This is a genomic window from Dyella sp. 05T440, from assembly GCF_056395965.1.
In genome coordinates, this window is sequence record NZ_JBFTKN010000003.1 from 1 (window position 1) to 57,671 (window position 57,671).

The following is a 57,671-nucleotide window of genomic DNA, read 5'->3' on the forward strand; positions in this document are numbered from 1 at the left end:
CAAGCTTTGCCATAGCCGCGCCTTCCTGCTGCGCGCCTATCCGCTGCAGACCCACGAGATGCTCTTCGACGCGCACCAACACGCCTTTGCGGTGTTTGGTGGCGTGCCCCACCGCGGCATCTACGACAACATGAAGACGGCCGTGGACAAGGTGCGCCGAGGCAAGGCACGCGACGTCAACGCCCGGTTTGCCGCGATGGTCGGTCATTACCTGTTCGAGGCGGAGTTCTGTAATCCGGCCTCCGGCTGGGAGAAGGGCCAGATCGAGAAGAACGTGCAGGATGCCCGTCATCGGCTCTGGCCCACGGTGCCGGCGATGCCCACCCTGGAGGCGCTCAACGCCTGGCTGCAGGCACGTTGCGTGGCGCTCTGGCAGGAGTTCACCCATCCCGCATGGCGCGATCGCACGATCGCGTCCGTCTGGCAGGACGAGCAGCCCCTCCTCATGCCCATGCCTACGCCCTTCGATGGCTTCGTCGAGCAGACCAAGCGGGTGACGCCGACATGCCTGGTGCACGTTGAGCGCAACCGCTACAGCGTGCCGGCCAGCTATGCGAACCGGCCCATCAGCGTGCGCCTGTACGCCGACCGCGTGGTGATGGCGGCCGAGGGTCAGGTCATTGCCGAGCACCCTCGTCGGATCAACCGCAGCCACGATGGTGGCCAGACAATTTATGACTGGCGCCATTACCTCAGCGTGCTCCAGCGCAAGCCGGGCGCCCTGCGCAACGGCGCGCCGTTTGCCGATCTGCCCGAGGGTTTTCGGCGCTTGCAGGCGTTGCTGCTCCCGCGCCCCGGCGGCGACCGGGAGATGGTCGAGATCCTCGCGCTGGTGTTGCAGTACGACGAGCAGGCGGTGCTGACCGCAGTGGAGTTGGCGTTGGAGGCCAACGCACCGTCCAAGCCCCATGTGCTCAATCTATTGGCGCGGCTGGTGAGCGAGATCCCACCGGCGCCGGTGGATGCACCGCCGTCTTTGACGTTGCAGATCGAACCGGAGGCCAACGTCGCGCGCTATGACGGTCTGCGGAGGACACGCCATGTCGCATGACGCCGTGATCACCACACTCAAATCGCTGCGGCTGCATGGCATGGCGCAGGCCCTTGATGAGTTGGCCCAACAGGGCGCGCCGCTGTATCGCGAGGCCATGCCGCTGATGACCACGCTGCTCAAGGCCGAGGTGGCCGAGCGCGAAGTGCGCTCCGTGAACTATCAACTGAAGGCAGCCCGGTTCCCAATCTACCGAGACCTGAGCAACTTTGACTTTACCCAGAGTGCCGCCGATGAAGCGCTCGTACGGCAATTGCACCGCGGCGATTTCATGGACCCTATGCAGAACCTCGTCTTCGTCGGCGGGCCCGGCACCGGCAAGACTCATCTGGCCACGGCCATCGGTGTGCAAGCGATCACGCATGGACGCCGACGCGTGCGCTTCTTCTCGACCATCGAACTGGTCAATACGCTGGAGCAGGAGAAGGCGGCCGGCAAGCAGGGACAGCTGGCCTCGCGACTCATGGACGCCGACCTGGTGATCCTCGATGAGCTGGGCTACTTGCCGTTCTCACAAGCCGGTGGCGCCTTGCTGTTCCATCTCATCGGCAAGCTCTACGAGCACACCAGCCTGGCCATCACCACCAACCTCAGCTTCGCCGAGTGGGCCAGCGTCTTTGGCGATGCCAAGATGACCACCGCGTTGCTCGACCGCCTTACGCATCGCTGCCACATCCTGGAAACCGGCAACGACAGTTACCGCTTCAGGAACCACGTTACGGACACCGGAAAGGAGCGCTAAACCTCACCTTCATCTATCACCTGAGCTAACCTGACGCACAAACGGGTGGCTCACTTTTCGATGAAAAGCCCGGCTCAGTTTTCGGCGGAAATCAACACAAGCGGCCACCGCAGTGCTATGAGGCTTCCCCAAGAAGCGCTTGACGTCTTGGAAGAGCTCCAGAAGCAGATACCCGAGGGTCAAGATGAGCCCTGGACATGGCTCGAATTTTCTTTGGAATCAGACGGCAAATACCAATTTAAGTACAGGTACGGTATGCCTCCCTTGATTGCCGAACAACTCAAATATTTGTAGTGCAAGCGCGAGCGTCACACCGTTGGGGCTGTTGGCGGAAACGATGCTGCCGTCGGTGGGCGGAGTAGGAACCAAGTGAGCATGCCTTCACCGTACGCCGTTAAAGTCTCAGCGCCTGCGCTGCCTTGCGTCTCATTGAGTGCAGCGGCAACATCGGCTAGTCGCCAGCATGGGTAGCTCACGCATGTCGTTGCCAAGCCCAGGAGAGTTTCGGGTCGGACGCTTTACCATTCTCATTGAAGCAGCGCAGCTCGAGGTCGCCGGTGCGCGCCGATGGATAGGCACCTGGCATATCTATCAAAGGCCACGGGCGGAGGGCGACTTGCCATTGCGATACGGCGATACCGATATCACCGAATCGCCCGACCTAGCCGTGGGCATGGCCAGGGTCATTGCGAAGCTGGTCGCGCGGTCGCTGTAGTCTGCGCGGCGGCCGCACAGGCGCGCCATCGAGTCGTTTATTAGAGTGGGGCCTTTACCCGTGGCGGATCACCCGATTTCCGAAAGTGCTAAACGCGCGCTACGACTGATCTGCCGACAAGGCGGCGTCGTTGGGAGCCTAATCATTCCGACCGGGAATCTGGCTGCCTTGACCACCGCAGGCTATCTGGCCGAAACGCTCGGCGGTTGGAAAGCAACCAAAGCCGCCTATGCGTTCGACAAAAGCTATCGCTAATATCTCGCCACCTCTGTGACGCCGCTGAGGTTAGAATCGCGACATGTGGATCTGCATCCGCTGCCATACAGAATTCCGCGAGTTCACGGGCGGCGCCGAAGCGAACATCGATAGCTTCGGCTTGCACTTCATGTGCCCCGTGTGTGGACGCCGGAACCGCCTTCGCAGCATCGGCGAGGACGATGAGGGCTTCCTCCGCTTAGAGCAGATTGACGAGCCCGAGTGAGTAGGCGAGGTTCTTACTAAGCTCCGTTCGCAGCATCTCCGTCTGTTTTCCCGCCACCCGTTGCTCGTAGCCTTCTATGTCGATCAGAGTCCGCCCGTCAGGCGCCTTGATTCGGAAATGTCTGATTCCGATGCAAAGCGGACCTCGATGATTGCCGGGGGAGGGCAGCGCCGAGCTCGCACGGCCGCCAAACGGCGTCGATTAGCCCGTATTATCGCGGGTAGGACAGGCTTGGACCTCGTTTCTCAGAAGACGCGGTTGATTGTCTGCTGAGGCAGAGGCACGCCACTGTCAATGCCAAAGATGACCAACATCGTCTTCAAGTGTCGTCGTTGGCAGTGATCAAAGGATGAACCCACCTGCGACGATGGTCGATGAGCACAGTGCCGGGCGGGGCGAGTTTATCCAAGATCAAGTCCAACGAGCGATGATAGTGCCCGCTTCCATGACGCGATTTGGGAAGTGAAGGATGACCGAAGATCCCCTCCCACCAAATGGCAGCAAATTCGGGAAGCGAACGATTCCCGTCCGCGAAGGAGTGCCAAGCTTCGAGCTTGAGCCGATTCAGCGATCCCAACAGACTGCGATCACTGGAGTTGGCATATGTCGGCGGCGCTTCCCAAGCCGCCAATTCGGCTGTGCATTGAGGCCACTCCGGGTTGAAATCGTAGTGCAGCAAGAGCTTGAAGAGCTGCTGCCCGGCATGAATGTGGAGATGCTTCAGTAATTCAGCGTGTCCGGGGAGTACAAGCCCAGCACCGGTACTGGCATTCAATAGCGCCACGAATGGCTTTCGCTCGAAGAAGTCGAGGTCGGCGTACCACTCACCCAGCGGATTGCTCGGCATAGGAGGCTTTGGCAGCTTGGCCGGCTGATGAAGGCGCTTTAAGAATTTGGCGGTGYAACGTAACGTGATCATGGGGCGATTCTAACGGTGATTGCTCGCTCGGTTTCTCAGTAGCTTTGAATGCGATTAGCCCGTGTTATCGGGGGTAGAGACCGAGCAGCATTTAGTATGTATGCCCACGATCTGAAGTCCTTCAAGTTAATCCCGAGTTCGATCATCCCCCTTCGGATCTTGCGTCTGCGTGCCGTATCATGAAGCTAATGAAGCGTCGAGTTATGGCGTATCGATGACGGAGGGCCAGTGGCAGGCAACACATCTTTTATTGAGTCCCAGCCAGCTCAAGCGTGGCTTGCTCAGTTTAACGTCGCCGATCAGCCGATCGTGGTCGATCTACTGCGATCGATGCTGCTTGTCTCTCGAGATGAATTCACCGAGCGATTGAGAGCTTTGCTCATTGAACGTCTCGACAACGGAGATGGCCCTGTCGGTCTGTACGTCGAGCGAGAGCTGCCCAAAGACGAAAATGACGCCGTGCGTCCGCTGTTCAGTGAGCATGAAATACATCCTCGCAGGGCCGCTGGGAATGGTCCGGAGCCACTGCAATCGCTCGATCCGTCGACGCACGACGTTGGAAGTGAAGGCCTAGTAGCCCAGCTCATCTCTGAGGTGTGTCGCCAGCGGCCAGGTCAGGCATTCAATCACCCTGGCCCGGACCAAATTAGAGCGCATCGAATCCGCCGCTTCATGCTGGTAACGGACCTCGTCGGGAGCGGCCAGCGTATAGCGGACTATCTTGAAGCTGCCTGGCAAGTGGCTTCCGTTAAAAGTTGGTGGTCGCGGCGGCAAAGGCACGGCATGCACTTTGAAGTCGTTGCGTATGCGTCAACCACCGTTGGGCGGCGACGCGTCTTACAGCATGCATCTTCACCGGCCATTTTCACGGTTGCTTTGTGCCCAACTGTTTCCGACCTTTTTTCACGTGAGAAGGCAAAAATGGTCGTGGATGTTTGCATGCGGTACGACCCGCGTAAGGCAGATCCGGTGAAGTCAATGGGCTTTGGAGGCAAGGGCGTACTGATGGCCTTTGCTCACGGCATTCCTAACAACGCCCCTCGGATACTTCATGTCAGCAGCAAGAGGTGGCTCCCCCTGTTCCCCAAGCGGGTCACCTCCCGCACACGCCACGTATTTTCTTCTTCAGTCACGCACGGTGAAGATATTCGCGATCGACTCGCGAGCATGAGGCAACAGCGGTTGGCTCAGGTCGCAGTCGACTTGGATTTAGAGGTTGGCGCTGCGCCGTTGCTTCTGGTGCTTGCTGCATCAACGAATTGGCCCGGGCGAGTTGATGCGATTGCTGCGAAAACCGGCCTAACCTACGAAGAAGTACGAAGGGCGATCGACCGGTGTTTCGCAAACGACTGGATATCTTTGAACGGCCGCCTCACGGATGCGGGGAAGACGGAGCTGGCGTCCATCCGGAGGTCCCGTGAACATAATGAGGCTGAGGTTTCCACCGAACCAGTAGGGGAGTACTATCCGACTGCGCTGAGGGCGCCAGTGGGGAATTCTAGTTAGCCGGGCTTAGCCCGGTGCCGACTTACAGTTCACCGTAAGTAAGCGGGGTGCAGAGTCTGCTTCCCTTCGTATTAGCTCTCGCTTGATGCTAAGGCAGGTCACACGATTGCCGCTGCGCGGCACGTGCGGATGTCTTACTGCATCGTGCGACCTGTCTCACCCTACGGGTGTCAAAGTAGATGACCCACTGGAGCCCTCAGCGTTACAGATCATTGGGGCAGAGGCGAGGCATAGACCCCTCGGTTCTGCAAAACGCTGTGCGCACTGGCAACATTACTTGCACGGCAAATCCCCATGTTCCGACGCTTTTTACTCTCAAACATCTCGCGTACAGATCGGGGGTTGACTATTCGATCTTGCGAGCAATTGTAGAGCGCCGAGATCCGGAGCCATATCGAACTTTCAAGGTACGCAAGCGCTCGTCCTCGCCACAGCATGCACGATATCGTGTCATTGCCGTACCAAGTCCGGCGCTGATGCGCGTCCAGAAATGGATAGCGCAGCGAATCCTTGCGGTCGCGCCGGCGCATAGCGCTAGCACCGCCTACGGAAAAAACTGCAACATTGCCGATGCCGTCTTGCCTCACTGCTCATCAAAGTGGCTCATCAAGCTTGATGTGAGGAGTTTTTTTGAGTCGATAAGCGAGTCCGCGGCGTACGGCGTCTTCCGAAAACTCGGCTATCAACCATTGATATCGTTCGAGCTTGCTCGCATCTGTACGCGCGTGTATTCGAAGACTCGCCTTCGGTCGTATAAGTATTGGGATGTGGAGTCGGCGCGTTGGTCTGCGATTCCGAGCTACCAGTATTTTCGAAAAGGATCATTGCCACAGGGGGCGCCAACAAGCCCCATGTTGGCGAATCTTGCTGTTCAACAATTTGATGCCAATGTAACTGCCATCGCCGAAAAGTACGGACTCATATACACCCGCTACGCCGACGATCTCGCGTTCTCGACTTCTGGCGAGTTTAGTCGCCGGCAGTGTCACTCCATCATTCAAAAAGTGTATCGCGAGATGCGGGCGTTTGGGCTGTCGCCTAATGCCACGAAGACAGCAATCTCGCCCCCTGGGGCGCGCAAGTTGCTTCTTGGACTTCTCGTTGATACCGACAGACCGAAGCTAACTCGTCAGTTTAGGGCAAAGCTTCGACAGCACGTATTCTTTTTACAAAGCCCCAAAGTCGGTCCCGTCAAGCAAGCAAGGCATTTGGGATTTCAATCATTGATCGGCTTCCGCCACCACATACATGGTCTCGTGAACTACGCTTACGAGATCGAGCCAGCATTTGGGGAGCGTTGCAAAGTGGCGCTAAAGTCAGTGGAGTGGCCCCTTTGAGTGTTGGTGCGTCAAAAACTTGGCCGCCGGCCCGTAAGATGGTGACCCTGCGATCTTTCTACTTGCGCGCAATCTAATCCGATCGGTAGAAAAGATATAGCAATCAGCTTTCTCAAGAGCGCCATAAGCCTGCCCGCGCAAAGTTTGGCCTGCCTACGATCTGGAGCACTAGCGGGGTCACGTGTGGCGCATTTTGCGCGGGAGCAACCACGAACTCTTGGGCGCATTGATCGTTAGATGATGCTCTGGACTCGCCAGCCAGCATCGATAAGCTTGCCTAGATCGCCGTCATTGAGCCGCTCGCTGTTGATGGCAAGGCAAAGAAAGCGAGTGGGACGCGAAAAGCCCACGTAGTTGTAGCGAAGTTGCGCCGGGAGGGTCCCCGGTTGCTTACCCTTGGACGTTTTACGTCCAGTCAGGCACGCGAGCGCCTCAACAACGTCGAACCGTTTGGAGTAACGACCAAACGACTCGAGGTAGAGCGTTGCCAGGTGCGTTTCCCCTTTTGTATTGCTGACCGTGTCGACCGTAATGTTCACGGTCCGGTCGTCCACCGAAACCATACAGGTGCGCAGCAATGCCTTTTCGGCGAGAGCATCATCGCCGCCTGCAGGATCGGCAAAGACGTCGAAGCCTGCGAATTGCTTGTTTGTTGTGCCAGGAAGAAGGGGCGTCAGAGCCGCATGCAAGGCGTTAATGGTTGTTATGCGGGCTTTGTCGGTCGACCCGGCGCCCGGGTCCATGGCAATGTCCCGGATTGCGCGCCTCAGGGGGTTGAGGTCGACGTCCGCGTCGCGAAGCGCGCGGAAGAGCCGCCAAGGTTCGCGGACATCGGCAGCGATAGATGCTTTCGCTTCGCGCAAGGCCAGGAGGATGATGCGCCGCACGCGCTCGACCCGGTCGCCAAGCTCGACCGGCGCGCGCCCCATGCCAACATCCTCAGCGAGCAGTAGCCACGCGTTCGCGCGCTTCGGTGCCGCGGTTTTCGGGTCGATGGCCAGCGGCCGCCAGAAGTCACCAACGTGGCGACCGGGAACTTGTTTCGCGTTCCCACTCTTTCTGGCGCAAATTGCCCGGACATGACCGCCGGCCGCAATGGTCGCATCATCGAATGCATCGAGGACGAGCGCCCCGAACTGGGGAATGACGCGCCCGATCGAGTCCGGTTTGTAAACCAAAATGGTCGGGGGCGCAGCGACATCGGGGCCTTTACCGACGACGGCGTCACCGACCTGCCGTACTTGTGACACGATGCCAGCGATGACCGGTCCGAAGCGCCGGCTTGTGCTTATGGGTAGCACCGGTTCTTCCGGGAAGGTGGCGCCGTCTTCGCTCTCGTCGCCATCATCGTCAATGAAGATGCGCTGGTTGATGTCGCCGAATCGCTGGACGATGGCTCCCTTGCCAAAGGCTTTGGTGAGGAGTGCTGTTTGACTCGGCGACGTGTCCTGCATCTCGTCAATCATCACGAGCGGAAAGCGCTTCGCGAGAAGGACGGGAAGGCGGGGCGCATTCTCGATCGCGCGCTCGGCGTACGCGAACATGTCGATGTGTCGGAAGATACCCTTTTTTGCGAGGTCGTCCTTAACCTTGCGCAGGAACTTTCCCGACTCGCTCTTCTCTGACGGAAAGCCCTTGCCGGAGACTATGTCGAGTTTGGCGCCCGCATATCGCATCTTCTCGATGAGTTCGTCGCCGTTAAACTGCTGCTTCGCCCAAGCTTTAACTGTCCAGTTTGACCGCGCGGCAGAGAGAGCCCTGCGACCGAAGAGTTCGTCGTCAATGACGTCAACTTTGCCGCCCTCGCTTCGCAACCAGGGTAAAGCGAGGTATTGGTTGATGAAGGCGTGGATGGTGCCGATGAAGTGGGGGTAGGCGAGGAGCCGCGTGCCTTCAGGCGTGCCCGCCAAGCGGTGGCGGATTTCATTGGCGGCGGTGTTGGTGTGGCTGATGACGCAGATCCCGTGGCGGTCAGATACCCACTCGCGGCTGAGCAAGTAGAGCTTCGCCGCGAGAATCGTGGTCTTACCGCTGCCTGGTGCGGCCTGGACGTCGATCTTTCCACCTGCAAGCAGGACCGCCCGGCATTCGAGCGCGGTGAAATCGAGGGCCGGGAAGGCAACGGTGAGGGCGGCGAGGTCCTCCTCCGCAATGTGCGGAATGGTCATGCGGTGGCCTTCTTGTCACCGGGCATCAGGTGGTGGATGGCACGCTGGAGGTAGGGCGGGAGGAGCTTGATCAGTTGCTCGCCTTGACCGTAGTCACCACTCTCGAGAAGGGCTGCCGCGTACTGGGCGGTCACAGCCTTGGAGGCCAGTTTTTTGTACAGAGGTTTGTATATTTCGCACACAAGCGCTTCCTGCGTGAGTCCCTGTGCGAGAAGCTTTTTCCATGCTGTGGTGCGGGCACCCTTTACCTTCGCAACATCGCCCTCAGGCAGGAATCCTTCGTGCTTCTTTGCTGCCACAGCAAGGCCAATGGCCATGTGCATCAATTCACCGCAGCCCGAGTAGGCGAGGTCATACTCCAACGTCCAGTGTTCGGACACGCAGACAATGGTGCTGCCACCCTCGGCACGCCTCACCTTCGTCTCGCGCCGTTGGGCGAGCTCATCATTGGTGTAGTCGGAAAAAAATCGCTTCTTGGGCTTCGTTTTCTTAGTGCCAACTGATTCCCCGCCAGTGCTATCTTCGCCCTCAACTTCGGCGGCACCATCGGCGTATTCTTCTCGCTCCCGCGCATCATCCTCGTCGACACCAGCCCCCGCTTTCACGGTGCCGCTCTTGGAGACGTATTTAGCGCCGTCCGGCACGACATCGAAGTCGGTAATGCAAGCAACCGGAACAGGCAGCGCGATGTCATCCTTTCGCTGGAGGATCCGGGCGTAGTGGTACAGGCCCACGTCGCCAACGTTGACCACCGACACACCGTGCTTGGCAAGGTCGAACCCGCAAGCCTTTGCGAGAGCCGGGAGTAGCAGCGCCTCACCCGGGCCTTCGACGATGGCCACGCCACGCGCAAAGAAGAGGTTGGCACGGGTCGATTCTAGAAAACGGCGGAGATAGGCGTAGTCAGACAATTCGAGCTTCGTGGTCTCCGCATCGAGTCGGAAGGTCCGGCCACCGACGACGAGGGTCATGGCCTCGACGCGAGCTCCGGCCACCAGGGATGGGCTATGGGTGGTCATGACCACCTGCATCGGGCTCTTGATGTCTGCGGAGGTCTCAGCAAGGAGCCCCATCACGCGATCCTGGAGTTGAGGATGGAGGTGCGCCTCGGGCTCCTCGATGAGCAGCAGGGCAAGCTCGTCACCTTCCTTTAGCAGAACGAGCTCGGTGGCCATGAAGAGCACGTTGTTGTAGCCGAGGCCGCGCGGACTGCGTGCCTCGGTATGGACGTTGCCGGCGGGCTGAAGGGTGAGCTCAAATCGCTCGAGAATGGGATTGAGCGCCAGTTCGGTGGCGAGGCGGATGCGAGCGGCGAGCGTGTCCCCGGCGAATGCGAACTTGGCGAGGTAATCGGCGTTGATGACGTTCTCGACGGCCCTAATGACCGCGTGATTCCCCATGTGGTGTTGCGCATGGGCCATCAGGCCAACCAGGGTTGTCGGCAGCTCACCAACCTTTTCCTTGTCGAAATCATTGTCCCTCTGGCCGTGGGTGTCGGGGTGGGCAGCGAGGATTTGAGACAACCGAGAGGCTCGCCCGGGGCGAAGTTCGTTTTCGGCGTCGCGGAGGGGGCGGAGGTAGGTGGTCCGGACCATCTCGCGGGCGGCCGCGCCCAGTTCCGGCCCGGTGCCGTCGACGCCACAGCGGATTTCGGTCTCGACGCGGGCGCGTCGCTTTGGCGTGCCGGAAATCCATCGCGCGTGGAGGGTCAGGTAGAGCGTGCTTTGACCGTCAGTCTCATAAGTCAGCCACTCGAGGAGCGCCGCCTGCTGATCCTCATCAAGGCCCTTAAGCGTTGCCTCGATCGTCAGCTCGGTTGCGCGCTTGTCACCGGACACGTGAAAGTCCTGCTCCTGCAGGCGCGTGGACTCGAAGCTTGTGGTCCAAAGTACGTGGCGGATGGCATCCACAATCGCCGACTTTCCCGCATCGTTCTCGCCAACCAGGATATTGAGGGTCGGATTGAGTGTCCAATCGAGCTTCGGGCCCGTGGTACCGTCGCCAAAGATGCGGAAATTGGTTGCCTTAATCGTATGCAGGTGCAAGGCTCGTCCCTGTGGTGTGCGATAGGCAGAAGCATAGCGATGCACTTGGTTCCGGATAAAGGGACCGTTCGGATGCCGCATTTTCTCTCGCACCCGGATTTCCACTCACCACCCTGGCTAATTACACGGCGCTCCTTCAGGCCGAAGTGTCCAATCCGGGAAGCGCTCGCTGACGAGCTGCGGCGCTCCGCTTAGTTGTCGTCCAAAAGACGAGCAGCGGGATTGTCAGCCGCGCTGCCTGATTGAAAATACCCCATCACACTGGACACCGCTCGGTGCTCCGTCATCGCCATGATGGCCGGCAGCGGCACACCCTGACGACTCGCCTCGGTGACAAAGCCCGAGCGCAGGCTGTGTCCACCAAAGTCCCCTTCAAGTCCTGCGAGTTTGGCTCGCCGTTGTACGATTTCGCCCACGGCTGCCGGCGAGAGAGCAGGGCCCACGCGCTGTTTCCACAGCCGTCGAAAAATCGCACCATCCGTAATCCCGGCTGCAGCCAGCCAGGCCTCCAGCGCTTGCGCGGCCCGATCCAGTACGGGTTTATCGGGTGTCGAGGTGGCGGTCACGCCCGCTTGCTGCGTCTTGCTGTGCTCCAGGCGATAGATATAGCCCTGCGGCCCGATCCGACGCAGATCGCGTAAGTCGGCGGCCGCCACTTCGCTGCGCCGGCGTCCGCCGCTGGCAAAACCAAAGCAGAGCAGGGCGCGGTCGCGCAGGCCTTCCAGGCTGTCGTCGCAGGTGGCCAGCATGGCCTCGAGCTCCGTCAGGGTGATCGCGGTTTTCTTGCGGGGGCGCACGCCACGTTTGACCGCGGCCCGGGCGGCCCGGCTAAGCACCGTGCGGATGGCCGGCTGTTCGCACGGATTGGTCACGTGTTTGAGCCGGTGCGCGGTCGACAGCACCGCGACCCGGTGGCGCACGGTCGCCAACGTCCACGGGCCGGGCTTGGCCTTGAGGCCGGCGGCCACCAGCGCCTGGTCGACGACTGGCGGCAGCTCCCAAGCGAGTTCGCCGTCGGCCGAACGGCGCACCACATGGTCCACCACAAACTGCAGCACGGTGGCTTCGGGCACCGGTAGTGTCAGCTCGACGCCGTAGCGCGCCGCATGCCAGCCGGCCCAGTAGCGCAGGGCGCTGGCGTAGCTGCGGGTCGTGTTCGCCGCCGCCGCTTCGGCGAGCAATTCGCGCACGGCGTCGGCGGCTTGCTGGGCCAATTGGATGGGCAGCATCAGGCTAGCAGCCGGTTCGGCGAGGGTCGGAATCGTGGAAATATCTTTCATACTATGTAATGTATACTACGAAATTGGGCGTCTACCCACGATAATCATCACTTATCGCGAGTACGAAACCAAGCGGGTAGGGCGGCGATCGAGGAGACCATTCCATGCGCACAGGCATCACCCAGGACCAGGTCAATCGGGCCGCGGACGCCATCCTTGGCGCTGGCGAGAATCCGACCGTGGAGAAAGTGCGTGCGGCGCTCGGCACCGGTTCGCCCAACACCATCACGCGCATGCTCGATAGCTGGCGTGGCCAGCTTGGAGAACGGCTGCGGCAGCTGAGCGCCCTGCCGGAGGTGCCTGACTCGGTGGGGCAGGTGATGATTGAGCTCTGGCGCCTCGCTACCGACCATGCCGAGCGCATTCAGGAAAGCCTTTTCGCACACGAACGCTCCGACCTAGCTGCTGCCCGTGCCCAGCTCGCTCAGGAACTTGGAACGTGGGAAGCCCGCCTCCGAGCCGCCGAAGCCAGCGTCGCTCAAGCTCAGGCGGCTCGGGATCTCGCCGAGCACGTCTGTGCCACCCTGGATGGCCAATTGCAGGATAGTCACGCTCTTCGCGCTGACCTTTTGCAGCAGCGTGATCGCTTGCAAGACCAGTGTGACCATCAGTCCGGACAGATCCAAACACTTCGAGCCCAGCTGGACGACAACCAAGCCGCGATGCGGACGGAGAATGAACGCCAGGAGGCGCATATTCGCCTCGTTGAAGATCGCTCCCATCATGAGGTTGATCGCGCTCGACAAGACGCAAAGCAATGGCAACAGCGTTATGAGGCAGCCAATCGAACGCATCGAGATTTCGCCGCGGGAATGCAAGGCCGACACGATGCGGCCATAGATCAGTTGCGAAGTCTCGAACAGGAAGCGGCACGCCAAACAGGTCAAATCGCAGCCTTAGAAAAGGCTCTCTCCGAGGCTTACGTAGCCGCCAAGGCGAAGACGAAGTTCATGCCGACCCCACCCAAGCCAATCGCCACGCGCAGCCAGCGACGAAAAGCACCGAAACGCCCGAAACCCTCCAAATAGTCCCGTCGGCTGCCGCGGAAGTTGGCTGGCGGCAGCGGATCTACATGGGCGCCTCGCGACGATCTCGCACGCACTTCCCCAGTTGACTAAAGCATGCGGACGCATCTGTCGGAACAGCGCTTGAAGCGTGCGCGCGACTTACGGCACCGTCGCCGTCAACACCAACCTCCCCAGATGACTGAAGAAATTTGCGCTGTGCCGCCATATGATCGCGTAACGGGCAGTCGGAGCACGATTCACATGCGCACGCTGGGCCACCAAGTGAATCCGCCGCCTGAGTCACTTTAATCACCTTCGATAGAGAAATTTCTTCAAGCGGAGGATCCATGTCGGACATTGAGCACGTACTTTCCGACGCCGAGGCCGTCTTCGGCGATCGCGCCACCGCCGGAGCCTGGCTGGATCAGCCGCTGTCGACATTCCCTGGCAGAACACCCCGCCAACTCATCGACGAGGGGCGCACCGAAGACATCGAGAGCTACCTGGCGTCGATCGAATCGGGCTTCGTGGACTGATGAAGCCGACCCGCAGGCGCCATGAGAATTGCGCCATTTTTCGACGGAACGCCAACCCCTCATATCGTTGGTGGTTGTCGCCAGTCGAACGCCCACACCTCCCTAGATGACTAAAGAAGCACGCGCGTTGCGAGGGTGACTTCTAGTCAACTGGGGAGGCTAGAACAACGCCCAAGTGGTCGGCGAATCACGGCGCCGCTTCCGTCTATACAGACCTCCCTAGATGACCGAAGAAATTTGCGCCGTGCTGCCATATCATCGTGACAAGCGCCACTGGCAGCCCGAGCGCAATGCATATGCAGACGTTGAGTCATCAAACCAATCAGCATCGCGATACACCATCCCTATGGATCTTGTTCGTTGAAGTTATGGGAATGTGGAACGCTGCAGGCGTACACGGCGGACTGGGATCGAACGAGGTCTTCGTCTCACCCGATCCGACGTTGATGGATGGCCTGCAACTGGAGGAAGCGCTGGCGCCATACCTGGATCACCTGGAGATTGTGATCTCCGACTGGCGCGCCCTCCATGCACCGATCGAGGCCTTTCGACAGCAGTTTCCTCCTGCGCTGGCCAATCGCGTGGTCGACACAATGTTCTTGCCCGAACTCACGAACTCGTCATGGAGTGAATACCACTCCGCGCTGGTAACGCGCCACGCCTGTTTACGTTTGTGGCTCGAGCGACAACGGCCTCGTGCCGGCGATCGATGGATGGCCATCGAGCAGGATGGGCTGCTCGACGTGTGGCCGGCGACGGAAAGAGGACATGTGATCGTGGGGGCGCTTGCACAGCCCAAGGTGGTGCATCAGGTGATTGAGCGCGTAAAGGCGCGTTCCGATGCGCCCGGTACAGCGAATTATTCGTTATAGGCATCAAACCGCCCCTCTGACAAATCGGCTCCTTCAGCTGTCCGCTGCGAGATTCAAGACACAGTGTCGCCGAGGCTGCAAAAGCATCATTGCGCGCCTGTACCACCCGCTATCGGGTGGTCGGCAGGTCATCGCCGTGTCGCGGCACGAGGCCGAAGAATTGCCGTCGCTATCCAGCCTCGCGGTTATCTCCATCACGGCCCCGATCGGCCACCCGCGAATCTGCCATCCATACCGCAGGTGCTGCGCTTGAATTTCGCCGACGTTGATTTCGAACGGCGCGACCTTTCCGATCGCGCTCGACAAATCACTATGGCTACCAGGCATAGGCCAAGGACGAGGCTTCCACCAATCGCTCCGTTCTCCGGCGACTTCTTGAACATGGCGCGACCTGATAAAGCTCCGGAGCTCAACTTTTTTTTCAGTGCAACGCCACTGGCGTTTGCGCATGAATGATCCAACGGGACAAGCCAGTGCTTCTCTACCTCGATTTTGACGGCGTGTTGCATCATGACGACGTGTGGCTCGACCGGCACAATCGCCCCTACTTGCGCGGGCCAGGCGTCTTGTTCGAGCACGCGGATCGACTCACGCAGATACTGGCACCGTATCCTGAGATCAAGATCGTGCTGTCGACCAGTTGGGTGAGGGTCAAGCGCTTCAGTTATTCGGTGGGTCGGCTGCCCGTCGAACTGCGCCAACGGGTGGTCGGAGCGACCTGGCACAGCCGCTTCAAGCTAGATGACGAGCTCGTGGATTGGTGGATCCACACCTCCACGCGTTACGAGCAGATCGCTCGTGACGTGCGTCGACGGCGCCCGCCGTACTGGCTGGCCCTCGATGACGACACGGAAGGATGGCCTGACAGCGCGAGCGCGCACCTGGTGAGCTGCGACTCCACTCTGGGACTCGGTGAATCCAGCGTCTGCCGACAACTCGAAAGTCGGCTCGCCGAATTAGATACCAGCCACGTCACCGACGAGGGCCGTACAACGCGGGCCACGAGAGCAGGGCATCAGATGCCATGAATGCCATTCTGGCACCCGCGCCGGAGGGCCTCACGCACTTCCAACGATGTTTTAGGCTCGCATGATTCTCTGCAACGAGGTTGGATGAACGCCGGAATGCACCAACATTCACTGGAAACAGCGTGGCAGAACGCCGGCAACGACGCCCAAGCCAGAGCCGACTTTCTCCGGCAGTTGAGCGGCAGTACGGTCGTCGTGATTCTGCGTCAACCACCGGGTCCTGGTGCCGCTGCCCCGGAGCGAAATCTGATGGAGTGGATGCAAAAGGGTGACGAAGCGAAAATCGTGCCGGTCTTCACCAATGTCGCGCACCTAACGATCCCGCTCCCATCGCCAGCCCGAGCGGTTAGCGTACCAATGCGCCTCCTGCTTGCCATTGGGGGTGATGACCGGCGGTACCTAGTAAATCCACTTTCTGCAAGGCCTGTCGAATTAGGCCCACTGGCTCTCGCGCAAATGCGATCTTTCTTCGAAGCACAGAGTCAGGAGGTGGGCGCTCCATCCCGCGACGCTCCCTGGGCATTTGAATTTCCCGACGAAGCCCTTTATCCAGTTGCCGTTGCCTTGGCGATCCGACTCCAATCCATTGAGAGCGTCTATAGCGCGTATATTTATGAGCTTCGGCGAGGTGAAGCGCCACCGATAGTTGTATTAGGTCTGGATGCGTCCTGGGATCCGGAGCTGACCGAGACATTGACCGACGTTGCCGTGGATGCCGGAGTCAATCCGAGCAGACTTGTAGTCCGGTTTTTGCCCGACGAGCCGTCACATCGCGCCGGGCTCACCGCCCTTGGGTTACCGCCGTTCTATCAGCGGCCGTAGCTCGAGAACGAGAGTTGACATCATTGGAACTTGTCGCTGCGTCGCCACAATATCTGGCGGATGTCGCCCCCGCGACGTGCGTCGACGGCGCCCACCTCCCTGGTTCACGCTCGATGACGACGCCTAGGGTCGTCAAGCCACTGACGAGAGCCGAACTACGCAGGCCACGAGAGCAGGGGATCAAACGCCATGAATGCCAAAACCGAAGCCAGGCTGACCGCCATGAAGGCGCACGCGCGACATGCTGTGCGGATAGGGGCGTACTGGTACAGCGCCTCGGAGCTCATGGCGCAAGCGAAGATCCAAGAGCTTTCGGACGCACCCACGCCAAGCGAATGGACGCGACAGCGACGGCAGTTTGCTCTCGAGCTAGACAGCGAGGCGCAACGCCTGGTTCCTCGCGCTGTGGTTCGAGGCCGTCAATAGCTACCTTGGCGGCTTTCGTCCGCGGACGGTTCTGGCGCAGGGTCCCGTTCGCGGGATTTTGGCAGCCCAGGTCGAAGCGGCGGGCGTCGGCCACAGCTAACGTCTCCAATGTGCGCGTCACGATTGCAGAGGCGATACGTCGCTCGTAGACACTGGTCCTTGTTTGTTGGCCGCTGCGGTACGCGTGGCCCAGGTTATTCGGCGCACATGAAATCGTGGCTCATAAGACTTGGTCAGGACGATTCGCTGAACCAACTTTGTTGGCATCTACAGGCCACGGCCGCGAGGCGGCCCAACTTACAAGGCTGCGTTGGCACAGAACTTCGGTACGTTCGGCCCAAGTTATTTGGTGGTAGGCACCGACGAAATTCAGAGCATTGGCGGACGCCGGGTCACAAGTTTTGTTGGGGAACCTAAGCCAGCGCCGTGCCAATGGCCAGAACCGCCATAACATTTCGCATAATGTATATTATGTAAAATTACAAAATGACCGGCGCCAGCCTGGCCCCTTTGCTGTTGGTGTCCTGCAATTCGCCCGAAACCCCATGATCACGCCCGCTTGAATCTGACGCCGCTCTCCGGAATAAATGAGACGAAGCGTGGCGGAGGCCGAGGTGACGGATGGGGGGGGAATTGCTGCCCTAAGGGATACAAAGTTAGCGCCGGCAATCCGTCCGCAAATCTGTACTCGAAAATTTCAAGTTACTGATTATACGTGCTTTATTTGTGCTCAGTGTCTAGCAAAAGTACAGTTGGCTCTCCCCAAGGCCCGCTCCCATCAACCTCCGGCTCCTCAACCTAGTAGTCAATCCGATACACATAGGCGTGCGGGCCTGACGGACGCGTTGGCAGCTCTAGATGGAGACCGTCCGCTTTCTGGTGGAATGCGATCGGCTTGCCCGTGGCCAGTAGCGTTACTTTTCGGACCGTCGTCGATGGCGTGATGGAATGGATCAGCGCCTGGTTGTTCGCAGGCCACTCCATTTCGATGGCGTAGAGGTGGCCGTCGTGGGTGGTGAATCGGAAGTCTTCGGGCGTATAGGGTTTGGTCTTGGTGTCCTGCATGGTGCCGGCGGCGACTTGGGTTGGGCCTTCGCCGAAGCGCTGCCATGGCCTGGAGCCGTAGATGGCGTCGCCGTTGAGTTTCAGCCATTGGCCGACGGCCAGCAGGATGCTCTTTGCCTCGTCGGGAATGCTGCCATCGGCTTTGGGGCCGATGTTCAACAGCAGGTTGCCGTTTTTGCTCACTACGTCGGCGAGCAGTTGCACGATCTCGTCGGGTGACTTGTAGGTGTCGCCTTCGGCGTAGCCCCAGGAGTCCGGGCTTACGGAGGTTTCGGTCTGCCAGGGTTGCGTGAGGATATCGGCGGCCTGCCCTCGCTCGATATTCAAGGTGCCGGTGCCAGGCATCATGTTGTCGAGTTTGTAGTTGAGCACCACACCCTGATCACGCGTTGCGGCCTGGTTGTAGTAGAAGGCGGCGAATTCGGCGAGTGCACCGCGAAAACGCGGCTGGCCCACCCACCAATCGAAATACATCAGATCCGGGTGGTAGTCCTGCACGATTTCGGACGAGCGTGCGAGCCAATCGTCGAGATAGGCGTCCGAAACGAAGGTCCAGTCGACGTCCTTGCCGTCGGCGCCCTTGGCCGATTCGGTGGGATGTGCTGGGCCGTACAGTGCGGCGTACCTGGGATCGTTGACGTCGGAATCGAAGCTGCGGCCGTATTCGTAGAACCAATCGTGTTCCGCACGATGCGAAGACAATCCAAGCTTCATGCCTTGCGCGCGGATCGCCTTGGCGAGTTCGCCGATCACGTCGCGATGCGGCCCCATCTTTACAGCCGTCCAGTCGGACAGTTTGGAGTCGTACATGGCGAAGCCGTCGTGGTGCTCGGCAACGGGAACCACGTAACGCGCACCTGCCGCGCGGAACAATGCGGCCCAGGCCTGCGGATCGAAATGCTCTGCCTTGAAACGTGGAATCAGATCCTTGTAGCCGACCTGGGGCATCGCTCCATAGGTGCTCACTTGATGTTGGTAGTAATTGGCGTACTCGCCGCTGCGTTCGTACATATGGCGCGGATACCACTCGCCCTTGTACGCCGCCACGGAATACACGCCCCAGTGGATGAAGATGCCGAACTTCGCATCCTGATACCACGCTGGCGTGCGATAGGCGGTAAGGCTTTTCCAGTCGGGAGACATCGGGCCTTGCCAGGCCGCCTTGTGCGTTTGCGCAAGTATGGCTTGACGTGCGCCATCGAAAGGACGATTCGCATCTTCCCATTGGCGCTCGATCGTTGCCGCATCCGGCGGTGCGAACCTTTGCGGTGGATTGCCAGCAACAACGGCTGTTGTGCATAAGGCGCAAGCCATGCCCAGCCAAAGGCGGCTATGCGGCAAAGCGAATGAAGACTTGGCGGGCGCGCGGGTTTCGCGGGCCTTCTTCTTCCACAACGACATACGCCCTACTCCTTGATTCACACCGGAAGGCGCCCATCAATGGAAGTGCGCCTCCCCTGCCCTTGCCGTCATGAGCGGGCCGACCTCGGGGACACCGAGGCCGACCCGTCCGACGGGGAGAGTCATGCCTGCCACAGGCTGGGAAACACGGGTTTATTTGAACTTGTAGTCGAACGTCAGGAAGATTTCGCGGCCGTTGTACTCGTCGGCGGTCTGACCCGTCGTGACGAATTCGAAGCCGCCGGCGTAGTACGGAATCGAGCCTACCTTGTCGAAGATGTTGGATACGGTGAGCTTCAACGTGGTATCGGGATTCATCTGCCAGCCGACTGCCGTGTTCCAGGTGATCCACACCGGCGTCCTGCCACGATACGTCGCGGAGTCCACGGCCACCGGGTTGCCATCCTGGGTTACCTGGCACACGCCCGTGCTGATCGACTCGCTGCCGTTCTGCACGTTGACCATGCCCGGCTGGATGCCATTGGGCAGCACGACGCAGCCGGCGTAGTTCGGAGCGCGCATGCTGCCGTCACGCACACCGGAGATCGACACGTTCCAGTCGCCCTTGGTCCAGTCGGCGATCCAGGTCATGCGGCTTGCGACATTGTTGTAGCGGGTATTCTGCAGCGGGTCCGAAGCCAGCACGCGCTGCTTGTACGAAAGGTTGTCGGTGTAGTTGATGCCGGCGCGGAAGTTGCCGTAGTCGTCGGTGTGGATCTTGTAATCGAGCGATGCATCGATGCCGCTGACGTACAGCGAAGCCTCGTTGATCGGGCCGGACTCTTCCGAGACGATCTGGCCAGCTGCATTGCGCTGAACCATCTGGGTCACCATCTGGCAATACGCCGAGCCCGGCACATGCGCCGTATACGGCGACAACGCCGACGTACCGTTGGCCTGCAGGCCGGTCAGGCAGCCGGCCTCGTCGACCAGCACGGTGTCTTTGTCCAGATACTCGATCGCGTTGTCCACGCCCATGTGCCAGTAATCGGCGGATACCGACAAGCCCTGCACGCCCGGAATCTGCCACACGAAACCATAGGTCCAGGAGTGGCCGGTCTGCGGCTCCAGCAGGCGGCTGCCGTTGGTGTTCAAGTTGTAGTACTGCGAGGTCGGACGCTGCACCAGGCTGCACCAGGTGCTGTTGGACTGGCCAGACTTGATCGCGTTGATGCATTGCAGGGGGTCGAGGTAATCACCCACCGGCGAGGTCGAGCCGGTCAGGTAGATGGCCTGCATGTCCGGCGCCTTGAAGTTGGTGCCGTAGCTGCCGCGCAGCAGCAGGCCATCGTAGGGACGGTACTCCAGGCCCGTGCCCCAGGTCTTGGCGATGTCGGCCATGCTGGCGTCGTTGTACTTGTCGCCGCGACCGGAAATGGTCCAGGTCAGCGAATCGAGGATAGGCACGCGGAACTCGGTGCCCAGCGAGAAGCGCTGGCGCGTGCCGCCGCCGGTGAGATACGCGCCGAACGGATTCTGGAACGTGGTCGGGTCGGCAGAACGCGGGTCTGGCGAAAGCAGGAAGCCGTTGTGCGCGGCTTCCAACACCGCAGCCCAACCTACCGACTCGTCCACCCACGGCAGTTTGAAAAGATCGCCATTGATGCGGAACTGCGCCTGGTCCAGCCACGATGACGAGGTGTTCTCGCCATTGACCGCGAACTGGCCGTATTGCTGCGGGGTGATCGGATTCCACCACTGCTGCCAGTTCATGTTGTAGATCGGCAAGCCGTCGGCAGTGGTGCCCTGCTGCTTGCCGAGGAAGAAGTTGTTCATGCCGGCGACGTTGATGCCCGTATAGTCTTCGCGCACCGTGTACTTCTGGCTGTTGAGGTTCAAATCCCAGTTGAACCGGTTGTCGAACATGGTGCCCTTCAGGCCAACCTGCAGATTCCAGTTCTGCTCGCGGTCATGCGTATTGGCCGCCGTGCCCATCTCTTGCGCAGTCAACTGGCGGATGGCCTGGTTGATGGTCTGCCCCGTGCTCTGGTCGTAGAACTGGCCGGTGACTTCCACGGGCAGCTGGGTGTTGGAGATGCCCGTCGTGTCATACAGGGCGGCCGAACCATACAGCTGCAGGCCGTTGCTGAAGTCGTACTCGCCGGCGATGTAGCCGTTCTGGCTGCGGGTGCCAGGCGTCAGCACCCAGTTCTGAAACAGCGCGGGCTGCGAACAGTAGTAACCGTTGTCGGTGATGCTGGCGATCTGCGTGCCATTGGTGGTGACCGAATGCGACTGGCTCAGCTGCGAGTTGGTGAACTTCGAGCAGCTGCCCGCCGGCGGCGTGATGTAGTGGCCGTTGGCATCCGTGGCGGAGAGCGCGATGGCGCCGGCAGCGTCGTACTGATAACCGAACATGCGCGAGGCTGGGCCCCATGCGCCATAGCCTGCATCGGACACCGAGTCCTGGTACGGACGATCCATGCCCCACAACGCCGTTCGGTTGTACTGCTCGAGGTTGTACAGGATGTGCCAGTTGCTGCCGGATTTACCGCCGAAGAAGTTGATGTCGCCGTAGTTGCGGCCACCACGCGTCGCCGTGCCGCCGGTAATCTGCAGCTCGTCACCCTGATAGTTTTTCTTCAGGATCACGTTGATGACGCCCGCCACCGCATCCGAGCCATAGATCGACGAGGCGCCGGAGGCGAGCACTTCGACATGGTCGATCATGCCGAGGGGAAGATTGTTGTAGTTCTGGAAATTGCTCTGCTTGTTGAGCGGCTGCGGGTAATCCACCACGCGATGGCCATCGATCAACAGCAGGCTGAAACCGGGGCCGACGCCGCGCAGGTTGACCGAGCGCGCATTGACCGAGCTCGAACCCCAGGAGGCCGGATCCGACGTCTGCTGACCCACCTGCGGCAACGAATCGAGGAACTCCCACAGCGTGGTGAAGCCCTGATCCTTGATCTCCTGGGCACTGATGGAGACGACTGGCGCCGGTCCTTCGACTTGCGCGCGCGGGATCATCGAGCCCGTGACCGTGACGCCTTGCAACTCGACTGCCTTGTCCGACTTGCTGGACGAAGGCGCACCCGATGACTGTTGTGCGGACGACTGATCGCCGCCGGCTGGTGCCGACTGGGCGAAGGCGAGTGGCGTGAAAAGCGCCAGCGCCATGGAAGTGGCAAGTACGCTGCGTCGCAAACGGATTTTTTTCATGGTTAACCCTCCCCGAAAAGCTTCAATGGTGTGATTGCTGTTGAGCCTTGCGCTCACCAGCTCTATTCACTTCTTGTGCGCTGTGTTCGCTCGACTGCCCCGGTCCGCTTTCGCGGTCCCCATCCCGGATCAGACGCTTCAAGTCGTCCTGCTGGTGATCAAGCTGCGTAACGGCTTTGCCCAACCTTCTCCGTGCCATCCGCTGCTCTTGGTTCCGACGTTCTTCCCATACAAGAACGGCTCTTTCCGATGTGTCCTCTTCGAGTCGAGGGCTCCAACCACAGCCAACGGAGATTCATGACGCCTGCTCTGCATCGGGCCATTCGTTCACCTTGGTCCAGGTCGCGTGTGCCAAGCTCGCGCCCCGCACGCCCCATTCCCGCCTGCCTCCCCGTCCCGCCCCTGCGAGAAGAGATTCATATACGAACTTATAGTTCATATTTGACTTAGTTATAAGCCTAAACTGGATCGATGCAAGTTGCATTGCAACAATCTTGAAAAGAACTTGCCCGGCAGACGGCCACTTGCCTGCTCAATGCCCCTACGATGAGAGCCTGCTGGTTTCGCGCCCCTCCCTGCGGGGCAGCGCCCTCATCACGAGGGCCTGGGCCCCGGCCCTGGACGCGCTCATGGGGGAGCAACGTCCCGGTCAGTGCGGGACGGCTGAGTCGCCTGACACGATCGGCGGGATGCTTTCAGACAGGCGAGCGGTGGCGCCGCCCAGGCGCGCGGGATCGATCACTACATGACGCATGCGCGTTCTCCGCCACGTGTACAAGACATGGACTAGTCCATCGCGCGACTGGATCACGGCCGGGTAGGAGTACTCCTGGCCCGGTTGGTCTTCGAGCGTCAGCACCCTCTTCCAGTGCAGGCCGTCGGCGCTGATGGCGACTGCCAGCGTTCCTCGTCCGTCCCACCACCGGGACCCGGGCGACGTCGGGTTGTAGACGAGCAGATCGCGGCCGTCCGCCAGGGATGCGGCGTCGATGCCTGAGTTGGGGTTGTCCACGTCCAGCAGGCGCAATGGCGACCAGTGGCACCCGTCATCGGCGGACTGCGACCAGAACAATTTCCCTTGGCGCGTGCGGCCAATGGCCTCGATGCCGCCGTCCTGCTTCGGGAGCAAGCTCGGTTGAATGGCCTCGATGCCGCGCGATGATAGATCGATGCCAGCCACCCAGGTTCTGCCGTCGTCCTCCGACCGCTCGACATGAACTCGCCAGCCGCCCCGTTCGGTACTGGATGGACTGAGGATGTCGCCATTGGCCAGTTGAATGGGTTTGTTCTTGATCGGCCCGAGGATGCCGGGCGGAAGTCGATGCGGTGCCGACCATGTGGCGCCGTCGTCAGCGGAGGTCGTCAGCATGCCCCACCAATGCTGCGGATCCGGGCCGATCTTGTAGAAGAGCATCAGCCTGCCCGTCGTCGACCGGAACAGCACCGGGTTCCAGGCGGGCCACCGCGAGCCGTCCGATTGTCTGCCGTTGGCGATCTCGCGCGGGCTTATCCAATGACCGGAAACCTGGCGGGACATCCAGATGCCAACACTCGGGTCTCGCTCCTGCTTGCCGCCGAACCATGCGGCGACGAGCCCCGTCGGTGTTTCAACGATCGTGCCGGCATGGCATTGCGCCGTCGGTGGGTGCGTTGATACGAACTCGGACGAAACCACGGATGTCTGCGCCGCTTCGCCACGAAACGTCATGACGAAGAGCAAAGCGAAAGCGAGGCGAGACCTGTTCGACCTCCCCTTCGGCACGACGCCATATTTGATTGACACGACTGCGTTTCCCGTCCTCTAATGAAAACTTCCATAAGGACGTATTAACGTCCAAATGATTGTTGCAAAGGTGGCTAATGAAGCGACTTGCCCGAACTGTTCTTGGCGCCGCCTTGGCGCTCTCTCTTTTTTCGCAGGCATCGTTGGCGCAAGGCGCGGCGGATACCAAGCCATCCCCCCAGCAGATTCACTGGCAGGATCTGGAGTTTGGCGTGATCGTGCATTTCGGCACGAACACCTTCCTCGATCGCGAGTGGGGCGACGGCACAGCCGACCCCAGGGTGTTCAATCCCGACCATGTCGATGCGGCGCAATGGGCACGCGCCAGCCGCGCAGCGGGCGCGCGCTACATGGTGATGGTCGCCAAGCATCACGATGGCTTTGCGCTGTTTCCGACGGCGCAGAGCGACTACTCGGTGAAGAGCAGCCCGTGGATGAATGGCAAGGGCGATCTTGTGCGCCTCGCCTCCGACGCGGCGCGTGCCGAAGGACTGGAGTTCGGCGTCTATCTGTCGCCGTGGGACAGGCATGAGCCGCGCTATAAGCAGCCGCAAGCTTACGATGTGTATTACCGCGCCCAGGTAGAGGAATTGGCCGAGCACTATGGGCCGCTGGTCGAGTGGTGGCTCGATGGCGCAGGCAGCGCCGGCCATGTCTACGATTTCCCGCGCTACATCGAAACGCTGCGAACCTATCAGCCCAATGCCATGGTGTTTGCCGACATGGGCTTGTTCGAGTACGGCGACCTTCGCTGGGTGGGACAGGAGGATGGCTATATTCGCGGCGAGAACTGGAACGTCATCGACCGCCACGGCTACCAGCGCTGGCGCCCGGTGGAAGTTGACACCCCTCTGCATGACCTGCACTGGTTCTGGCACCCCAACGACGAAGTCACGCTCAAGAGTGTCGCCAAGCTCGTGGACACCTGGGAGAACAGCGTCGGGCGTGGCGGACAATTGATGCTGGGCATCGCGCCGGATCGCCACGGCCGGCTGCCCGATGCCGACGTCGCCCGCCTCGAGGCCTTTGGCAAGGCGCTGCGTGCGCGCTATGGCGATGCCAGCAACCTGGCGCGCCATCACGTGCAGACGGACGAAAACACCGAGGCAGCCCTGGACGGCAACAAGGACACATTCTGGTCGGCGCCGGCTGGCTCCCGCCACGCCACGCTCGAAGTCGACTTCGGCCACCCGGTGACCTTCGATCGCACGCTCGCGATGGAATGGCTGGACAACGGGCAGCATGTGCGCAAGTACGCCATCGAGGTTTTCGACGGCAAGGCCTGGCATGCGGTCGCCAACGCGGAAGCCATCGGCCACATGAAGATCGATGTGTTCCCTCGCGTCACTGCGCAACGCGTGCGACTGAACATTTTGTCCAGCGTCGGCGATGCATCCATCCGCGAATTCCAGGTGTTCGACGCCGGCGCGTTGCCTTCGAACTGACATGGCGCCGACATGCGGCGCCAGGCTGGCGCTGATCATGCCATTCATCGGCATGCTCAGCGCGGCACGTCGGCGTGTCCTGCGATGGTGAACGCCACCGATGGCTGCCCCGACGAGGGTTGGTGGCCGCCTGCGAACAATGCGTAGCGCCCTGCCCTGACGGCACGCACACCGTCGGCATCGACCAGGCTCAGGGCGCGCGCGTCAAGATGGAAATGCACGACACGCGTCTCCCCTGCGGCGAGGGAGACGCGCTCAAACCCCACCAGCGCCCGTTGCGGTGCATCGGGCGCGCCCGGATACGCAAGATAGACCTGCGCTACTTCGTCGCCGCTGCGCGTTCCGGTGTTGCGCACGTTCACCGCGACGTCGAGCGCGTCGCCGGCCTTCAGGTTTTGCGCGGACAGACTGGGCGCGTCATAGACGAACGTGGTGTAGCTCAGGCCATCGCCGAACGCATACAGCGGCTCGCCCTTGAAGTAACGGTAAGTGCGACCCTTCATGCCGTAATCGATGAAAGGCGGAAGATCGCGCACGTCGCGATAGAAAGTCACCGGAAGGCGGCCAGCGGGATTGATCACGCCGGCAAGGGTCTGCGCCACCGCCAATCCGCCCTGCTCGCCCGGATACCACGCCGCGATGATCGCGTCCGCGTGTTCACTGGCCCAGTTCAAGGCCACGGCACTGCCGCTCATCAAGACGACTACCAGCGGTTTCCTGGTGGCGGCGACCGCCTCCAGCAGTTTCTGCTGCGACGCAGGCAGATCGATGGCGGTCCGATCGCCGCCCATGAAGCCTGGCACGTCGACCTTCAGTTCCTCGCCCTCGACACCTGGCGACAAACCCACGAAGGCAACCACGGCATCGGCATCGGCGGCCGCCCTGACTGCCTCAGCGAGCTGTGCATCGGCGGGCGCCATCCATTCCAGGTGAATGCCTTGGTCCTCGCCGCTGTGCTCCCATTCCAGGCGCAGATCGTGCGGACGCGTATCGGCAAAATGGATTTTTACCGCAGGCGGCTCATCGCTGCCCGAGCTGCCAGCGATCAAATGGCCATCGAGATAGAGGCGCACGGGGTCGTGCCCGCGACAGTCGAAGCATCGATCCACGCGCACGGCCAGGGTGTAGTCACCCGCGCCGGGAGGCAGCAGTTGGCCTGTCCAGCGCACTGCGTAGCGGGATGCATCGAGACCATCCGAAGGCGGCAGGTGATCCGTATCCAAGTCGATCCGGGCGTCGGAGCGCGTCATCACCGGCTTGCCGGTCAGGCGGGCATCGCGAAAGTACTCGCCCTTGAGGTTGGATAGTGCCGTCACGGGAATCGGAACGGTCACGCCATCAGCAAGCGTGGCGCCCTGGGCGTAACGCACGTTTTGCTCGCCCCATAGTGCGCGCACGCCATCGAGCGGCGTCACGGGCTGTCGAGCCGTGCCGTGGTAGTTGGCTTCCAGCACGGACAAGGCGTCGGCGTTTGGCCCCACCACGGCGATACGGCCGCCGGGCTTCAATGGCAGTGTATTCGCGCGATTCTTGAGCAAGACGATCGATTCGCCTGCAGCACGCAGCGCCAGTGCGCGATCAGCATCAGGGGCGTCCCGCGGCGTCGGCGCCGATGCGTCGAACATGCCCAGGCGATAGCGCGCGGCGAACAGGCGCGTTGCGGCCACATCGAGGTCACGCTCGCTGATCCGGCCATCCGCCAGCGCGCCGCCAAGGCTCGCATACGCCGAGCCGCAATCCAGGTCCGTGCCCGCGCGCAACGCGCTGGCCGATGAGCCGGCGTTGTCTTTCTGGTAGTGGTGGAACATCGTCATATCGTCCACCGCATCGCAGTCGGACACGACGAAGCCCTCGAAGCCCCAGTCTCTGCGCAGGCGCTCGCCGAGCAGCCACGGCAAGGCGCATACGGGAACGCCATGAATCGCGTTGTAGGCGCACATGACCGAGCCCGCGCGACCCTCCACGATCGCAGCGCGGAAGGCGGGCAGATAGGTGTCTTCGAGATCATGCGCGGATACATCGACATCGAAGCCATGACGGCCGGGCTCCGGACCGCTATGCACGGCGAAGTGCTTGGGCGTGGCGATCACCGTGGGATGCGCAGGGTCATCGCCCTGCAGTCCGTCGATGAAGGCCACGGCAAGCGTTGCCGTCAGGCGTGGATCTTCGCCATAGGTTTCCTGGCCTCGCCCCCAGCGAGGGTCGCGGAAGATGTTGATGTTGGGAGACCAGATCGTGAGGCCGTTGTAGCGTCCATGATTGTGCTGCAGACCCGTAGCGAGGAACTTGCTGCGCGCCTGCGTCGCCACTACGCCGCCCACGGCATGAAGCAAGGCGGGATCCCAGCTGGCCGCCAAACCGATGGCCTGCGGAAATACGGTCGCCTCGCCAAAGCGGGCAAAGCCGTGCAGCCCCTCGCTCCACCAGTCGTACGCGGGAATGCCAAGGCGCGGGATGGCCGGTGCGGCACTTTGCAACTGCGCGATCTTCTCTGCCGACGTCATGCGCGCGACCAGACTGGCCGCCCGCTCCGTGGCCTCGTCGGCCGGAGCGGGCGTCGCCAGCAAGACGCCGAACAGCAGGGTCGCCAGCAGGCAGGCCTGATGTAATCGCCTCATGCGCGCCTGCTCCGCCTGCTCACTGCGTTGCGCCAGGCGGCGCGGGATAATTGAACGATATGCGGCTGACGCCTGCCAAAGGACCTTGAAGCGGCGCCGTCGAGAGGATGCACAAGTCGTGTGTGCCGCCGTGCGCGGTCACGGCGGCTGCAACGCGATACGTCCTGCCGGGCAAGGCTTCGGCAGGCAACGGCAAGCTGGCCGCCAAGGGGCCGCTGCAGGTATCGAGGTGAACCTCGAGTTCGCCCGCAGGCCGGCGTGACGGGCGCGACACGACTTTCGATGCGTCATGCGCCAGGCCGTAATTGCGGGCGAGCCATGCACCGTCGACAAAAATCGCGACCACCTCGTCCAGGGACACGTTCGCCATGCGCCAGCAGCTGTTCATGACGTCGAGGTTGTACACCGGCGCCGGCGAGGTGGCATCGGGCAGCAGCGGCACGCGCAGGCCAAGGTCGCCCTTCGGACAGGCCTCCAGCGCATTGCCGTCGTAGCTCGCCAGCGTCCGCGCGTCGAAACGCTGTGTGCGGACGCGCGCGAGCGGCTGTCCGTCGGCAGTAAACGTCGTTGCGCTGATGGTGACAGGCAGCGCAGTCTCGATCGGTCCACCATAGACAGGCGAGCTCGCCGACGGCACGGTTGCGTCGGTGGTGTAACGGATCGTGGTGGACGGCTCCTGTGCAACAAGGGTCACGGCGACTTTGTCGCCGTTGCCGGGTGAACGCTGCGCACGCATGTCGACGGCGAAGGCGCTGTCGGCATAGTAGATGCCCATTTTGCGATAGCGATCGAATTGCGCGGGCAGCCTCGCCAAGAAGTTGTCGAAGCGCCGCTCGTTGGCAGGCGTCCAGGTCGCCTCGGCCAAGGCGTCCAGTCGCGGGAAGGCCGCATGCTGGATCTGCCAGGGTGCCGTGAGGTACTCGGTCCAGATGTTGGCCTGCGCGCCAAGTACGTGCTTCGCCTGCTCGGCAGTGAGCTCCGGCGAGACCGCTTCAAACGCGTAGACGCGGGCCAGCGTCTGGACGCCAAGCCGCCCGGACGGTTCATCGTCGCGATGACTCTGCAGGTTGTCGAAGTAGACCGTGGGCGCGGGAGACAGCACCACGTCATGCCCCAGTCGCGCCGCATCGATGGCGCCCTGCGTACCGCGCCAGGACATGATCGAGGCGGACGGCGGTATGCCGCCCTCAAGGATTTCATCCCAGCCGATCAGGCGACGCCCATGTTGCGCCAGGTATTGCCCCATGCGCTCGATGAACCAGCTTTGCAGCGCCTTTTCGTCCTTGATCCCGAGCGAGCGCATGCGCGCCTGCACGGCGGCCGACGCCTGCCACTGGTCTTTGATCGCTTCGTCGCCGCCCACGTGGATGAAGGTCGATGGAAACAGTCCCATCACTTCGTCGAGCACGTTGTGCAGGAAACGGATGCTGTGTTCGTCGACATTGAACAGGTAAGGGTTGACGCCCCAGTTGATCGAGACGGACGGCCGCTCGCCGGTGACGCCGATATCCGGATAAGCCGCCACGGCAGCCTGCGCGTGGCCCGGCATGTCGATCTCCGGCACGACCGTGATGTGGCGGACGGCGGCGTAGGCGACGATGTCCTTCACGTCGGCCTGCGTGTAGTAGCCACCGTACCTGGTGTCGCCATCCCCGGGCGGCTGGCGCCATGCGCCGATCTGCGTGAGCTTGGGATAGCGGCGGATCTCCAGGCGCCACCCCTGGTCGTCGGTGAGGTGCCAGTGGAAGACATTGAGCTTGTGCTGTGCCATGGCGTCGAGCAGTTGCTTGATTTCAACCGGCTGCTGGAAGTGACGCGCCGAGTCGAGCATCAGGCCTCGCCAGGCAAATCTTGGCCAGTCGGCGATGTGCAGCAAGGGCACCGAGACGGCACCCTTTGCGGCATCGGGCGTCATCAGCTGCCACGCGCTGACGGCGCCGTAGAACAGGCCTGCCGCATCCCGCGCAGTGATGCGCATGCCCTGCGCATCAACGTCGAGTACATAACCCTCCGGCTGCGTGACGCTTGCGGCCGCATCGCTGCGAATGACGATGTCGCCGTGGTTCGTGGCTGTCGCATCCTCTTTCACCGGTAGCGAAAGTCCGCGCGTTCGCACGAGCAGGTACGCCAGATAGCGGGCCGCCTCGGCGGCCGCGCGATCACCCGGCGCGACATGGATGACGGCAGCGGCACTGACGGCATAACCGCCCTGCCCCATGCTCACCTGCGCGGGAAGCGGAATGATCGGCAGCGTGCCTGTCGCGTGCGCATCGACGGCGAACCCAAACAGCGTTGCCAATGCCAGCGCGATCGGCGCCTTCAGACCGCGCTTAGCGCACCGCATCGGGGAGCGCCTCCCAGATCTTGGGATCTTCGGCGCCAATCACCCACGCACAGAAGCCTTCCAGGCCGTATTGCTTCACCACGTCGTAGCGATCGCGGAACGCGTGCGCATCGGGCAGGAACACCCACTCGCGCATCTGGTCGCGATAGAAGTAGAACCACGATTCGTGCTCCACCGGATCCCACTGCATGGTGGCGTTGAACTGCCTGGCCAGCGGGAACGATTCGTCCGCATCGATGTATTGCGCGGAGATGTTCGAACTCTCCTTGCCGTCCACACCCACCGGATCGCCGGCAAACCAGTGGTAGCCATACAGCCCGATGCCGAGCGAGAGCTTTTCCTTCGGCACCACCTTCAAGGCGTATTCGAGGTTGGCCATCACCCACGGCATGCCCGCCACCGGCCCCGGCGTGGTCCAGCGGGTGTGCTGGTCATATGTCATCAGGCAGACGAGATCCAGTGCCTGTCCCAGCGCCTTGAGATCGTACGCACCTTTCCAGTATTCCCATATCCATTTGGCGAAAGGACCGCGGCCCGCGTAGCCCGGCGCATTCGGCACCACCGCCATGGATAGCTTCAGGCCGTGCTTGTGCAGCGCCGTGGCGGTCTGTTGCGTCAGCAGGGTCAGTGCGTCGCGATCGGTCCAGGCGATGTTTTCGAAATCGAACTGGAAGCCGACGAACCCGTAGAGCTTCGCCTGCTCGAGCATGCCCTCGATCATCGCCTTCTTGGCGGTTTCGTTGACCAGCAGATCGTGAAACTTCTTGCGGTCGCCACCAGCGGAGATGATGGGCATCACCGGCACACGATGCGCCTTGGCCAGTTTGAGCACGTAGAGGTTGGGTGCGCCCGAAACCAGGCCGTTGCCATCCACGCCAAACCAGGTGGGCACCAGCAAGTCGACCTTGTCGATGTGCGCCTCGAACGAGTTGATCGATTTCTGTACTTCGATCATATAGAACAACGCGGTGGGAGCCTTCGCAAAGGCGCCGGTCGACGCCAGTGCAAGACACAGCGAAACGGTCAGGGACAACCATCGTTTCATGGCGCAGCCTTGAGTGAATGGGGAGTGGAGAAGGTGATGCGATAGACGTACGCATCGCTGCCGATCGGGTGGGACGGCAGACGGAGATGCAGGCCGCCGGCATCCTGGGTAAACGGGATGGTGCGGTTGTCTGCCACAGACTGGACGCGTGTGACTTTGTCTTCCGGCTTGATCGAATGGATGGTGGCCTGGGCGTTCGACGGCCAATCCAGCTCGATCGCGTAGAGCTTGCCGTTGCCGGTGGTGAAGCGGAAATCTTCGGCGGTATATGGCTTGGTCTTGGTGTCCTGGAAGGTGCCGCTGACCACCTCGGTCGGACCTTCGCCAAACGTGCGCCATGGCTTGCTGCCATAGATCGCCTCGCCGTTCGCCTTCAGCCATCCGCCGATGCTGCGCAGCGTGTCCTGCGCGCCATCGGGAATCGTACCGTCGGCACGCGGACCGACGTTGAGCATGAGGTTGCCGTTCTTGCTGACCACATCCACCAGCAGATGGATGATGAAGGTTGGCGACTTGTACGTGTCGTGCTCGATGTAGCCCCAGGAATCGTTGCTGATCGAGGTGTCTGTCTGCCAGTGGGCGGGGTGGATGCCCTGCAGCTGCCCGCGTTCGATGTCCAGCGTGCCGGCGCCATCGGCGAAGTCGCCCAGCTTGTAATTGACCACCACGCCATCGCGTTTCGCGCCTTCGTTGTAGTAGTACGACAGCAGGGTCGGCAACGTATTGCGGAAGGTCGGATGACCGATCCACCAGTCGAAGTAGATCAGGTCGGGATGGTATTTGTCGGTGAGTTCGACAGTGCGTGCAAGCCAGTCGTCCAGCCAGGCCTGGGAGACATAGGTCCAGTCCTGCGCCAGGTTCTCGTCTTCCTTGCTGAGATGCGCTACGGCAGGGCCATAGAGTTCCGCATAGCGCGGATCGTTGACGTCCGAATCGACGTGGCGCCCACCGTCGAAGAACCAGTCATGCTCGGCGCGATGCGAGGACACACCAAAGCGCATGCCCTGCCCTCGCACGGCACGTTCAAGCTCACCGATCACGTCGCGCCTGGGCCCCTTCTTTACGGCGGTCCAATCTGACAGCGCCGAGTCGTACATGGCGAAGCCGTCGTGGTGTTCTGCCACGGGTACGACATAGCGCGCGCCGGCATCGCGGAAAAGTTTCGCCCAGGCATCCGGGTCGAAGTGCTCGGCCTTGAACATCGGTACGAAGTCCTTGTAGCCGAACCTCGACTGCGGCCCGTACGTCGCCACGTGATGAGCGAACTCCTTTGTCCCCTGCTGGTACATGTTGCGCGAATACCACTCGCTGCCGAACGCGGGCACCGAGTAGACGCCCCAATGGATGAAGATGCCGAACTTGGCGTCGTCGTACCAGGCAGGTGAACGATACTTCTGCAAGGAGGCCCAGTCGCTGCGAAATGGGCCCCGGCCGGCTGCGTTGGCCACACGATCAAGGATCGCTTTTCGTTGCGGCGCGAATTTGGCGCTGGCCTGCTGCCAGGCCTGATCCTGCGCTGCCGGCGACAAGGAATCGGCAGTGGGCGCCGTGGGCGACTGCGCCCACGCCGAGGCGCAGAGCAGCCAGCCCGCTACAAGCGCGCCATGCGCGGCCGGTTTCATCATGGGTGCTCGTCCTTGTTCGGAAGAAAGTGCGCGCTGCCGATGTTCAGCGGGTGGTAGTCGCTGACCACGCCGCCGGCGCGCACGCCGTCGGGCCGGACGACGTCCACGGCCAGATGCACTGCAGCGCCCTTGCCCACCGCCGGCCAGGCACCTTCAAAGCGGATGGGCTGTGCCAGGTCGCGCAGCACTTCATCGCCATGCGCAAGTTCGTGGCCGCGATCGTCCATGGCGCGCCAGTGGGCGACATAGCCGAGCATGGGATAGGAAGGCAGATGCGTGGCTGGATAGCCGCTCACCGTGGCCTCGAATCCACGCAGTCCACTGGCGTCGACCCGCCATTGCGTCGCCACCGACAACGCCACGTTGCGCGTTTCGTAGACCGCGTAAGACGGCCTGCGCTGCCGGTTCTCATCGACCAGGCCGTGGTCGACAAAGCCTTCGGTCTGGCCGGGCCACAGATTGCGATGGGATTTATAGTCCTGGTACGTCCAGAAGATCGTTCCCGCAATGAAGCTGCGCCGCTGAAAGGCCTCCATCTGCTGGAGCAGGTTCTCGGCGCGCGCCTTGTCGGCGGCAGCGCTGTCGTGCGAGAAAACGCCCGGGTAGCCGAATTCGGAAATGATCACCATCTTGTCGGGATAAGTGCGATCGATGAAATCCAGCCAGGGTTCCACGTCGCTGCCCGCGCCGCTCCATGATCCGAAATAGGCATTGGCCATGATGAAGTCGATGTCGTGCATCACCGGCGCTTCTTTCCACGGCTTGCTGCTGATGTCGGCATCGGCAAAGGTCACATAGCGGCCCGGGTCGATGTCGCGAATAAGCGAAGCCATGGCGTCCACATAGGCGCGACCACCAGGCGTGGAGGCATCGCTCTCGTTGCAAACACTCCAGGCGAAGATGCTGGCGTGATTGCCATCCTGCTCGATCATCTCGCGCATCATGCCCTTGGCAAGCGCGAGCAGCTTTGGGTTTTTCAGCTGCGCCTGGCTGAATTGCCAGACGGGGATTTCCGGCACCAGCAAGATGCCGTGGCGGTCGGCGAAGTCGAGTACCTCGTCGTTCTGCGGATAGTGCACCGGCCGCGTGAGCGTTGTATGCAAGGCGGCCATGTCGGACCAGTCGCGGCGTATCGTGCCCGCCGATTCGGCCAATCCTTCCCAGGGCGAATCCTCGTGGCGACTGACGCCGCTCAGCCGCACCGGCTTGCCATTGACGTAGAGGCGGCGGTCACGGATGACGATGTCGCGCACGCCAAACGAATCGCTGCGCGAGTCCAGCACCGTGCCGTCGGCGGCATGCAGCTCCGTTACCCACTGATAGAGTCGCGCGTCGCCGACGTTCCACAACTGGGGGTGTGGCAGGTTCACGGCAAGTGTCGTGGAGGTGGACTGCCCCGCCTTTGCCGAGACGCCCTGCTGCGTTTGCGCCACCGTCTTGCCGTCCGGATCGATGATGCTTGCGGTGACGCGATAGCTGCCGTCGCTGCCGTCGACGTTCTCGACAAATACCTGGCTGCTGACGCTGGCCGCGTCGCCGCCAAACTTGCTCGCGATGCGTTGCCGCCGGATCAGTGCATGGTCCGATACGCTGAGCCACACGTCGCGCACGATGCCGCCGTAATGCCACCAGTCGTACCACACGCTGCCGCTGGCCACCTGCCGCATCGCGTAACCGGGGATGGTCGCCTCGCCGGGACGGTTGTCCAGTCGTACGGCGATCTGGTTTTCCCCCGCACGAAGCTGCCGGCCGATGTCCAGGTCGTATGCCGTGTGTCCGCCTTCGTGGCCGCCGACTTCTACGCCGTTCACCCAGACGCGACTGCGATAGAAGGTGGCGCCGAAATGCAATTCCACGTGGGACGAAAGCATCGACGCCGGCACGGTGAAGGACTTGAAATACCAGGCGACACCTTCGTAGTCGTCATCCTTGCCGATGTTCCAGGTGTGGGGCACATCCACCAGCCGCGTTTCGGCCGGCGTGGCTCGCGGCCAGCCAGCAGCCATGCCTGCATCGGCGGCGTCGGTACGGAAGCGCCAGTCGTGATCCATGTCGATGCGCACCTGCGCATGGCCAGCCATCGACCACAGCAGCAGCGAAATCAGAACCGCCAGCGTGTAACCCCACCTCAATCCCATTCCCCTGCCCCTGCAAAGAAACCCGTATCAGTGGCCCAATCGCCAGTTTGCCGCGCCCAGCACGCCCAGCTGCCCGTGCTCGACGACGAACACAGGTGTGTTGTTCAAGAACGAGCGCATCACTCCCTTGTCCAGGAACCGCTCGGTGAACGGCCCGGAGCGCAGCACGCCGGTAATGCGCGCGAGAAATCCGCCGGCCAGGCAAACCCCGCCGCTCGCATTGAAGGCGATGGCGACATCACCGCAGAACGCACCGAGCCAGCGACAGAATTGATCGACCGTCTGCGTGGCCAGCGTGTCCATGCCGGCCAACGCCATGGCAGTGATTTCGCCCGGCTCCGTGAGCGTCGCCGGCACGCCTTGCACCGCCGCGAGGGCGCGATAGAGGCGCAGCAAGCCGGGCCCGCTGAGCACGCGGTCGTAAGGCACGTAACCGTCGATCGGCCCCAGCTGCGCGCGGATGGTCTGCTCGATGCCGGGGCGCGCGGCCAGCTCCATGTGTCCGGCCTCGGTATGCAGTACGCGAGGCGGCCGGCCCGGCAGCCAGAGGGCGGCGCCCAGTCCGGTGCCGGGGCCGATCACGGCCACGGCGCCACTGGGATTGGCAACACCATCCACGATGGCAGTGCTGTTCTCCTGTTCAAAATGGCCGACCGCATGCGCGAATGCTTCGAAGTCGTTGAGCACATCGACGGAGGCGAACCCGCCTTCAATGCACACGCTGTCCAGCAACACAGGCCACGCCAGGCTCTCGTTGATCACCACGCCGTGTTCGACGAATCCCGCGCAGGCCAGCACCAGCGCATCCGGCTGCACGCGATGCTCCCGGCAAAAGCTGCCAAGAATATCGACCAGCGAGGCGTGCTCGGCGCAGCGATAGACCTGGTAAAGGACGATGTCCGGCTTGCCCGTGATGGCGTCGGGCACGACCAGGCCGACGCGTGCGTGGGTGCCCCCGAGGTCGGCGGCAAGAAAGGGAGACACCGGGCGCGGCTGCCGTCCGAGTACGCCAGCGACGATCGGCCCGCCCATGTCCTGCAGGTGGTCCCTATGCGGAGGCACTGGCCTCTTATCCGACAACGGTGTCATCACCCACCCCGATGCTGTGCTTGCCTCACCCCAGTTAACAGGGCGATTTCGATCGATTCAATAGCAGGCCCATCGTGACGCCACAGCGCGTCGACTCGAGGTCTGCCGGCCTGCTCGTCCGCTCACATATAAACCTAGTTTTTATCTATGCACAAGTAGTACGATGCCGGAAAGGCGGCGCCGCCCGGGTGGCGGTCGTCCGATGGTGCAGTCGTCCGGCCTTGCAGGAGGCGGGTTTTGGGGGGTTTGATGCCGGTCCAGCACGAACATCAACAGTCCTTCGGCCAGCCAGGCCAGGCCGAAGCCCGACTGGGCGCCCTTGCTTTCGGAGGCGCGCCAGCGGGCAACCTGTATGCCGGCGTGGGCGACGAGGCGGCGCGAGAAGCCATCCTGCAGGCATGGCGCCAGGGCATCCGGCATTTCGACACCGCGCCCTATTACGGCTACGGCCTCAGCGAAACGCGCATCGGCGATGCGCTGCAAGGCATCGAGCGCACCAGCTACACCATTTCCACCAAGGTCGGCCGACTCATCGACATGGATGAGGAGCGCACGGACCGCGGCGATGGCTTCGCGGTCGATGGTCGCCGGGCCTACTTCAACTACACGCGCGACGGCATCCTGCGCAGCCTGGAAAGCAGCATCCGGCGGCTACGCACCGGTCGCATCGACCTGCTGTTGCTGCACGACATCGGCGAACTCACCCATGGTTCGCGCCACCCGCACGTGTTGAAGCAAGCCCTCGATGAAGCGCTGCCCGCCATGGCCGAGTTACGCGACCAGGGCGTAGTGGGCGCCATTGGATTGGGTGTGAACGAAGAGGCGGTCTGCCTGGAAGTGATGGATCGTTTTCCGCTGGACGCGATCATGCTGGCCGGCCGCTACACCTTGTTCGAACAGGCGCGCAGCAAGGCCGTCATGGCGCGGGCGCAAGCCGACAGCGTGGCTGTGCTGATCGCAGGCCCTTACAACTCGGGCCTGCTTGGCGCGGACGCAGGTCCTGGCGATACCTATGACTACGCGCCGGCATCGCTGGCCATCAGGGCGCGTGCACAGCAACTTTACGATGTGTGCGCACGCACGGGCGCGAGCGTCGGCGCGGCTGCCTTGCAATTTCCGCTCGCCCATCCGGCGGTGACGAAAGTCGTGTGCGGGCTGCGCTCGGTCGCCGAAGTCGATGACGCCGTGGCTCGCATGTGCGCCACGGTTCCCGATGCGGCCTGGGCGTCGCTGGTCGAGCACGGCCTGCTCGATAAGAGCGTGCCGACGCCATGATCATCGATGCGCATCGCCACTACTGGGATCCCGCGCGCCTGGCCTATGGCTGGCTGGCGCATGCCCCGGCCCAGCTGCAGCGCGCGTTTCTTCCGCCGGATCTCAAGGCAACGACAGACGCCTGCATCCTTGTCCAGGCCGCACCGGATGAGCAGGAGACCCTGTTCTTGTTCGATATCGCCCGACAGACCGATGGCGTGCTCGGCGTGATCGGCTGGGTCGACATGGAAGCGGACGACGCCACGCAACGCATCGCCGCCCTCGTCCAGAGCGGACAAGGGCTGCTGCGCGGTATCCGTCCCATGGTCCAGGACATCCCCGATACGGAGTGGCTCGCCCGACCCTCGCTTGATCGCGCGTTCGACTGCCTGCGCGACCACGGCCTGGTGTTCGATGCACTGGTCGACAACCGACATCTGCGCGCCCTTTCCCAGCGACTGACCCGGCACCCGGGCCTGGTCACCGTGGTTGACCACGGCGCGAAACCGAACATCGCGGATGGGCAATTCGCCTCGTGGGCCGGTGCGATTGCACGCGTCGCCCAAGTGCCGGACGTGGCCTGCAAATTATCGGGGTTGCTGACACTGACCGGTCCGGACGCCGACATGGCAGCCATCGAACCTTTTGTAGCGCACCTCTTCGAGAGCTTCGGCGCGCAGCGCGTGATGTGGGGCAGCGACTGGCCCGTGCTCACGACCCATGCGAGCTACGAGCAATGGAAAGCGTGCGCGCAAAAGCTGACGCGACGGTTTGCCCGTCATCACGAAGCAGCCGTGTTTGGCGGCAACGCCGCGAACGTCTATTCACTCGCTGACCGCGTATCGGCGACCGCATCCGGAACAAGGCCATGAAGACCTGGGTTACCTGCTGCCATTCCAGCGACGTGGAGCGCCTCGCATGAACGACCGATTGTCCGGCAAGCACGCGCTCGTCACAGCGGCAGGCGCAGGCATCGGGCGCGCCACCGCGCTCGCTTTCGCCGAGGCCGGCGCCACGGTGCTGGCGACCGATATCAACGATAGCCATCTGGCTTCGCTTGCCGCGAGCCATTCCTCGATTCGTATCCACCGGCTCGATGTCACCGATGACGCGGCGATCCGAACGCTGGTGGGCGCGACTGAGCGCATCGATGTGTTGTTCAACTGTGCTGGCTACGTGCATGCCGGCACCATCCTCGATACCGACGACGACAGCTGGCGACGCTCGTTTGCCATCAATGTGGACAGCATGTTTCATCTGTGTCGCGCGGTGCTTCCGGGCATGTTGAGTCGCGGCACGGGCAGCATCGTCAACATGTCGTCGGTCGCCTCGAGCATCAAGGGCGTGCCTAATCGCTTTGCCTACGGTGCGACCAAGGCTGCGGTGATCGGCCTGACGCGTTCCATCGCCGCCGATTATGTGTCGGCGGGCATACGCTGCAATGCGATCTGCCCCGGCACGGTCAAGACGCCATCGCTCGCCGAGCGCGTGCGCGCCCTGGGCGGCGACGAAGAAGCTGCATGGCAGAGCTTCACCTCGCGGCAGCCGATGGGGCGACTCGGCACGCCCGAGGAGATCGCTGCGCTCGCCGTTTATCTCGCCTCCGACGAATCCTCCTTTACCACCGGCACCATCCATGTCGTGGATGGCGGTTGGTCGAACTGATGGAAGCCACTGCATGAAACTTTGTCGTTACGGGGAACTCGGCGCGGAAAAGCCCGGACTGATCGATGGCGATGGCGCCTTGCGCGATCTTTCGGGCGTGATCGACGACATCACGGCAGTTGTGCTTGGTCGCGATGGCCTGCGCCGTCTGATGGCCCTGGATCCGGCCACCCTGCCCCGCGTCGATGGCACGCCACGCTTCGGCGTGCCGGTGGCGCACGTCGGCAAGATGCTCTGCGTGGGCATGAACTACGCCGACCATGCGGCTGAAACGAATGCGCCGGTGCCTGAGCAGCCCGTGCTTTTCATGAAGGCCACGACCGCCATCGGCGGCGCCAACGATGCCGTCGTCATTCCGCGCGGCTCGGCGAAAACCGACTGGGAAGTGGAGCTCGGCGTGATCATCGGCGAGGTCACGCGCTACGTCGACGTCAACGAGGCACTCGATCACGTCGCCGGCTATGCGGTGATCAACGACCTGTCCGAGCGCGAGTTCCAGCTCGAACACGGCGGCCAGTGGGTGAAAGGCAAAAGCTGCGACACGTTCGGGCCGATCGGCCCATGGCTGGTCACCCGGGACGAGGTCCCCGACCCGCAAAAGCTCGCCCTCTGGCTCGAAGTGAACGGTCACCGTTACCAGAACGGCAACACGCGCACGATGGTGTTCGGCGTGGCGCAGCTGGTGAGCTACATCAGCCGCTACATGACCTTGATGCCAGGCGACGTGATCAGCACGGGAACACCGGCCGGCGTCGGGCTGGGCCTGCATCCGCCCACCTATCTGAAGCCGGGCGACGTGATCGAACTGGGTATCGAAGGTCTGGGCCGGCAGCGACAGGACGTGCTCGCCTATCCCGCTTCGCGCGCCTGAGCGCTGCCCTGCTTTTTCCTTATTGAGTTACCGGCGCCGGAGGCCGGTCACGATGGTGAAAATTACCGCCCTGGAAACCTTCGACGTGCGTTTTCCGACGTCGCTGGCGCACGACGGCTCGGATGCCATGAATCCCGATCCCGACTACTCCGCCGCCTATGTGGTGCTGAAAACCGACGCCCCTGGCGGGCTCGCCGGTTACGGGCTGGTATTCACCATCGGGCGGGGCAACGACATCCAGACCGCGGCACTCGCGGCACTGCGGCCGATGGTGGTCGGTCGTACGGTGGAGGACATCGTCGACGATCTGGGCGCGTTCGCGCGGCAGCTGACGGGCGACTCCCAGTTGCGCTGGCTCGGCCCCGAGAAAGGCGTCATGCACATGGCGATAGGCGCGGTCATCAACGCCGCGTGGGACCTGGCGGCGCGCGTGGCGAACAAGCCCGTGTGGCGCTTCATTGCGGACATGACGCCCGAGCAGCTGGTCGCCCAGATCGATTTCCGCTATCTCACCGATGCGCTGACGCCCGCCCGCGCCCTGGAGATCCTGAAAGAGGCCGAGCCGCACAAGCAGGCTCGCATCGCCCAGCTGGAGGCCGAAGGCTATCCTGCGTACACCACCTCGCCCGGCTGGCTCGGGTATACCGACGAGAAGATGCAGCGTCTAGCCAGGAAAGCCGTTGCAGACGGCTTCCGCACGATCAAGCTCAAGGTCGGGCTGCGCATGGAAGACGACCTGCGACGCTGCCGCCTCGCGCGCGAGGCGGTGGGTCCGGACATCGCCATCGCAGTGGACGCCAACCAGCGCTGGGACGTCCAGACGGCCATCGAATGGCTCAAGCCGCTGAAGGACATCGGCCTGGCCTGGGTCGAGGAGCCAACCAATCCCGACGACGTCCTGGGTCACGCGGCGATTCGGCAAGGCGTTTCACCCATCCCCATCTCCACCGGCGAGCACGGACAAAACCGCGTATTGTTCAAGCAGCTGCTGCAGGCTCAGGCGGTCGACCTGATCCAGATCGATGCGGCGCGCGTGGGTGGCGTGAACGAGAACCTCGCCATCCTGCTGTTGGCCGCCCACTTCGGTGTGCGTGTATTCCCCCATGCAGGCGGCGTTGGGCTGTGCGAGTTGGTGCAGCATCTGGCCATGGCGGACTTTGTGGCCATCACCGGCAAGAAGGAGGATCGTGCGATCGAATTCGTCGACCACCTGCACGAGCATTTCGTCGAACCGGTGACGATCGAGCGCGGGCGTTATCTGGCGCCAACGGCACCGGGATTTTCCGCGCGCATGCACGAGGCCTCGATCCGCGACCATCTCTTTCCCGGCGGCATCGTGTGGCAGAACGCGCCAAAGACAGCGATGGGGTGATGCATGAAAACGCCAGTGACGAATATCGCCGACCTCCGCGAGATCGCGCGCCGGCGTGTGCCCCGGGCCTTTTTCGAGTACGCCGATCGCGGCTCCTACGATGAAGTGACGCTGCGGGAGAATCGGCGCGCCTTCGATCGCCTGCAACTGCGTCAGCGCGTCATGCAGAACGTAGACCATCGCTCACTGGGCACCACCATGCTCGGTTCGCCGGCCAGCATGCCGCTCGCCATTGCGCCGACCGGGCTGACCGGGCTGCAACACGGCAGCGGCGAGATCCTCGGCGCGCGTGCGGCCGCCGAGGCGGGCATACCGTTCTGCCTCAGCACCGTGTCCATCTGCTCGATCGAGCAGGTGCGCGCCGCCTGCGACACGCCGTTCTGGTTCCAGGTCTACGTGATGCGCGACCGCGGCTTCACCCGCGAGCTGATCCGCCGCGCCCGTGCCGCGCAGTGCTCCGCCTTGATGCTGACGGCCGATCTGACGGTGCAAGGCCAGCGCCATCGCGAAATCAAGAACGGTCTTGCGGTGCCGCCCAAGGTGACGCTGCGCAACGTGTTCGACATCATGAGCAAGCCGCGCTGGGTCTGGAACGTACTCAGGGCGCCGAGCCGCTCATTCGGCAATCTGGACGGACGTATCCAGGGGGCCGACAGCCTGACCACGCTCGCGCAATGGATCGCCAACCAGTTCGATCCCACGCTGAACTGGAATGACCTGGCCTGGATACGCGAAGAATGGCCGGGCAAGCTCATCATCAAGGGCATCCTGGACCCCGAGGATGCGCGCCTGGCCGTCGAGCACGGCGTCGATGCCATCGTGGTGTCCAATCACGGCGGCCGGCAGCTCGACGGTGCGCCCGCCACCATCGACGTGCTCCCTTCGATCGTCGATGCCGTCGCGGGCCGCATCGAGGTGTTGTTCGACAGCGGCATCACCAGCGGCCAGGATCTGATCAAGGCCTTGGCACTGGGTGCGCGCGCCGGCCTGATCGGCAAGGCCTTCCTCTACGGACTGGGCGCCCATGGACAACAGGGCGTGACGCAGGCCATCGAATTGATCCGGCGCGAACTGAGCGTCACCATGGCACTGACCGGTCAACGCGATGCTTCGCGCATCTCGCGCGACATCCTGTGGCGCAACGGCTGATCAGCCGACGCAGTCGGCCAGATCGAAGATCATCTGCATCGGCACCCATTTCTGCCCTGCCGCGGCCCATGGCAGCGGCTGCTGGAACCTGGACATCAATGCCTCCCATGCCTGCACGCGCTCGTTGGCCGCATCAGCCAGGGCCTTGGCTTGCGCATCGAAATCCGGCGCAACACGCATAAGCATGACCAGCCGGGTGCCGGTGCGGAAGATCTGCATGTCCTCGATGCCTGACTCGCGAATCGACGCGACGATCTGCGGCCAGATGTTTTCGCGACGATGCCAGTGTTCGTATTCGGCAATGAGCGCCGGATCGTCGCGCAGGTCGAGCGCCAGGCATTGCCAGCTCATGCCGGCACGCTCGCCATCGCCCGCTGCCAGTGCTGCTGCGCGAACAGGAAGATGGCCACGAAGCACACGCCGGGCACGAGCATCGCGTGCGCAATGCCGACGCCATCGGACACCACGCCCATCGCGGCAGTAAGTACCGCGCCGCCGACGATAGCCATCACCAGCAGGGCCGCGCCGAATTTCCGCTCGTCGTCGCTCCTGCCTTCCACGCCCAGTGCGAAGATCGTCGGATACATCACCGACATGAAGAAGCTCGATGCCACCAGCGCATAGATGCCCTCACGCCCCGGAGCCAGCGCTGCCACGGCCATCAGCAGCACATTGGCGAGCGCGAACAAGGCCAGCACGCGCGAAGCCTTCAGGCGCTTCATCAGCACCGCCCCGGCAAATCGGCCCACCATGAAACAGATCAGCCCAGCCGTGACGAAACTGGCCGCCGTCTTGTCCGCGGTGCCCGGCATCGTCGCCTGCGCATAGCGGATCATGTGGCTGAAGATGGCGACCTGCGCGCCCACGTAGAAAAATTGCGCAGCGACCGCACCCAGGAACCTGCCATCGCGCAGCAAGTGCCTCAGCACGCCCCGCTCGCCCGGCGCACCCTCATGGCTGACGGCCACCGACGGGAATCGCGTCAGCACGATCACCACGGCCCACAAAAGCACGCCCAGCCCGATGACCAGATAAGGCATCTGCACCGCAGCGGCTTCACTCTTCATGAAAGCCTCGCGGGCACTTGCACTCATGGCGGCGAGTTCCGTGGGTGTGTGCTGCACGCCGGTAAAGATGAAATGCTGCCCGATCAGCACGCCGGCAATCGATCCCAGCGGATTGAACGCCTGCGCCAGATTGAGGCGTGCGGCAGCCGAAGATGCCGGCCCCAGCAAGGTGACCAGGGGATTGGCCGAGGTTTCGAGGAAGGCCAGTCCGCACGCGATGACAAACAACGCCGCGAGGAACATCCCATAGGTTGCCGATACCGCGGCCGGCCAGAACAGAAGCGCCCCTGCCCCATACAGGCACAAGCCCAGCACCACCGCCGACTTGTAGCCGTATCGCCGCATATAGGCTCCCGCAGGGAGTGCAACGACGAAATACCCGAGATAGAACGCGCTTTGCACCAGCGCGGCCTGGAAGTCCGACAACGTGAAGGCCTTCTTGAATTGCGCCACCAGCACGTCATTGAGGTTGTTGGCCACACCCCAGAGAAAGAAAAGACTTACGATCAAGGTCAGGGGAAAAAGCGGGACCCTGTCCCGAAAGCGACCACCCGCCGGGATCGGCGCGGCTTGTGGGTGCATGGATGTTCATCCTCCGGCCGTTGGCGAGCGCCCCCTCTGCCCTGGGCGCCACAATTGTGCAAATATGAACTTATAGTTTATATGTATCACAAGTTGCGGCGCAGCATGGTGGGCGGCGAGGCTGTTGAATTTCTCCTCTGAAACCCGCCCGTAGTCTGCATGACGAGCCACTCAATACCACGGACGCTTATGGCTGCAGAGTCTCCCAAATATCGCGCCCCCGCCCTCGACAAGGGATTGGACATCCTTGAACTGCTGGCGCGCGCCGTCGCACCCCTGACCATCGCGGAGATCTCCGAAGGCGTAGGCCGTTCGCGCGGCGAAATCTTCCGCATGCTCCAGGTGCTGGAAGAGCGCGATTACATCAGTCGCCCGGATGGCGAAGGCCGTTACGCGCTCACGCCGCGACTGTTTCGCCTGGGCATGGAACAACCGCCGGTGAAGAGTCTGGTGGAAACCGCCCTGCCGATCATGCACAGGCTCTCGGACGAGATCGATCAATCATGTCATCTGGTCGTGCCGTCACAGGAGCAGATCGTGGTGATCGCGCGCGTCGATCCGCCGGGTGAAATCGGCCTGGTGGTACGCGTGGGTCATCGCCGCCCGATCTCCCACTCCGCTTCCGGCCACGTCCTGCTGGCATGGCAGGACGATGCCACGCGCGAGCGCTGGTTCGCCATGATGATCGAGCACGAACCGCAGCTGCGACGCCCACCCGTCGAGAAGGCGATACGCGAGATCCGTGCCGCTGGCGTGGCCACCATTGCGAGCCAGGTGGTCGATGGCGTGACCGATATTTCCGCACCGGTCATGCAACACGATCGAGCCATCTGCGCGATCACCATTCCCTTCATCGAACGGCGCGGCTCCTCCATGACCATGGCGACCACCACCAAGTTGCTCATCGAGGCGGCGAACGAAGTATCCGGCGAACTGGATCATCGCTCCACGGCGTCGCTGGACAATTGACACCATCACGACATGCCGTTGCCGGGAAGCCTCGCCTTCCCGCAACGCCGGCCGGCTCTGACGGCCCACGTTCCAACCACGACGATGCGGAGCGCTTTGCCTTGCCCTCTTTGACTCGCTGTTCTCTCGGCCTGCTGGCCGGCCTCCTGTTCGCTGGTGCAAGCCAACTCCACGCCACTGAAATGACGCCACTGGATACGGGGTGGCAGTTCCGCCTGCTGCCGGGCACGCCACAGGCGGCCAGACATCCGGAGCAGGCAGCCTGGACCAGCGCGCACGTGCCCGGCAGCGTGCAGACGGACCTGCTGACGGCCGGCAAGATCGGCGACCCGTTCTATCGCGACAACGAAGCGAGCCTGCAGTGGATCGGCCTGGCGGACTGGGAATATCGCCTCGCCTTCAACGTCGATGCCGCCACGCTGAAGCAGGATCACGTGGACCTGGTGTTCGATGGCCTGGACACGTTCGCCGACGTCGCCATCAACGACAAGCCGCTGCTGAGCGCGGACAACATGTTCCGTCGTTGGCGCGTACCGGTGAAGGGCGTACTGCATGCGGGCAGCAATACCCTGGTCGTCAAACTGCATTCGCCGATCGCCAGGCTGCAGCCCTGGTTGCTCAAGCAGCCCTATGCCTTGCCGGGCGAGTTCGATTCGGCCTTCGGCGATGAGCCCAAGGGCAAGCAGACCTCCAACTATGTGCGCAAGGCCAACTACCAGTACGGCTGGGACTGGGGTCCGCGCTTCGTCACGCTCGGCATCTGGCAGCCCGTGCGGCTGGAGAGCTGGACCGGCGCGCGGCTGGATGATTTCCACATCGCCCAGCCGCACGTCGATGCGGACAAGGCCGCGCTTACTGCAGAAGTCTCATTGCAGGCAGCCAAGTCCGGCTCTGCACACGTCACGTTGAGCTGGACAGCGCCGGATGGCAGCCGCGGCGAGACGGCGCAAGATGCCGCACTCACGGCTGGCGACAATGCGTTGCGCCTGCCATTCACCATCGAACATCCGGCACGCTGGTGGCCATTGGGGTACGGCGAGCAGAACCTCTATCGCTTCCATGTTGAAGTGAAGCGCGGCGACAACACGCTCGCGAGCGCCGACCGTACGAGCGGCCTGCGCAGCGTCGAGCTGCGTCGAGACCGTGACCAATGGGGTCGCGGCTTCGCCTTCGTGGTGAACGGCGTGCCGATTTTTGCCAAGGGCGCCGACCTCATTCCCACCGACAGCTTTCCCGAGCGCACCACGCCCGAGCGACTGCGCAAGCTCCTGACCTCCACCCGCGACGCCAACATGAACATGCTGCGCATGTGGGGCGGCGGCTACTACCAGAGCGATGCGTTCTACGACCTGGCCGACCAGCTTGGCATCATGATCTGGCAGGACTTCATGTTCGGCGGCGCGATCACGCCCTACGACCAGGCGTTCCGCGAGAACGCACGCATCGAGGCGGTGGAACAGGTGCGCCGCCTGCGCAACCATCCCAGCATCGTGCTGTGGTGTGGCAACAACGAGGTGCAGACGGGCTGGGAATCCTGGCCCGATCGCGAAGATTTCAAGAAGACCATCGGCAGCGATGAACGCCAGCGCATCGAAAGCGGCATGCGCGAACTCTTTGGCACCACCTTGCGCGACGTGGTGAAGTCCAACGATGCCGACGTGCCCTACTGGGCCAGTTCGCCCAGCACGGATTTCGATGGCGAAGCCAATGTGCTCAATGATGGTGACTACCACTACTGGAAGGTGTGGTCGGGCTCCGAGCCGATCGAGCACTACCTGGATGTCGCGCCGCGCTTCCAGTCCGAGTACGGGCTGCAGTCGTTTCCGGTGATGGCCACCATCGAAAGCTTCGCCACGCCCGCCGACATGACGCCGAACTCGCCGGTGATGCGCGCGCACCAGAAGTTCGCGAACGGCGATGGCAACGACCGCCTGCTGCTCTACATCCGCGGCAACTACGGCGAGCCGAAGGACTTTGCGTCATTCGTCTATCTCAGCCAGCTGATGCAGGCCGAAGGCATTGAGTTGGCGGCCGAGCACTTGCGCAGCGCGCGCCCGCAGAGCATGGGCTCGCTGTACTGGCAGCTCAACGACGTGTGGCCGGGGCCGTCCTGGTCCAGCCTCGACTATTTCGGTCGCTGGAAGGCGCTGCAATACCATGCCAGGCGCTTCTACGCGCCCGTGGATGTGGTGCCGATGCGCCGCGACGGCCACACGACACTCCATCTCGTGTCCGATCGCACGACGCCGTTCAAGGCGGTACTGCGCACGCGCCTCTACGACATGGCCGGCAAGCGCCTGAGCGAGAGCAGCAGGCCGGTCGAAGCCGCCGCACTCAGCAGCACCATGGCAGGCGAATTCAGTGATGCAGACCTGTTGCACGGTGCAAATCCGACGCGCAGCGTGGCCTCGTTCGACGTGATCGAGAACGGCGAGGTGATTGCTCATCACCTGCTTTATTTCGGATTGGCCAAGTCGCTGGCGCTTCCGGGCCAGCCGGGGCTGATGGCCGACTGGCGACAGAGCGGCAACGGCATCGTGTTGACCCTCCGTACCAAACAGCTGGCGCGCGGCGTATGGCTGGATTTCGGCAGCAACGCTGTCGAACTTTCCGACAATGCGTTCGACCTGCTACCCGGGGAGCACGTGGATATCACCGTCAAGAGTGCGACGGACGTGTCACGCCTCAAGGCAGCCCTCAAGCTGACCTCTTTGGTCGACGCGGTGCAGTCGCAGGCGCAGGCCAAGCCATGAGGATCACGCGACGCGACCTGCTCAAATGGATGGCGATGGCGCCTGCCGCCGCCATGCTGTCGAATAGCGTGTTGGCTGGCGCCGGCAAGACGGCCTTCACCAGCAAGCGCCCACCGGTTGGCCAGCGCAAATTCGCCAGTGCCGCCGTGGAGAAACTGATCGCAACCACCAAGGCGCGCATCGGTGATCCTGAACTTGCGTGGATGTTCGAGAACTGTTTCCCCAATACGCTCGATACCACCGTCCAGGTGGGTACGCTGCGCGGCAAGCCCGATACCTTCGTGGTCACCGGCGACATCGACGCCATGTGGATGCGCGATTCCTCCGCGCAGGTGTGGCCGTACGTGCAGCTCGCCCGCCAGGACAAGGCCCTGCAGCAGCTGTTCCGTGGACTGATTCATCGCCACGCGCTATGCATCAGCATCGATCCCTATGCCAACGCCTTCATGCCCGACCCGACGGCGAAGTCGAACCTGGAATGGGCGCAGCACGACGTCACCGACATGCGCCCCGGCGTGGCTGAGCGCAAATGGGAGATCGATTCGCTGTGTTATCCGATCCGGCTGGCGCACGGCTACTGGCAGGCGACTGGCGACACCACGCCCTTCGATGACGATTGGCACGCCGCGATGCGCACCGTGCTCAAGACCTTCCGCGAACAGCAGCGCAAGGATGGCCCGGGGCCGTATCACTTCCAGCGCACGTCACCGACGCCGAGCGAATCGCAGTTCCTGCAGGGCTACGGCAACCCGACGCGACCGACAGGCATGATCCACGCGATGTTCCGCCCATCGGACGATGCCACCGTCTACCCGTTCAATATCCCCGGCAACCTGTTTGCGGCGACAAGTCTTCGCCGTCTCGCCGAGATGCTGCGCGCGATACGCCATGACGACAGCACCGCGGGCGATTGCATCGCGCTTGCCGATGACATCCAGCGTGCGGCCGAAGCGCACGGTGTCATCCACGGCGAGCAAGGCGATTACTGGGCGTATGAAGTCGATGGCTACGGCAACCAGTTGTTCATGGACGATGCCAACGTGCCCAGTCTGCTCGCCCTGCCCTATCTCGGCAGCTGCACGCAGGACGATGCGCGTTATCAGCGCACGCGTTCGCAGGCGTGGAGCACGCGCAATCCGTACTTCTTTGAAGGGCGCGCAGCATCGGGTATCGGCGGTCCGCACGAAGGGCTGCGCATGATCTGGCCGATGTCGATCATGATGCGAGCCTTTACCAGCAGCGATACGGCAGAGATCTCCCAGTGCATCGCCTGGCTCAAGACCACGCATGCCGGCACCGGCTTCATGCACGAGGCTTTCGATCAGGACGACCCGGCGAAATTCACGCGCTCATGGTTTGCCTGGGCCAACACCTTGTTCGGCGAGCTGATCGTGACGCTGGCCGATCGCCATCCGCAGGTGTTGCGCAGGGCGTAATCACCCAATCCCCCACCCGGCCGACCCCGCGGCCAATGTTTTGCTTTAAGGAGTCAGATCATGGTTTCGCGTCGTCGCTTTCTGCAAGGCATGGCCGCCCTCGGCGTTCTCAGTAGCGGTGCCCATGCGCTCCCGGCGCTGCCGGCTGCCGCAGGCAAGAAGACGGCGCTTGCCCAGGGCGTGTCGCGTCACGTCGACGTGTTCGTGGGCACCGGCGGCCACGGCCATACGTACCCCGGCCCCACCATGCCCTTCGGCATGATGCAGCTCAGCCCCGACACCAATGACTCGCAATGGGACGGCAGCTCGGGCTATCACCAGGGCGACGGCTCGATCATGGGCTTCTCGCACACCCATCTTTCGGGCACGGGCGCCGCGGACATGCTCGATGTGCTTGTCGTGCCGGCCATGGGACCGGCGCTGTTGCAGCCGGGCGATCGCGACTACGACGGCGTCAACTACACCTCGCGCTACGACGGCGTGCACGCCGGCCAGGGCGCCGAACGCAAGGGCTACAAGACCCACGTCAAGGGCTACCGCTCGCACTACACCGGTGAGCAGGCGCGACCGGGCTATTACCGCGTGCAACTGACGGACAGCCGCGTGCTCGCGGAGCTGACCGCGACGGAGCGCGCCGGCATCCATCGCTACACCTTCCAGCAGACGGGCGAGGCGCATCTGCTGGTCGACTTCGCCCACGGTTTCCACGACGACCCGAAGAAGCCTTCCAGCGTCACCGACGCCGAACTGAAACTGGTGGGCAATGACACGGTGGTTGGTGCACGTCGTGTGCACCAGTGGGCCAATGGACGTCACATCTATTTCGCGCTGAAGGTCTCGCGACCGTTCAAGCGCGGTGCACTGTATTCCAACGACAGCGCCCAGCCCGACGGCACGACGCAGGTCAAGGGCACCAACCTCAAGGCCGCGTTGTTCTACGACCAGCTCGACGATGCACCTCTGCTGGTCAAGGTCGGCATTTCGGGCGTGGATATCGAAGGCGCCCTGCGCAACCTGATGACCGAGATTCCCGCCTGGGATTTCGACGGCGTACAAGCTGCCGCCGAAACCTCGTGGGAAAGCGAGCTCAGCCGCATCCGCATCGAATCGTCGTCGGACGATATCAAGCGCACCTTCTACAGCGCGCTCTACCACACCATGTTGGCGCCCACGTTATTCAGCGACGTGGACGGCCGTTACCGCGGCATGGACATGAAGGTGCATCAGCTGCCCAAGGGCCAGCACAACTACAGCACCTACTCGCTGTGGGATACCTACCGCGCCGAGCATCCGCTGTTTACCCTGTACCAGCCCGAGCGCGTGCCCGATCTGGTCAACGGCCTGGTGCGCATGGCGCAGGAAAGCCCTGCCGGCCCACCGGTGTGGCCGCTGCAAGGCATCGAGACGGTCTGCATGATCGGCTACCACTCGGCGGTCGTGATTGCCGAGGCGCAAGCCAAGGGCTTCACCGGCATCGACTATGCGGCCGCGTGGCCCGTGTTCCGCAAGCGTGCCATGGAAGACGACTACTTCGGCCTGCCCGAGTATCGCAAGCGCGGTTACATCCCCAGCGATGTCGAAAGCGAAGCCGTCAGCAAGACGCTGGAGTACGCCTATGACGACTGGGTGATGGCGCATTACGCGGAGCAGCTCGGTCATCACGACGATGCCGCCGCGCTCAAGGCGCGCTCGCAGAATTACCGCCATGTGTTCGACAAGGCCGTGAACTTCGTGCGCCCGCGCGGCAGCGATGGCAAGTGGCTGGAGCCGTTCGATCCGCGCGCCATCGGGCACTCGAAGAAGTGGCGCGACTTCACCGAGTCCAATGCGTGGCAGGCGACCTTCCTCAATCAGCACGACGTTTACACCTACATGGCGATGTTCGGTGGCGCCAACGCCTTCGAGCAGAAGCTGGACCAGCTGTTCACCACCGACTCCGAACTGCCGGCGGATGCACCGCCGGATATCGCCGGCATGGTCGGCCAGTTCGCCTTCGGCAACGAGCCGGGCCATCACATGCCCTATCTCTATGCGTATACCGGCGCACACCACAAGACTCAGGCGCGCGTGCGCATGCTGTTGGAAACGATGTATCTGCCCGACCCTGACGGCCTCCCCGGCAACGAGGACTGCGGCCAGATGAGCGCCTGGTACGTGATGAGTGCGCTAGGCCTGTATGCGGTGGATCCGGTGAGCACGAACTACGTGTTCGGCAGCCCGCTGCTTGATCGCGCCGAAGTCCAGTTGGCCGGCGGCAAGCGACTGGTGGTGCAGACGCAGGGCAATGGCAAGGGCCGTCCGTATATCCAGTCGGTGAGCTGGAATGGCAAGCCGTGGACCAAGAGCTGGATCACCCATGCCGAACTGACCGAGGGCGGCACCCTGCTGTTCCAGATGAGCGATAAGCCCAATCCTGCGTTCGGCTCGGCAATGGCGGATCGGCCGCCGAGCTTCGGCGCGCAGGCGAGCGCATGAGTCAACGCCCATCAGCGCCCCCGCCCTTAGTCAGCCGGACAACGGACACGAGCAGACCTATCCGGCCCCACCGGTCCGCTTAGGCTCACGGACCACCATCGTGGCTACATCTGATAGGTCTTGAGCTTGTACCAAAGCGTGCGCTCGCTGACTCCCAGCAGGCGCGCGGCGGCGGCTTTGTTGTTGTCGCTGCGCGCGAGCGCGGCCTCGATGAGTTCGCGCTCCAGGGATTCGACGCGATCTTTCAGGGCCAATGGGCCATCGGGCGATGGCGCGGCGTGCGGCGGAGCGGCCGCGGCCTCGCGGGAAAGCTCGGAAGGCAGGAGCGTCGTGCCCACCTCCTCGTCGCGGCATAGTACGGCGGCGCGCTCCATCAGATTCTCAAGCTCGCGCACATTGCCGGGCCAGTCGTAGGCCTCCAGTCGTTCAAGCGTACGCGCAGACAGTCGTGGCGTGGCGCGTCCCAACTCAAGCGAGTACTTATTGAGAAAGTGATTGGCCAACAGGGCCATGTCACCGTGGCGGTCGCGCAGCCTGGGCACGTCGACGCGCACCACATTGAGTCGAAAGTAAAGGTCTCGCCGCAGCAATCCCGCTTCGACGGCTTCTTGCGGCTCGCGGTTGGTGGCTGCCACCACGCGCAAGTCGACGGGTATCGCCGCATTGGCGCCGAGCCTCTCGATGCGACCCTCCTGAAGAACGCGCAGCAGCTTGGCCTGCAGGCTGGTGGGCATCTCCGTGATCTCGTCCAGAAAGATGGTGCCGCCGCTGGCCAGCTCGCACTTGCCCACGCGGTCGCGCAAGGCACCGGTAAAGGCGCCTTTGACGTGACCGAAAAGTTCCGTTTCGAGCAGCTCCAGGGGAATGGCCGCGCAATTGATGGGCACGAACAGGCCCTGTCGGCCTGACGCCTCGTGGATCGCGCGGGCAACCAATTCCTTGCCGGTGCCGGTTTCCCCAACGATGAAAGCGTTGCTGCGCGTGGGAGCCACCTGGCGGATCAGCTCGTAGAGCGCCCGCATGGCCGGGCTGACGCCGATGAACTCACCCCAGCCTCGCGAAATCTCTTCGCGCAAGAAATGGTTCTCGCGCTGCACCGCCTGCATGGCCAGCGCCCGCGTTACCGCCATCTCGACGGTCTCCATCTCGAACGGCCGGATGATGTAGTCGACCGCGCCCAGCTTCATGGCGGCCACGGCAGTTTCAATGGTGGCGTAGGCGGTCATGACGATCACCGGCACGTCCTGGTTACGCTCGCGCAAGGCCTCGAGCAAGGCGATGCCATCCATGCGCGGCATGCGCAGATCGGTGAGCACCAGGTCGACCGACTGCTGCTCGATCACGGCGAGCGCCTCTACGCCGTCACCTGCCTCAAGCACGCCATGGCCCAGCGATTTCAAGGACAGTTCGAGGATGCGGCGCATCTTCGCCTCGTTGTCCACCACGAGTATCCGCCTGGCGTTCATCGGCTTTGTCCATCCAGCGCAAATCGAAGATTGAAGGAAGCACCACCCCAGGCGCTCTCCCCTACGGTGATCTCGCCGCCGTGGACATGCACGACCTGTTGCACGATCGTCAGGCCCAGGCCGATGCCGCCGTCGCGACGGCTGAAGAAGGGGTCGAAAATCGTCTGCCGCAACGATTCGGGCACGCCAGGACCGTCATCCATCACGCTGATCCACACGGCGCTTGCATCGGAACGGGTGGCCACTTGCACGCGACCTTGTTCACCCACGAAAGCCAGCGCATTCAACACCAGGTTGAGCAGCACCTGCATCATCTGTTCGCGATCGCAGGGAAATACCAGCACCGGCTCGGCAAAGTGGCTGGACAGTGAAACGCCGGCCTTGTCTGCCCGTGAGGCGAGCAGGCCCAGCACACTGTCGATGATGGCGTGCAAGTCGTGCGGACGAAAATCAGGCGGCGCCGGGCGGGCGCATTCAAGCAGCAGCGTGACCAGCCGGTTGAGCCGTTCGGTCTCGCTGAAGATAAAACCAATCAGCTCGTGCTCGCGCTCGCCCAGGTGCGGCTGTCGCTGCAGCATTTGTGCAGAACTGCGCAGTATGCCCATCGGGGTTCGCACTTCGTGCGCCATGATGGCAGCCATTTCGCCGACCACGGCCAGCTTGCCCGCGCGCACGACCTGCTCGCGCGAACGCGCCAAGGCATCGATCATCTCGGCATAGGCGCGGTGCAGCTCATGGATTTCGGAGATATTGGTGGCGGGCAGCTGCGGCAAGGCGGCGTCGCGCTGGCGGAAGCTGCGGGTGAAGTCGGTCAGCGCCACGATGGGCAGCGCAATGCGGTTGGCCAGTCGCGACGAAATCCACAGCCCTGCGAGCAGGGTCAGCACCAGCACCGCCAGCATCGCCCACAGCAGGCGCCAGATCGGCCCAAAGGACACCGAGGTCGGCTCCATCATGACGATGTGCCAGCCCAGGCCCTGGAATTGCTGATAGCCCGTCGACGTGGCGATACCGACCAACAAAGTGCCATAGCCAAGCGCACTGCCGTCGCGGACATAGGACAACGCACCCTGCGCCGGCAGGCGCCAATCCAGTTGCAGGCGCGAAAGGACGGCGCGTGTCCGCAAGGCAGCGGAGGCAGCGATGACGCGACCGTGATCGTCCACCAGCAGGAGCCCTGGTGACCCGTGACCCACGGCCTCGTCCAGCAGCGCCTGCACGGCTTGCCAGTTCAGCACGACGTAGAGGTAGCCGATATTGCCCTGGCCAAACGTATTGGCAACCGGCGTACGCAAGATGGCGCCCTGGCCATCAGCGCCCCACGTCTGGGCAATGGATGCGCCACCCAGGCGAGCGCCCGAAATGGGGCGCCACACGGCACCGTTCGGCGCCGCCGTGCCAATCAGGGAAGGCTGGCTGGCTGCCACCACGCGCCCGTGTTCGTCGGTGCACAGCAGCGCGGCATACGCGTTACCCTGCCCGGCATGCAGATCCGAAAGGAAGTGTGAGAGGCGTTTGTCGACATCGTTGACGCGGATGTCCTGCATCACCTCCAGCCCGCTCCACACGCGCATGTTTTCGATATGCGAGAACAGCAGCGTGTCGATGCGCTGCATCACGGTGCTGGCACCAAATCGCAGGTTGCCCGCGATCTCCGACCTGAGCGCACTGCGAAACTGATAGAACGAGAGCGCCCCAACCACCATGACGGTGCCCAGCAGGGTCAGGAACAGCAGGCGGAACAGGGCTGATCGTGTGGTCAAAGTGCTGTCGTCGCGCTGATGATGGGAGTGCGTCGCCGCCCGAGCTGGATGGCACGCCTTTGCGGCGGCCCCTGCACTGTCGCAGAATCCGCCGCAGTGCCGAGCCCCTCCGATGAAATAGTCGCTCGCCAGCCTTTCGTTTCGCTGTGTCTGCCGCCCGAACCAGGCGTGCCGGCTCGATTCCATTCCATGTTGGTGGGTATGACCGATGAACAGGCACCCTCGCCGCTACTCGCTCCCTGGCGCAGTCGCCCTGCTGCTGGGCCTGGTCTACGCCTCGGGCGCGATGGCCGCGGACGATGGCGACGGCAGCTGGCAACCCGCACCCTATACGCTGGGCCAGGGCCTGTACTTTCCTGGCGTGGGCTTGCGTGTCGGCGGCTATGCCGACCTCAATTTCTTCAGCGTCCAGGGCACCAAGACCAGTTACAACGTGCGCGACCTGAGCCTGTTCATCACCCAGGACATCGGCACGCGCTGGCAGCTTTTCAGCGAAATCGAAGCCACCAACCCGGTCAACAGCACCGGGCGCACCGACGATGACGACGCCGAGCTCGACATCGAGCGCCTGTACGCCGACTACCACGCCAACCAGGCCATCACGTTCCGCTTTGGCAAGTTCCTCACGCCCGTGGGCGAGTGGAATCTGGTGCATGCCGACCCGCTGACCTGGACGGTATCGCGTCCCCTGTCGACCTCGGCCGCGTTTGCGCTCCATACCAACGGCGCGATGATGTTCGGCACGCTTCCGGTGAAGGGCAACGACCTCGACTACTGGGTCTTTGCCGATGACAGCAAGAACCTCAACATCGGCCGCGATCAGGACAATGCGTATACCAACTTCGGCACGACCGAGACGCTGCAGAACAATTTTCGCCAGGCCATTGGTGGCCGGGTGCTCTATCACCTGCTGGGCGACTCGCTGAGTATCGGCGCCTCCACGCTGAACTACGAGCTGCAGCAGCCACGCGAAAAATACTGGCTCAACGGCATCGATTTCAGCTGGACGAGCCGCTACGTGAGCCTCACTGGCGAAGGCATTTACCGCAGCAGCACCAGTAACCGTCCCGATGAGCGAGGCGGCTTCGTGCAGGCAGAGGTGCCGTTATGGCGACGGCTGTACCTGATCGGCCGCTACGAGCGCTACCGATCATCGACGCCCGCCCAAACCAGCACCATCCGCACCACGGCCATCAATTTCAAGCCGGTTGAAGGGGTCGTGCTCAAACTCGAATATCGCGACGGCTCTCACAACGAGCTGCTCGCGCCGACCGGTTGGCTGGCGTCCGTCGCGGTGTTGTTCTGAGCGTCGCTCCCATGCGCGGACAACTTCGGCAATGGTCCACCTGGCTGATCATCAGTGCACTGCTGATGCGGGCGGGCTCGGCCTGGGCCGCACAGCCGCAGATTGCGATCATCACGGCACTTGATGGGCCGCAGATGACGCTGGATCAGAACACGGTGCGCAACGTGTATCTGAAGAAGATCTTTGTGGACGGCAAGGGGCAGCGGCTGACGCCGGTCAATTTCCCCAGCCGCGCGCCGATGCGCGTAGCGTTCTCGCGCGCGCTGCTGCACATGGACGACACCCAGCTGCAGGACTACTGGGATCGGCAATACTTCCAGGGTGTCAGTCCGCCTTACGTGCTCGCCTCGGCCGATGCCGTGGTCCGTTTTGTGGCGACCACGCCGGGTGCGATTGGTTACGTGGAACCCTGCCAGGCAGATGCCAGCGTGCGCGTCGTGCTCACCATCACCCTGCCGGCGCACCAGGCCGAAGATCTTCCGATCTGTCCGGAACATCCTGCGCCCTGAGTCACCCGGCCGCCGCGCCAATCATTGCAGACAAACTTTGCACTCTGCAGGATGCCGCGCGCTCGCTGGATCCTGCCCGGTGTGCTCTTTCATCGAATGATCAGCCACTTGCAGCGGTGGCACGAAAATCGCACCGCAGCACTGTCCGGCTGCGAGCTACCAGATCCTTTGTCTTCTCTGTGTCAACTTCTTGCACCCTTCTTAGGGCATGATGCGGTTGGCGGTAGTTGCGCGGATCTCGGCATGAGCCCGGAGCGGAATTCGCCTCATGCCTCCTTCATGCCTACCGGTGCCGCTTGAACGAAACCAAGACACTCCATTGCAACGAGCCGCTGCCTCGCAAAGGCATCTTTCGCATCCTGGTCTGCCGCCCCAATCATCGCC

General features: G+C 62.6%; 42 protein-coding genes (1 of these 42 running past the window's edge). 25 read left to right on the top strand and 17 right to left on the bottom strand.

What is annotated here, in order from left to right; genetic code table 11:
- The 4 genes from istA to AC1DE1_RS04440 form a co-directional block, all read left to right on the top strand.
- On the top strand, nt 1-1,051 hold a 1,051-nt coding region (gene istA, locus AC1DE1_RS04425; protein ID WP_477178912.1), incomplete at its 5' end, for an IS21 family transposase.
- Nucleotides 1,041-1,793, top strand: a complete 753-nt coding sequence (gene istB, locus AC1DE1_RS04430) for an IS21-like element helper ATPase IstB (protein ID WP_477178913.1) — start codon at nt 1,041-1,043, stop codon at nt 1,791-1,793. The genes istA and istB, both read left to right, overlap by 11 nt.
- A gap of 117 nt (nt 1,794-1,910) precedes the next feature.
- Complete coding sequence (locus tag AC1DE1_RS04435) at nt 1,911-2,087, top strand: immunity protein YezG family protein (protein WP_477178944.1); 177 nt, start codon at nt 1,911-1,913, stop codon at nt 2,085-2,087.
- 719 nt (nt 2,088-2,806) lie between these two features.
- Nucleotides 2,807-2,989 (top strand): hypothetical protein, encoded by a 183-nt coding sequence (locus tag AC1DE1_RS04440; protein WP_477178914.1) that lies wholly within the window; start codon nt 2,807-2,809, stop codon nt 2,987-2,989.
- Between the two features lie 319 nt (nt 2,990-3,308).
- Here AC1DE1_RS04440 and AC1DE1_RS04445 read toward each other — a convergent pair whose 3' ends face one another.
- Entirely contained in the window at nt 3,309-3,908 is a 600-nt protein-coding gene (locus AC1DE1_RS04445; RefSeq protein ID WP_477178915.1) for a DUF6933 domain-containing protein, read from the bottom strand.
- A 228-nt stretch (nt 3,909-4,136) separates the two neighbouring features.
- Between AC1DE1_RS04445 and AC1DE1_RS04450 the strand changes: the two genes are divergently transcribed.
- Both AC1DE1_RS04450 and AC1DE1_RS04455 read left to right on the top strand, forming a co-directional pair.
- A complete protein-coding gene (locus AC1DE1_RS04450) occupies nt 4,137-5,414 on the top strand; it encodes a phosphoribosyltransferase-like protein (protein WP_477178916.1) in 1,278 nt (425 codons plus the stop codon).
- 179 nt (nt 5,415-5,593) lie between these two features.
- Complete coding sequence (locus AC1DE1_RS04455; RefSeq protein WP_477178917.1) at nt 5,594-6,751, top strand: reverse transcriptase family protein; 1,158 nt, start codon at nt 5,594-5,596, stop codon at nt 6,749-6,751.
- 233 nt (nt 6,752-6,984) lie between these two features.
- Here the strand turns inward: AC1DE1_RS04455 and AC1DE1_RS04460 are convergent, their stop codons facing one another.
- From AC1DE1_RS04460 to AC1DE1_RS04470, 3 genes are all read right to left on the bottom strand, one after another.
- A complete protein-coding gene (locus AC1DE1_RS04460) occupies nt 6,985-8,919 on the bottom strand; it encodes a UvrD-helicase domain-containing protein (RefSeq protein ID WP_477178918.1) in 1,935 nt (644 codons plus the stop codon).
- Nucleotides 8,916-10,964 (bottom strand): ATP-dependent nuclease, encoded by a 2,049-nt coding sequence (locus tag AC1DE1_RS04465; RefSeq protein ID WP_477178919.1) that lies wholly within the window; start codon nt 10,962-10,964, stop codon nt 8,916-8,918. Before AC1DE1_RS04465 ends, AC1DE1_RS04460 begins: the two co-directional genes overlap by 4 nt.
- Before the next feature lie 191 nt (nt 10,965-11,155).
- Nucleotides 11,156-12,244, bottom strand: coding sequence for a site-specific integrase (locus tag AC1DE1_RS04470; protein WP_477178920.1), 1,089 nt, complete (start codon nt 12,242-12,244; stop codon nt 11,156-11,158).
- Nucleotides 12,245-12,348: 104 nt separating this feature from the next.
- Here AC1DE1_RS04470 and AC1DE1_RS04475 point away from each other — a divergent pair, with 104 nt between their 5' ends.
- The 5 genes from AC1DE1_RS04475 (at nt 12,349) to AC1DE1_RS04495 (ending at nt 16,509) form a co-directional block, all read left to right on the top strand.
- The gene (locus tag AC1DE1_RS04475) at nt 12,349-13,272 is read left to right on the top strand and encodes a DNA-binding protein (RefSeq protein ID WP_477178921.1); all 924 of its coding nucleotides are present in this window, start codon (nt 12,349-12,351) and stop codon (nt 13,270-13,272) included.
- 326 nt (nt 13,273-13,598) lie between these two features.
- Nucleotides 13,599-13,787 (top strand): MbcA/ParS/Xre antitoxin family protein, encoded by a 189-nt coding sequence (locus tag AC1DE1_RS04480; RefSeq protein WP_477178922.1) that lies wholly within the window; start codon nt 13,599-13,601, stop codon nt 13,785-13,787.
- Nucleotides 13,788-14,077: 290 nt separating this feature from the next.
- Complete coding sequence (locus tag AC1DE1_RS04485; protein ID WP_477178923.1) at nt 14,078-14,659, top strand: hypothetical protein; 582 nt, start codon at nt 14,078-14,080, stop codon at nt 14,657-14,659.
- Nucleotides 14,660-15,132: 473 nt separating this feature from the next.
- Nucleotides 15,133-15,687 carry an HAD domain-containing protein gene (locus tag AC1DE1_RS04490; protein ID WP_477178924.1) on the top strand — a complete coding sequence of 185 codons (555 nt, stop codon included), beginning with the start codon at nt 15,133-15,135 and terminating at the stop codon, nt 15,685-15,687.
- Nucleotides 15,688-15,771: 84 nt separating this feature from the next.
- Nucleotides 15,772-16,509 (top strand): SseB family protein, encoded by a 738-nt coding sequence (locus AC1DE1_RS04495; RefSeq protein WP_477178925.1) that lies wholly within the window; start codon nt 15,772-15,774, stop codon nt 16,507-16,509.
- A 1,224-nt stretch (nt 16,510-17,733) separates the two neighbouring features.
- Here the strand turns inward: AC1DE1_RS04495 and AC1DE1_RS04500 are convergent.
- The 3 genes from AC1DE1_RS04500 to AC1DE1_RS04510 form a co-directional block, all read right to left on the bottom strand.
- A complete protein-coding gene (locus AC1DE1_RS04500; protein ID WP_477175482.1) occupies nt 17,734-19,401 on the bottom strand; it encodes an alpha-L-fucosidase in 1,668 nt (555 codons plus the stop codon).
- 153 nt (nt 19,402-19,554) lie between these two features.
- The gene (locus AC1DE1_RS04505; RefSeq protein WP_477175483.1) at nt 19,555-22,563 is read right to left on the bottom strand and encodes a TonB-dependent receptor plug domain-containing protein; all 3,009 of its coding nucleotides are present in this window, start codon (nt 22,561-22,563) and stop codon (nt 19,555-19,557) included.
- Between the two features lie 649 nt (nt 22,564-23,212).
- Entirely contained in the window at nt 23,213-24,346 is a 1,134-nt protein-coding gene (locus AC1DE1_RS04510) for a sialidase family protein (protein ID WP_477175484.1), read from the bottom strand.
- Nucleotides 24,347-24,423: 77 nt separating this feature from the next.
- Between AC1DE1_RS04510 and AC1DE1_RS04515 the strand changes: the two genes are divergently transcribed.
- Nucleotides 24,424-25,791 carry an alpha-L-fucosidase gene (locus AC1DE1_RS04515; protein WP_477175485.1) on the top strand — a complete coding sequence of 456 codons (1,368 nt, stop codon included), beginning with the start codon at nt 24,424-24,426 and terminating at the stop codon, nt 25,789-25,791.
- Nucleotides 25,792-25,847: 56 nt separating this feature from the next.
- Here the strand turns inward: AC1DE1_RS04515 and AC1DE1_RS04520 are convergent, their stop codons facing one another.
- Genes AC1DE1_RS04520 through AC1DE1_RS04545 form a run of 6 tightly spaced genes read right to left on the bottom strand, consistent with a single transcriptional unit; the run spans nt 25,848 to nt 36,623 of the window.
- On the bottom strand, nt 25,848-28,409 hold the full coding sequence (locus AC1DE1_RS04520) for a glycoside hydrolase family 3 C-terminal domain-containing protein (protein ID WP_477175486.1): 2,562 nt from the start codon (nt 28,407-28,409) through the stop codon (nt 25,848-25,850).
- Between the two features lie 19 nt (nt 28,410-28,428).
- Entirely contained in the window at nt 28,429-30,753 is a 2,325-nt protein-coding gene (locus AC1DE1_RS04525) for a family 20 glycosylhydrolase (protein WP_477175487.1), read from the bottom strand.
- Nucleotides 30,740-31,798, bottom strand: coding sequence for a glycosyl hydrolase family 18 protein (locus AC1DE1_RS04530; protein ID WP_477175488.1), 1,059 nt, complete (start codon nt 31,796-31,798; stop codon nt 30,740-30,742). Before AC1DE1_RS04530 ends, AC1DE1_RS04525 begins: the two co-directional genes overlap by 14 nt.
- Nucleotides 31,795-33,420 (bottom strand): alpha-L-fucosidase, encoded by a 1,626-nt coding sequence (locus tag AC1DE1_RS04535; RefSeq protein WP_477175656.1) that lies wholly within the window; start codon nt 33,418-33,420, stop codon nt 31,795-31,797. The genes AC1DE1_RS04530 and AC1DE1_RS04535 overlap by 4 nt, the downstream gene beginning before the upstream one ends.
- Nucleotides 33,420-35,561, bottom strand: coding sequence for a glycoside hydrolase family 2 protein (locus tag AC1DE1_RS04540; protein WP_477175489.1), 2,142 nt, complete (start codon nt 35,559-35,561; stop codon nt 33,420-33,422). The genes AC1DE1_RS04535 and AC1DE1_RS04540 overlap by 1 nt, the downstream gene beginning before the upstream one ends.
- Nucleotides 35,562-35,588: 27 nt before the next feature.
- Entirely contained in the window at nt 35,589-36,623 is a 1,035-nt protein-coding gene (locus AC1DE1_RS04545) for a glucokinase (protein ID WP_477175490.1), read from the bottom strand.
- A 276-nt stretch (nt 36,624-36,899) separates the two neighbouring features.
- Between AC1DE1_RS04545 and AC1DE1_RS04550 the strand changes: the two genes are divergently transcribed.
- From AC1DE1_RS04550 to AC1DE1_RS04575, 6 genes are read left to right on the top strand one after another with little or no spacing between them, the layout of a single operon-like run.
- Entirely contained in the window at nt 36,900-37,925 is a 1,026-nt protein-coding gene (locus AC1DE1_RS04550) for an aldo/keto reductase (protein WP_477175491.1), read from the top strand.
- The gene (locus AC1DE1_RS04555) at nt 37,922-38,776 is read left to right on the top strand and encodes an amidohydrolase family protein (RefSeq protein ID WP_477175492.1); all 855 of its coding nucleotides are present in this window, start codon (nt 37,922-37,924) and stop codon (nt 38,774-38,776) included. Before AC1DE1_RS04550 ends, AC1DE1_RS04555 begins: the two co-directional genes overlap by 4 nt.
- A gap of 46 nt (nt 38,777-38,822) precedes the next feature.
- On the top strand, nt 38,823-39,569 hold the full coding sequence (locus AC1DE1_RS04560) for an SDR family oxidoreductase (protein WP_441603839.1): 747 nt from the start codon (nt 38,823-38,825) through the stop codon (nt 39,567-39,569).
- Nucleotides 39,570-39,582: 13 nt separating this feature from the next.
- Nucleotides 39,583-40,440: a fumarylacetoacetate hydrolase family protein gene (locus AC1DE1_RS04565; RefSeq protein WP_477175493.1), complete on the top strand. Its 858-nt coding sequence runs from the start codon at nt 39,583-39,585 to the stop codon at nt 40,438-40,440.
- 52 nt (nt 40,441-40,492) lie between these two features.
- The gene (locus AC1DE1_RS04570) at nt 40,493-41,812 is read left to right on the top strand and encodes an L-fuconate dehydratase (protein ID WP_477175494.1); all 1,320 of its coding nucleotides are present in this window, start codon (nt 40,493-40,495) and stop codon (nt 41,810-41,812) included.
- Nucleotides 41,813-41,815: 3 nt separating this feature from the next.
- Nucleotides 41,816-42,961: an alpha-hydroxy acid oxidase gene (locus tag AC1DE1_RS04575; protein WP_477175495.1), complete on the top strand. Its 1,146-nt coding sequence runs from the start codon at nt 41,816-41,818 to the stop codon at nt 42,959-42,961.
- Here AC1DE1_RS04575 and AC1DE1_RS04580 read toward each other — a convergent pair whose 3' ends face one another.
- Both AC1DE1_RS04580 and fucP read right to left on the bottom strand, forming a co-directional pair.
- Complete coding sequence (locus tag AC1DE1_RS04580; protein WP_477175496.1) at nt 42,962-43,312, bottom strand: L-rhamnose mutarotase; 351 nt, start codon at nt 43,310-43,312, stop codon at nt 42,962-42,964.
- Nucleotides 43,309-44,610 (bottom strand): L-fucose:H+ symporter permease, encoded by a 1,302-nt coding sequence (fucP, locus tag AC1DE1_RS04585; RefSeq protein ID WP_477178708.1) that lies wholly within the window; start codon nt 44,608-44,610, stop codon nt 43,309-43,311. The genes AC1DE1_RS04580 and fucP overlap by 4 nt, the downstream gene beginning before the upstream one ends.
- Before the next feature lie 189 nt (nt 44,611-44,799).
- Between fucP and AC1DE1_RS04590 the strand changes: the two genes are divergently transcribed.
- From AC1DE1_RS04590 to AC1DE1_RS04605, 4 genes are all read left to right on the top strand, one after another.
- Complete coding sequence (locus AC1DE1_RS04590) at nt 44,800-45,579, top strand: IclR family transcriptional regulator (RefSeq protein WP_477175498.1); 780 nt, start codon at nt 44,800-44,802, stop codon at nt 45,577-45,579.
- 182 nt (nt 45,580-45,761) lie between these two features.
- Nucleotides 45,762-48,332, top strand: coding sequence for a beta-mannosidase (locus AC1DE1_RS04595; protein ID WP_477175499.1), 2,571 nt, complete (start codon nt 45,762-45,764; stop codon nt 48,330-48,332).
- Nucleotides 48,329-49,768 carry a glycoside hydrolase family 125 protein gene (locus tag AC1DE1_RS04600; protein ID WP_477175500.1) on the top strand — a complete coding sequence of 480 codons (1,440 nt, stop codon included), beginning with the start codon at nt 48,329-48,331 and terminating at the stop codon, nt 49,766-49,768. Before AC1DE1_RS04595 ends, AC1DE1_RS04600 begins: the two co-directional genes overlap by 4 nt.
- A gap of 60 nt (nt 49,769-49,828) precedes the next feature.
- A complete protein-coding gene (locus AC1DE1_RS04605) occupies nt 49,829-52,243 on the top strand; it encodes a GH92 family glycosyl hydrolase (RefSeq protein WP_477175501.1) in 2,415 nt (804 codons plus the stop codon).
- A gap of 104 nt (nt 52,244-52,347) precedes the next feature.
- On the opposite strand, the gene AC1DE1_RS04610 is transcribed toward AC1DE1_RS04605, so the two are convergent.
- Entirely contained in the window at nt 52,348-53,709 is a 1,362-nt protein-coding gene (locus AC1DE1_RS04610) for a sigma-54-dependent transcriptional regulator (RefSeq protein ID WP_477175502.1), read from the bottom strand.
- Entirely contained in the window at nt 53,706-55,472 is a 1,767-nt protein-coding gene (locus AC1DE1_RS04615) for an ATP-binding protein (protein WP_477178926.1), read from the bottom strand. The genes AC1DE1_RS04610 and AC1DE1_RS04615 overlap by 4 nt, the downstream gene beginning before the upstream one ends.
- A gap of 208 nt (nt 55,473-55,680) precedes the next feature.
- Here AC1DE1_RS04615 and AC1DE1_RS04620 point away from each other — a divergent pair, with 208 nt between their 5' ends.
- The 3 genes from AC1DE1_RS04620 to AC1DE1_RS04630 all read left to right on the top strand — a co-directional run.
- Nucleotides 55,681-56,778, top strand: coding sequence for a porin (locus AC1DE1_RS04620; protein ID WP_477175504.1), 1,098 nt, complete (start codon nt 55,681-55,683; stop codon nt 56,776-56,778).
- 11 nt (nt 56,779-56,789) lie between these two features.
- Nucleotides 56,790-57,287 (top strand): hypothetical protein, encoded by a 498-nt coding sequence (locus AC1DE1_RS04625; protein WP_441603817.1) that lies wholly within the window; start codon nt 56,790-56,792, stop codon nt 57,285-57,287.
- Between the two features lie 296 nt (nt 57,288-57,583).
- Nucleotides 57,584-57,671, top strand: partial view of a glycosyltransferase family 9 protein gene (locus tag AC1DE1_RS04630; RefSeq protein WP_477178710.1) — the start only. It continues 1,016 nt past the right edge of the window; the window shows 88 of its 1,104 coding nt (coding positions 1-88); its start codon is at nt 57,584-57,586; its stop codon lies off the right edge, out of view.

Bases quoted from the DNA above. Each gene is read 5' to 3' on its own strand.
- AC1DE1_RS04560 (WP_441603839.1), top strand. From the start codon at position 38,823: ATGAACGACCGATTGTCCGGCAAGCACGCGCTCGTCACAGCGGCAGGC.
- AC1DE1_RS04515 (WP_477175485.1), top strand. From the start codon at position 24,424: ATGAAGCGACTTGCCCGAACTGTTCTTGGCGCCGCCTTGGCGCTCTCT.
- AC1DE1_RS04530 (WP_477175488.1), bottom strand. From the start codon at position 31,798: ATGAAACGATGGTTGTCCCTGACCGTTTCGCTGTGTCTTGCACTGGCG.
- AC1DE1_RS04440 (WP_477178914.1), top strand. From the start codon at position 2,807: ATGTGGATCTGCATCCGCTGCCATACAGAATTCCGCGAGTTCACGGGC.
- AC1DE1_RS04525 (WP_477175487.1), bottom strand. From the start codon at position 30,753: ATGCGGTGCGCTAAGCGCGGTCTGAAGGCGCCGATCGCGCTGGCATTG.
- AC1DE1_RS04460 (WP_477178918.1), bottom strand. From the start codon at position 8,919: ATGACCATTCCGCACATTGCGGAGGAGGACCTCGCCGCCCTCACCGTT.
- AC1DE1_RS04570 (WP_477175494.1), top strand. From the start codon at position 40,493: ATGGTGAAAATTACCGCCCTGGAAACCTTCGACGTGCGTTTTCCGACG.
- AC1DE1_RS04435 (WP_477178944.1), top strand. From the start codon at position 1,911: ATGAGGCTTCCCCAAGAAGCGCTTGACGTCTTGGAAGAGCTCCAGAAG.
- AC1DE1_RS04470 (WP_477178920.1), bottom strand. From the start codon at position 12,244: ATGAAAGATATTTCCACGATTCCGACCCTCGCCGAACCGGCTGCTAGC.
- AC1DE1_RS04575 (WP_477175495.1), top strand. From the start codon at position 41,816: ATGAAAACGCCAGTGACGAATATCGCCGACCTCCGCGAGATCGCGCGC.
- AC1DE1_RS04605 (WP_477175501.1), top strand. From the start codon at position 49,829: ATGGTTTCGCGTCGTCGCTTTCTGCAAGGCATGGCCGCCCTCGGCGTT.
- AC1DE1_RS04520 (WP_477175486.1), bottom strand. From the start codon at position 28,409: ATGAGGCGATTACATCAGGCCTGCCTGCTGGCGACCCTGCTGTTCGGC.
- AC1DE1_RS04565 (WP_477175493.1), top strand. From the start codon at position 39,583: ATGAAACTTTGTCGTTACGGGGAACTCGGCGCGGAAAAGCCCGGACTG.
- AC1DE1_RS04535 (WP_477175656.1), bottom strand. From the start codon at position 33,420: ATGAAACCGGCCGCGCATGGCGCGCTTGTAGCGGGCTGGCTGCTCTGC.
- AC1DE1_RS04500 (WP_477175482.1), bottom strand. From the start codon at position 19,401: ATGTCGTTGTGGAAGAAGAAGGCCCGCGAAACCCGCGCGCCCGCCAAG.
- AC1DE1_RS04555 (WP_477175492.1), top strand. From the start codon at position 37,922: ATGATCATCGATGCGCATCGCCACTACTGGGATCCCGCGCGCCTGGCC.
- AC1DE1_RS04580 (WP_477175496.1), bottom strand. From the start codon at position 43,312: ATGAGCTGGCAATGCCTGGCGCTCGACCTGCGCGACGATCCGGCGCTC.
- AC1DE1_RS04540 (WP_477175489.1), bottom strand. From the start codon at position 35,561: ATGGGATTGAGGTGGGGTTACACGCTGGCGGTTCTGATTTCGCTGCTG.
- AC1DE1_RS04485 (WP_477178923.1), top strand. From the start codon at position 14,078: ATGCATATGCAGACGTTGAGTCATCAAACCAATCAGCATCGCGATACA.
- istB (WP_477178913.1), top strand. From the start codon at position 1,041: ATGTCGCATGACGCCGTGATCACCACACTCAAATCGCTGCGGCTGCAT.
- AC1DE1_RS04610 (WP_477175502.1), bottom strand. From the start codon at position 53,709: ATGAACGCCAGGCGGATACTCGTGGTGGACAACGAGGCGAAGATGCGC.
- AC1DE1_RS04625 (WP_441603817.1), top strand. From the start codon at position 56,790: ATGCGCGGACAACTTCGGCAATGGTCCACCTGGCTGATCATCAGTGCA.
- fucP (WP_477178708.1), bottom strand. From the start codon at position 44,610: ATGCACCCACAAGCCGCGCCGATCCCGGCGGGTGGTCGCTTTCGGGAC.
- AC1DE1_RS04600 (WP_477175500.1), top strand. From the start codon at position 48,329: ATGAGGATCACGCGACGCGACCTGCTCAAATGGATGGCGATGGCGCCT.
- AC1DE1_RS04620 (WP_477175504.1), top strand. From the start codon at position 55,681: ATGAACAGGCACCCTCGCCGCTACTCGCTCCCTGGCGCAGTCGCCCTG.
- AC1DE1_RS04455 (WP_477178917.1), top strand. From the start codon at position 5,594: ATGACCCACTGGAGCCCTCAGCGTTACAGATCATTGGGGCAGAGGCGA.
- AC1DE1_RS04550 (WP_477175491.1), top strand. From the start codon at position 36,900: ATGCCGGTCCAGCACGAACATCAACAGTCCTTCGGCCAGCCAGGCCAG.
- AC1DE1_RS04475 (WP_477178921.1), top strand. From the start codon at position 12,349: ATGCGCACAGGCATCACCCAGGACCAGGTCAATCGGGCCGCGGACGCC.
- AC1DE1_RS04480 (WP_477178922.1), top strand. From the start codon at position 13,599: ATGTCGGACATTGAGCACGTACTTTCCGACGCCGAGGCCGTCTTCGGC.
- AC1DE1_RS04595 (WP_477175499.1), top strand. From the start codon at position 45,762: ATGACGCCACTGGATACGGGGTGGCAGTTCCGCCTGCTGCCGGGCACG.
- AC1DE1_RS04590 (WP_477175498.1), top strand. From the start codon at position 44,800: ATGGCTGCAGAGTCTCCCAAATATCGCGCCCCCGCCCTCGACAAGGGA.
- AC1DE1_RS04495 (WP_477178925.1), top strand. From the start codon at position 15,772: ATGAACGCCGGAATGCACCAACATTCACTGGAAACAGCGTGGCAGAAC.
- AC1DE1_RS04505 (WP_477175483.1), bottom strand. From the start codon at position 22,563: ATGAAAAAAATCCGTTTGCGACGCAGCGTACTTGCCACTTCCATGGCG.